This is a genomic window from Janthinobacterium rivuli (assembly GCF_009208735.1).
GTDB lineage: Bacteria > Pseudomonadota > Gammaproteobacteria > Burkholderiales > Burkholderiaceae_D > Janthinobacterium.
On record NZ_WFLJ01000001.1, the window covers coordinates 340,508 to 398,178 of the forward strand.

Genomic DNA, 57,671 nt, shown 5'->3' on the forward strand with positions numbered 1-57,671 from the left:
CGCCCCCCTATCCCGGCGCCTTCACCGAAGTCAACAATGTCATTTACACCATCGAAAGAGCCCGTTTGAGCAAGCTTTCCGCAGGAAGTTTGCCACCGGGCTTGGCGGTAGTGGATAATTGCATCTTTGGCGTCTGCGGAGACGGCCGCATGCTGGCCATTTCCGCGCTGAGGGCTGCCGGGGAGCCGATTTCGGCTCAGCAATTGCAAGCAAGTCTGACCGCCCGCGTCAGCACACACTGATATCACTCAAGAGAATCTCACATGAAAAAAGTCCTCATCTTAGGCGTCAACGGCTTCATCGGCCACCACCTGTCCAAGCGCATCCTGGAAACCACCGACTGGCATGTCTACGGCATGGACATGAACACGGACCGCATCACGGAATTGCTGGAAGATGACAACTACAAGTCGCGCATGCACTTCTTTGAAGGCGACATCACGATCAACAAGGAATGGGTCGAATACCACGTCAAGAAATGCGACGTGATCCTGCCGCTGGTGGCCATCGCCACGCCGTCGACCTATGTCAAGCAGCCGCTGCGCGTGTTCGAACTGGACTTCGAAGCCAACCTGCCGATCGTGCGCTCGGCCGCCAAGTACGGCAAGCACCTGGTCTTCCCGTCGACCTCGGAAGTGTATGGCATGTGCCATGACGAGGAATTCGATCCGGAAAACTCGGAACTGATCTGCGGCCCGATCAACAAGCCGCGCTGGATCTATTCGAACGCCAAGCAATTGATGGACCGCGTGATCTGGGGCTACGGCATGGAAGGCTTGAACTTCACGCTGTTCCGTCCGTTCAACTGGATCGGCGCCGGCCTGGACTCGATCCACACGCCGAAAGAAGGTTCCTCGCGGGTGGTGACGCAATTCTTTGGCCACATCGTGCGCGGCGAGAACATCTCGCTGGTCGACGGCGGCGCGCAGAAACGCGCGTTCACCTACATCGACGACGGCATCGATGCGCTGATCCGCATCATCGCCAACAAGAACGGCATCGCCAGCGGCAAGATCTACAACATTGGCAATCCGACCAATAACTATTCGATCCGCGACCTGGCCGGCATGATGCTGACCCTGGCCGCCGAATACCCGGAATACGCCGAAGGCGCGAAACACGTGAAAATCGTGGAAACGACCTCGGGTGCCTACTACGGCGCCGGCTACCAGGACGTGCAAAACCGCGTGCCGAAAATCACGAACACCTGCGAAGAGCTGGGCTGGGCGCCGACCACCACCATGGCCGATTCCCTGCGCAACATTTTCGACGCCTACCGCAGCCAGGTAGCCCAAGCCAAAGCACTGATGGATTAATGTTGAGCAAGCCGTTCCTGACCCTGAAAATCGACGTCGATACCTATCGCGGCACCCGTGAAGGCATGGGCAATCTGGTGCGCATGCTGACGGCGCACCAGGCCAAGGCCACCTTTCTGTTTTCGCTGGGCCCCGACCATACGGGCTGGGCCCTGCGACGCGCCTTGAAGCCCGGCTTTTTCAGCAAGGTGTCGCGCACTTCGGTGGTCGAGCACTACGGCTTGAAAACATTGATGTACGGCACCTTGCTGCCGGGACCCGATATCGGCAAGCAATGCGCGGCGCAATTGCGCGCCGTGCGCGATGCCGGTTTCGAGTGCGGCATCCACACCTGGGATCACACCCTGTGGCAAGACAACGTGGCCAAGCGCAACGCCGCCTGGACCATCACCATGATGCGCAAGGCCGCCAACCGCTACGAACAGGTGTTTGGCACCAAGCCGCACACGCACGGCGCGGCCGGCTGGCAAATGAATGTCAGCGCCTTTGTCGAGCACGACACGGCCGGCTACCGCTTTGCCTCCGATGGCCGCGCCATGCTCGACGCGCGCGGCGCCATGCTGCATCCGAGCAATGGCCCGCATCGCGTGCGCAACGGCAACACCATCCTGCAATGCGTGCAACTGCCCACCACCCTGCCCACCCTGGACGAGCTGCTGGGCTGCGAAATCGACGGCAAACTGATCACCACCGGCAATGTTGCCGCGCATATCCTGTCGCTGACGGCGGACAATCCGCGCGACCACGTATATACCTTGCATGCGGAACTTGAAGGACAGAAACTCGCCCCCATTTTCGAACAATTGCTGGCTGGCTGGAAAGCCCAGGGCTACCAGTTTGCTGCGATGGGCGATTATTATGAAAAGATAAAAAATACGGACTTGCCCGTTTGTCCCGTTACCTGGGATGAATTGCCCGGGCGTTCGGGGCGCCTGATTGTGCAGGGCAAAGCGGCCTGAATGCTGTATTGTTGCACCTGGATGCGTTGCCAGATTAAAAAACAGCGCTGATGATCACCGTTCAGGAGAGAACCTGTGGCTGATAGCCAATCCCTCGTTAGCATACCCGACTTTAGCGCCGCCATGACCAGCGGCAAGACCTTTCAGTTGCTGGGCCGTCCGGCCAAGGCCACGGTGCTGTTTTTCTATCCGAAGGACAACACCCCAGGCTGCACCACGGAAAACATCGCCTTCCGCGATGCGTATCCGCAATTCGTCGCTGCCGGCGTGGAAATCTACGGCATCAGCCGCGATTCCCTGCGCTCGCACGAAAGTTTCAAAGCCAAGCTGGAACTGCCATTCGAACTCATTTCCGACCCGGACGAAGCCGTTTGCCTGCTGTTTAACGTCATGAAGATGAAACAGATGTACGGCAAGACCGTGCGTGGCGTCGAGCGCAGTACGTTTGTGATTGACGCCCAGGGCCGATTGGTGAAAGAATGGAGAGGCGTGAAGGTCGCAACTCACGTGGAAGAAGTGCTGGAATTCGTAGCGCATCTGAATTGATCGTCCATTTTGATCCAATGCGCGTTGCCGGCTTCCAGCGAGCTTAGTTCAACCGCAGTTCAGTTCACGGTACCTATCGCCATTTTGAGTCAACGAAGCACCTCCATCCACTCCGCCAGGCGGGCCTGCAGCCCGCCGATGGCGTCCATGACCGGCCATGCTGCCGGCCTTCCGGCAGTTATTCGTCCTGTAGCATTGTTGTCCCCCCGCATCCACCCCATGAGAAGTGCCGCCAGAAGCTGGCTGCCCATGGGCGATTCATTCCAGAAATTTTTTGATTGAGATCCTGATGCCACTGCCAAAATTACCGAGCAAGCCAGCCACCATCCTGGCCACCCAAGATTACCCAACCGCAGGCGCGGCGCGCCCGGCCACCAAAACCCCGGCAGCCAAGAAAGTGGCTGCACCGATCATTGAAGCGGCGATCGCCGAAGTTGCCAAGCCGGTCCGCAATGCGGCCACGAAGATCAAGCAAGTCGCGGCCCTGATGGTCGCCAAGCCGGCACAGGCGCCGGCCCCGGCGCCGGTGGCCGCTGCGCCCGCCCCTGCCGCGAAAGCCAGGCCGGCGGCAAAAGGCAAGGTCACGCCGATCAAGCCCGTCAAGCAGGCCGAGCAGCCGCATCCGGCCAAGCACAAGCCTGTGGAAGTGCAGCTCAAGTCGTCCGCCAGCCGCGCCGCCGACCAGCGCGGCATCAGCAAGCTGTTCGTGCTCGACACGAACGTGCTGATGCACGATCCATCGTCGCTGTTCCGCTTCGAGGAACACGATGTGTACCTGCCGATGATGACGCTGGAAGAGCTGGACAACCATAAAAAGGGCATGACGGAAGTGGCGCGCAATGCGCGCCAAGTTTCGCGCACCCTCGACGCCCTGATCAGCAACACGGATGACGACGCCATCGAGCACGGCATCCTGCTGTCCAAGCTGGGCAACAAGGATGCCAAGGGCCGCCTGTTCTTCCAGACGCGCCTGCAAAGCGCCGACCTGCCGGCTGGCTTGCCAGTGGGCAAGGCGGACAACCAGATCCTGGCCGTCGTGCGCTCGCTCGAGTCGGAACAGGAAGGCCGTCCCGTCGTGCTGGTGTCGAAAGACATCAACATGCGCATCAAGGCGCGCGCCCTGGGCTTGCCGGCCGAAGATTACTTCAATGACCATGTACTGGAAGACACGGACTTGCTGTATTCGGGCATCGTGCAATTGCCGGACGACTTCTGGAACAAGCACGGCAAGGACATGGAATCCTGGCAGGAAAGCAAGAACGGCTACAGCTCCACCTTCTACCGCGTGACGGGCCCGTTCATTCCATCGCTGCTGGTCAACCAGTTCATCTACCTGGAACCGAAAAACGGCGAAACGCCATTCTACGGCCAGGTGAAACAGATCAACGGCAAGACGGCCGTGCTGCAAACCCTGCGCGACTTCAGCCACACGAAGAACAATGTGTGGGGCGTGACGGCCCGCAACCGCGAGCAGAACTTCGCGCTGAACTTGCTGATGAACCCGGAATGCGACTTCGTCACCCTGCTGGGCCAGGCCGGCACCGGCAAGACCCTGCTGGCCCTGGCCGCCGGCCTGGCGCAAGTGCTGGAAACCAAGCTCTACAACGAAATCATCGTGACCCGCGTGACGGTGCCGGTGGGCGAAGACATCGGTTTCCTGCCAGGCACGGAAGAGGAAAAGATGTCGCCATGGATGGGCGCCTTCGACGACAACCTGGAAGTGCTGAACAAGTCCGATTCGGACGGCGGCGAATGGGGCCGTGCGGCAACGCAAGACCTGATCCGCTCGCGCATCAAGATCAAGTCGCTCAACTTCATGCGCGGCCGCACCTTCGTCAACAAGTTCCTCATCATCGATGAAGCGCAAAACCTGACGCCGAAACAAGTCAAGACCCTGGTCACGCGCGCCGGTCCCGGCACGAAGATCCTGTGCCTGGGCAACATCGCGCAGATCGACACGCCGTACCTGACGGAGGGCTCGAGCGGCCTGACCTACGTGGTCGACCGCTTCAAGGGCTGGACCCACAGCGGCCACGTCACCCTGGCGCGCGGCGAGCGCTCGCGCCTGGCCGATCACGCCAGCGAAGTGCTGTAAGCTCCAAAGGGCGGCGCGAGCTGCCCATTCATTCGAAAGCCCCGGCTGCAGCGATGCAGGCGGGGCTTTTTTACGTTTGCAGCGCCTGGCGGCTGCCCCGCAGGGTCATGCGTCCCGCGCAGTGGACTATCTCCAGGATTTCAAGCGATGCTTTTCTATACTCGACAATAGACACGCCACACAATCATTGTTCGGTAAATCGCCAGACGGTCAATCCATAGCGCGAGCCCAGATTTTCCATTTCCTCGTGCTGTTGATAACGACGCAGTTCCGGCACCACATCCAGCGCCTGCCATAACCCGGTCTTGGGGCAGGGCTCGCCAGCCTTGGCGCGGAGCTCGCTGGGCGCCATTGGGTCGGTGCCCTCGGGTGCGTAATCCTTCCTTGCCTGCCTGGCAAAATCGACCAAATCCTTGGGATAGAACTGCGCGCTGGCATAACTGCTGTCGTCGATGTCGAGCAGAAAGGTGATGGCTGCGGCTTCCCAGGACCAATAGCCCCAGAAGGAAATATCCCGCGTATGCGCATCGTAATAAGGCTCGCGCCGGCTGGCGTGATACCAATCTTCCAAATACTCGGCCATCAAGGCAGGACGATCTTTTTCCGATGCTGAAAAAATTTTCAGCGTCTTAAAATAAGGCAGATGTCGCACGCAATCATTCAACGAAACAGATCGATTTTCCGAGTAATAACTTAATATTCTTTCAATCATCCCATCTTTTTCGTGATTATTAAAATCTATAATTTTAATTAACCTCTCCACCAAACTACCCCAGCCCAAAAGTATGGCGAAGCAAAGCATTCTATTTACTTTGTCATATTCCTTTCCTGGCAATGCAAAATGAGGAAACCCACGATCATTTTCATTTTTCTGGCTATTATCATATTCCTCATTGTATTTGGCATATAATTCCCAACACTCCAATGCCTCTGGATAGCGTGATCGAATTTCATTCACACTATGTCCAGCACTGTACATATTTGCGATATTATTGACAACATTCCATGCCTGCTCTTGGGTAGCCACCATGAAATTATATAATGGTATTTTTTTTAATTTTTCCTCTGGCTGTCCAAAAGCCTTTCTTAATTTCTCAAGACAGGTGATGGTTCCTACGAAATTTTCCTCATAAATATCATAGGCCAATAAATTTTCCCTCTTTTTTTTTGAAAAATCATCAGAACTTAATATCGCGTTCATTCATCACCTCTTTATGATATTGTTTGGCAAGTCAAGGATTATTTGCACATGATGTTCAGCACCCTTTGATTTTTTATGCAAACTTAGTTGCCGTCCTGTAATAAGAGATATCCAACGTTTATATGGCGCTAAAATTTCAGGATCTATTGCAGCGTCTATTCTGTAATTTGATATTATTGATTTTGCTTTTCTTCCAGACTCAGTCAAGTTCTCACCCACTATCGCTTGAGCTATCCACTCATGGCTCATCTGCGTAGCCAACTTCGTTTTTTTATTGGCCTTATTTAACCCGCTTCTTACTTCACCTGTCTTTCCTGATCGATCTATTTTAACAATCTTATTCGCGTGTTCATCACGCCCCTCATTGTTGAAAATATCAGGCTTTCCATTTTTTACCGGATGGGCTGCCTCATTTTCCCGCAATGCTTGAAATTTCTCCTGCATCTCTGCCGGCAGGGCCGCAATTAAAGTAAAGGAATCAAAAATACTTGATTTAGTCTCACCAACAATAAATGGCTACCTAATATTCAAAGGATTTGTCCATAGATGATCCAAACCATGATGCGGCATGCTATGTTCCTCGGTCAATCGCCCTCCATTATTCACCTTGAGATGTTTCCCCTTAATGTGATAATCGGTTATATGTTCCGCAGGCACCCCGCTACGCCAATTTTTCTTTTTCTCGCCTTTTTTCTTGGTATTAACCTTGGTGGTATTCGGCGTGGCCTTGTTTTCCTTCGCGTCCTTGTTTTTCTTCGCCAGCAGTTTCTTGTCGGCCCCTGCGGCGGCCTTTCCTTCTTTCTTGGCAACGGTCGTGGCCAGGTCCTGTCCCTCTTGCCGCACGACCTTGCCCGAGGTAGCCCCTAGCGCCGCCGTGGTGTGGGGAAGTTCATTTCCCATCATCTTCGCGTGCACTTTTTTCAGCTCGGCAAACGCATCGTCGATCATGCGCGGTCCCTGCTTCTGCAATGCCTTGAGTTCGCCGATGAGCTGCCTGATTTCCGGGCCGCCGGCCATGGCTTTGATCACCCAGCTGTCGATGCCGTCGATAAAGGTCCCGATGGCACTGTTGAACAGGCCTTTGCTATCCTTGCTCAGCGCGCCCCAATCGATCTTGCGCATGAATTTTTCAACGTTGCCGCGCAAAGTGGGCGACACCGCTTCAAGCACGCGGCCGAAATGGCTGCCTTGCTTCATGAGTTTGAAGCCCACTTTCAGACTGTCGCCCACTGCCGGCACGCAGCCGACCAAGGTGATCACCAGTTCCACCCAGCCGCCCACCGCCGCCGGCGACCTGGAAATCTGGATCACGCCAAGGATCAGATCGCGCGCATCCATAGCCTGGCCGACGCCCGGAATCACACCGAGGATGCCTGTGACGATGATGTGCGATGGCGAGGACCCTGCACCTGTCACCAGTTCGGCCAGCCAGCCGCCGATACCGTCGTCGGCTTCGCGCAAAGCGCGTCCGGCTGGCGAAACGATATTACTCATGCCTGACCCTCGCCATTGTCGTGCCGTTCACGATAATTTTTTTCAGCTTCCCTGTCTTCAGGCGTCTCTTCATCGGCATAGCGGTAATCGTCATAGTGGAAATCGTATTCCAGCGTGGTGCTCCCCGCGCCGGGCGGTCGCTCAGCGGCCATTTCGGCTAATTCGTCCGGAAAATAGTTATCTTTATAATATGCATCTTCCTGCGCCAGATACTTTTCGAAGACGGCTTGCGCCTCTTCATCGGTACGCGGTTTGGCGCCGATCACCCGATTGGTTTTTTGTTTCTTGCGTGGTTCCGCGTCCCGTTCATCCTCGCCGTACAGCACCACCGCACCGCTGTTCGGAATATCGTCCAGGCGAGCAAAGCCGTGCGCATCCAGCTTGCCTTCCAGCGTGACGCCATTGGCAAACAGGAGCGTGTACGGTGCGCCAACCATGGGTTGCAGATCGTCCCAGCGGTAATTCAGTTCCAGGAAATTTTTGGCCTGGCCGGCCTGCGGCAAATAGGGCAGCTTCGCTGTGCTGCTCGCCGGCCCCGTCAACTCCTTCATGCTGGCCTTGAACTCCATCTTGCCCGGCCCGTGGATCTCGATATTGCCGCCTTCGAGCTTGATGTAGGTGCCCTGCACCGTCATCAACACGTGTTGCTTGGCCGCGATGGCGACGCTTTTGGCGGTGCTCGTCACAGTTATCGCCTTGTCGGCGGTCAGGCGCGTTTCGCCGGACTGGCTCTGGCTGCTGACCTTTCCACTGGCGGCATGCAGCCTGATGCCGGTTTCCTGGTTCGGCTTGCCGGCGTCGCTGGCCTTGCCGTAGGTGAACAGGCTGATGCCGGACTGTACAGCGTAGAAATAGTTGCCTTGCGCGCCAAAATTGATGTCCTGACCCGCGACGATGCTGGCGGTATTTCCGGCGTTGAAGATGGCATGGGCTGGCGTGGTGGCGGCGATGCCGGCCGGGCTGGACAGTTGCAACAGCCGCGCGCTGTAGGCGATGGGCTGGGCCTCGCTGCTGCTGTCGCTGGTCTTGAGCGCGTCTATGCGGTGCCGCATTTGCTGCAGCGCTGGCAAGGCGTCCGGCACCGGTTCGGCCTGCCCATGCTCATCCTGCCGAGGGACGGGCTGCTGGCGTCGCCCGTATGCTCAAAATAGTAAAACAGGCCCTCTTCCAGCATCAGCCGTTCGGCAAACGCCAGGTCGCTTTCCTGGTACTGGGTGGTCAGGCTGCGTGGTGAATACACGGCGCGCTCGGCGATATCAAAGCGCCATGCGGGTGCCAGCTTGCCTTGACCTTGGTACGCGGCAAAGAGCGCGTCGAGGATATCGCACACGGTCATGTCCTGGAACACGCGGCTATCCCGGCCGCGCGCCAGGAACGCTGTCCACGGTTGCACCACCCAGCGAAATCGAGGCATCGGTGGATAGGGCCGCTATCTGAAACGTGAATCCTTGGCTGAGCCCTTCCTCGCCGCGCACGCATTCGGCCAGCAAGTGGTTCTCGCCTAGTGGCGTGCTCAACCGCAGCAATCTGGTGGCTTGCGTGAAACCCGCACGCGGCGAAGCGAGCATCGGATACTCCCAATAGGCGGTCTCCCGCTCGAAAATTAGTAGATATGCATTTTTGCAAAAGACATTACACCTCAGAATTATTTTTCTAGCAAGAGTGATTCGATTGAAATCCGCGCCGCCAGGCGGAATCGTCCGGCGCGCCCGCGCAGGGGATGAAACGGCCATCGGTCGACAAATACCATCGGACTTTGCACTGCCCTGCGGGGCAGGGGCTTTCCTGGCGCTATGTTCTAATATCAGATCCTGACCATCCCAACTTTCCTGCAATGCCTACCGCACTTCATCTGCCGCTCGCCGCCTCCCTCTTCATGCTCATCCACATTTCCGTCATGGCCATCTGCGCCAGGCTGTTCGGCATCACGGTGCGCAGCGTCAGCTACGGCGTGGGGCCGACCTTGCTGGCGTTGGGAAAAGTGAAGATCAAGCTGCTGCCCCTGGCCGGCGGCGTGGCGCTGAAAGATACGCGTGAAGAAGAACTGTATGACGACGATCCCTGCCTCGATGCCTACAACTTCCAGCCGCTGTGGAAGCAGGTGCTGCTGCCGTTGAGCGGCGTGGCCGTGTTGCTGGCCTTGTCGCTGGGCATCATGGGAGCCTCAGGCTGGGCCAGCTTTGGCGCCGCCTTCGGAGAAATCATCCGCGGTGCGCTGGCACCGCTGTCGACGGCGCAGGAATTGCTGGGCAATGGAGAGGCGTTTGCCCGTACACACGGCTTTGCGCTCGTGTTCGCCCTGTTCTCATTGAAACTGTGCGCCTTCAACCTGCTGCCGTTTGCCGGCTTGAACGGGGGACAGACGCTGCTGGCCATCGCGCGTGGCGGCAAGCCCTTTGTGGCGTGGGAAGAGACGGCGGCGAAGTGGCTGTTGCTGCCGGGACTGGCGGTCTTGCTGGCGTGGGTGGCGGCGTTCGGCTGGCATGGCTGGCAAGCCATGTCGGCGTAGGCCGGCTTGGCGCTTGCGCGCCGGCCGGCCTGCACACATCAGTTCACCCTTCTGGCCGGCATGTCCTGCCCTTCCTGGCGCAATATCAGCTGCTCGGTCTTGCCGCTGGCACCCTTGCTGAAACGTACTTCCGCATCGACTTCATTTGAAAAGAAAGCCGTATCGCTCATCGGCAACATGGCCAGCTTGCGGAAGCCCGTCACCTGGGCAAAGAACTTGTCGCCTTCGCGCGTCACGTCCAGATAGACTTCGGGCGCCAGCGCGTACCTGCCCACATAGGCATCGAATTGCGCCGTCGTCATGGCGACCACCGTACGCGCCGGCTTGGCGGCGCTGGCGCGCTCGTGCACCGTCTTCGATTCACCGCCATCATTGAGGATCAGCTGCGCCTCGCCCTTCGGTCCCCGCTCGAATTCGGCAGTGGTGAGCGTATTTTCAATCAGGAAGCCATTGGGCGAGTACGCCAGCATGCGCTGTGCCGGACGGCCCGTGCGTTGCAGCAGCAAGTTGCCCTCGAAGTTACGGATCGTATAGCCAGCCTTGTCGTTGATGGCATACACGCCCGCGTAGGCGTCAAGGATGGCGGGCTTGAGCGTGATGACCTTGACCTCGGGATAGGGCCGGCCGACGGCGACGGCAGCCGCCTTGCGCGCCACCACATCGGGATCGACCAGGCCCGTATCCGCGTTTTCCAACACGGCCACATACACTTTTTCTTTCGGCAAACGCATCGCATACGTGGCAAAGCCATTGATCCCGCCGCCATGGTGGATGACGGGCGTGTTTTGCCACTTGCCCAGCATCCAGCCATAGCCGTAGCGGGTGACCTTGCCGTCGTTCAGCTTGGCCTGGTTGAATGCCTGTTGCCAGGTGTCCGCCTTGAGCAGCTTGCCGTCGGAGATGGCCGCGTCCCAGCGCGCCAGGTCGTCCACGGTGGAAACGAGCGCGCCGGCCGCATACGGCTGCGTCATGCTCAAGGGCAGGTTCGGCGCATAGGCCTCGCCCGAACGGATATGCCCGGCCGCCCGCTTGGCCGGCCGGCGCTCGTGGCCTTCATACGCCGTGTCGTTCATGCCCAGCGGCACAAAGATCTGCTGTTCCATGAAATTGGCATACGGCTGGCCCGCAGCCTTTTCGATGATGGCGCCCAGCAGGAAATAGCCGGAGCTGCTGTAGCGCCATTGCGTGCCCGGTTCAAAATCGAGCGGATCGTTCTTGAAGAAATCGATCATCTGCGCCACACTCAGGTCTTTGGTGCTGTTCGGCACGAATTCAGGCTTGACCGTGTAGTCGTGGATGCCGGACGTGTGCGCGAGCAACTGCTCGATCGTGATTTTCTTGCCGTGGGTCGGATAGTCGGGCAGAAACTTCGTGATGTCATCGGTGATGGCCAGCTTGCCCTGGTCGGCCAGCAGCAGGATGGCGACGGCCGTGAATTGCTTGGAAATCGAGCCCAGGCGCAGCGACATGTCGGGCGTCAGCGGCGTGCCTTCCTGCACGCTGGCCAGGCCATACGCCTTGCGCAGCAGCGGCTGGCCATCCTTGACGACGATGACGACGGCGCCCGGTTCCGTGGGCTTGTAATAGGGAGCGATGCTGGCATCGATCTGCGCGGCCAGCGCCTGCTGCCGCTGGCTTAGTGGAGCGGGTTCGCCGGCCCAGCCGGCAGGGGCTTGCAACAGGATCAAGGTGGCGAGACAGATGCTGGAGACTTTAAACATGCGGATCACTTTCACAGGAAGGATAAACAAGCGTGGTCGCTCCCCTGGCGGCGGCTAGCGGGATGACATGTTTTGCTTTAGGAAATATTTCCAAATAGCTCATTCAGCCTAACAGACGCGACGTGAGTAAATCTATCCATTTGTCACATGAACAATGCATGCTGGCCCAACGCTGTGCATTTCGGAAAAGCATGTTGTCATATGAATTTATATTACAAATGAAATATTCATTCATGAAATGAATAATACCCATTATCACTGTGAATTGGCTGGAAACGGACCGGCGGCCTATACTCAAGCCGTCTCCCCTACACTGTTTCCCATGCACACCCAGCTCAGCCCGCACACTCCGCGGGCTTTTTGTTCCCGGCCATTGCCACTCCGTCTTTCCCCTCTTACCCATCACCGGGCGCGCGTTTCACCGCCAGCCCAGCCCCCGGCAGGGAGCGCGATATGATCGTGCGCGAGCGTCCTTCGGCGCTAAGGCTCTTTCTGGTGGTGCGCGGCTCCGTCCTGCCGCGCATCCGCACCACGCTCATCGTCAATACCGTGATCGCCACCCTCGTCACCTGGTGCCACGGCACCCTGTTCGACCACAAGGTGATCCTCACCACCATTCCGTTTACCCTGATCGGCTTGCCCTTGGCTATCTTCCTGGGCTTTCGCAACACGGCCGCCTACGACCGCTACTGGGAAGCGCGCAAGCTGTGGGGCGAACTGGTCTTGCGCAGCCGTAATTTCTCGCGCCAGTGCCAGACGATGATACGCAGCGACACGCCGGCCCACGCGAGGCTGGGCCTGGACGATGTGCGCGTGCGCATGATTTACCGCACCATCGCCTTTTGCCACGCGTTGCGCCACCAACTGCGCGACACGCGCGGACCGGCCGACTTGCAGCCGCTGCTGCGCCCTGCCGAATGGGAGGCGGCCTGCAAGGCGGCGAACCCGTCCGACTACCTGATGCTGCAGATGGGCCACGACCTGGCCGACTGCATCCGGCAGGGCCGCATCGACAGCATCCTGGCCACGCAGATCGATAACACGGTCTCGGCCATGGTGGCGGCAGGCGCTTCGTGCGAACGCATCCGCAGCACGCCGATTCCCTTCTCGTACTCGCTGCTGCTGCACCGCACGGCTTATCTGTACTGTTTCCTGCTGCCCTTCGGTCTCGTCGATTCGCTCGGCTTCATGACGCCGTTCGTCGTCGCCATCGTCGCCTATACCTTCTTTGGCCTCGATGCCCTGGGCGACGAGATCGAGGAACCGTTCGGCGAAGATGCCAACGACTTGCCGCTGTCGGCCATGTGCCGCGCCATCGAAATCAGCTTGCGCGAATCCGTGCAGGATGAGAACGTGCCGCCGCCCATGCAAGCTGTCGATTTCCTGCTGAATTGATCCGCACGGCAGCTTTCCCCTTGACCTTACCATCGGGGGAAGGCTTACAGTGGAAGCACTTAATCATTCAAGGAGTGCTTGCATGTATCAGTTACAAGTTGAAAACATGAGCTGCGGCCATTGCGTCGGCTCGGTCACGAAAGCGGTGCAAGGCGTCGATCCGCAAGCCCAGGTGCAGATCGACCTGGCCAGCAAGCGCGTCACGGTGGAATCGCCCGCCGAACTGGGCGCCATCAGCGCGGCCATCGTGGAAGCGGGCTACCCCGTGACCAGCGCGCAGTAACAGCAGCAACAGCAGCAACAAGACAGTCGGCCCTTGCGCCGGCTGTTTTTATTTACCCGTCCAGCTCGGGATAGTGGCGAAAGATGCCTTCCTCATTGAAGGCGATTCTGCGCTTCGAGCGCAGGTAGCGGGCGATGTTCGGGCGCACCGCCACGGCATCGTGCAAGTCAAACAGGGCGGGATACCGGGGCGCCAGGCGCGCCATGGCTTGCGGAAACGCGTAACGCAAGCCCGCCAGCATCTGGAACAGCGACAGGTCGCCATACGTGAGTCTTGCACCCAGCAGATACTGGCCCCGGCTGTTCAGCAAGACTTGGTTAAAGTAATCGAGGAATTTGGGCAAACGTGTTGCGCGGAAATCGACGCTGCGCAGCATGGCCGCCTGCTGTTGCTCTTCATAATATTGGTTCACCGACAGCGGATGGTGCGTGTCATGTACTTCCGTGAGCCAGTCCGACATCGTCAGCTGCAGCTGGTTCAGCCACAGGCGCCCGCTTTCCGCGCGCGGCGCCAGGCCCAGGCGCCGGCCCAGGTACAGCAGGATATTGCTCGTCTGGCCGATCAGCACATCGCCATCGCGCAGCACGGGCGGCGCGTAGGCGGCGTGTGGCGTGCTGTCGCCATCAAGGCAGGCCAGCATGGCCGGCATGCCCTGCCCCTTGCGCTCGGGCAAGCGGGCGATATCGCGATAATCGGCGCCCGCCTCTTCCAGCGCCAGGCGGATGAATTCTCCACGTCCCTGTATCGTGGGCCAGTAGTACAGTTCATAGACCATACACACCTCCGTTGATTTACCTCAATGGCAACAGGCTTTCGCTTCCGTGTCACCGGCCAGCCCCAGGCTTTGCAGGATGGGGCAATCGGGCCTGTCGTCGCCGTGGCACGATTGCGCCAGGTGGGCCAGGGTATCGCGCATTTCCGTCAGTTCGGCGATGCGCTTGTTGAGCTCGTCGACGTGCGCCAGGGCGATGCCTTTCACGTCCGCGCTGGCGCGCTGGTCGTTTTGCCACAGCGACAGCAGTTCGCGGATCTGTTCCAGCGAAAAACCCAGCCCCCGCCCGCGTTTAATGAAACGCAAGGCGTGCAAGTCGTTCGGCGTGTAGATGCGGTAACCGGCGTCGCTGCGCGCGCTGGGTTTTAACAGGGCAATACTTTCGTAGTAGCGTATCATTTTTGCCGATACGCCCGTCTCGCTTGCCGCCTGGCCGATATTCATCCTTATTGCTCCTTGGTATGCGTGCCACCTGAATGACTGCGGGCTTTCCAGCGGCGCAGCAACAGGGCATTGCTGATCACGCTGACCGAACTGAAGGCCATCGCCGCGCCCGCCACCATGGGGTTGAGCAAGCCGAAGGCGGCCAGCGGAATGCCGATCAGGTTATAAATGAAGGCCCAGAACAGATTCTGCCGTATCTTGCTGTAGGTGCGGCGCGAGATATCGATGGCGTCCGCCACCAGGGCCGGATCGCCGCGCATCAGCGTGATGCCGGCCGCATGCATGGCCACATCGGTCCCCGTCGACATGGCGATGCCCACGTCGGCTGCCGCCAGCGCCGGCGCATCGTTGATGCCGTCCCCGACCATGGCCACTTTCGCGCCCTCGCCTTTCAGCGCGACAATTTTAGCGGTTTTATCGGCCGGCAGCATTTTCGCCGCCACCGTGTCGATACCCAGCAGCTTGCCGACGGCGTCCGCGCTGCCTTGGTTATCCCCCGTCAACATCACCGTGCGGATACCCAGGCTGTGCAGATGGGCTATGGCCGCCTGCGCATTCGGCTTGACCTGGTCGCTGAAGGCAAACAGGCCCAGCAGTTCCGATCCCGACGCCAGCCACGAGATCGTGTTGCCCGTGTTTTCCAGGGACAGGGCCTGTGCCGCCAGCGGCGCCATATTCACGTTTAACTCCTGCATCAGGCGCGTACTGCCCAGTTTCAGGTCCAGTCCATCGACATTCGCCGCCAGGCCGCGCCCCGGCAAGGCCGACAGACCCGTCGCTGGCAAGGGATCGATGTGGCGCGCGCTGGCAGCATCGAGCACGGCCGTGGCCAGGCTGTGCTCGCTGCCGCGCTGGATGCTGGCCGCCAGTTGCAGCAGCCGCGCATCGTCGATGCCGTGCGCATGCAGGGCCGCCAAGGCAGGTTTGCCCACCGTCAGGGTACCCGTCTTGTCGAACACGACGGTATTGACGGCATGCGCCACTTCCAGCGCTTCCGCATCCTTGATCAGGATGCCGTAGCGGGCGGCCACGCCCGTGCCGGCCATGATGGCCGTCGGCGTGGCCAGGCCCAGCGCGCACGGACAGGCGATGACCAGCACGGCCACGGCATTGATGATGGCGTTCTCCAGCTCGCCCGTGGCGAACCACCAGCCCAGCATGGTCAGCAGCGCCAGCAGCAGCACCACGGGCACGAAAATGGCGCTGACCTTGTCGACCAGATGCTGGATCGGCGCCTTGGCTGCCTGCGCATCTTCCACCAGGCGGATGATGCGCGACAAGGTCGTCTCGCCGCCCACGGCCTGCGTGCGCACCAGCAACAAGCCATCGGCATTGATGGCGCCGCCCGTGACCTTGTCGCCCGGATGCTTATCGACCGGCAAGCTTTCACCGGTGATCAGCGATTCATTGATCTGGCTGGCGCCTTCCACCACCACGCCATCGACGGCCACCCGCTCACCAGGGCGGATGACCACCAGGTCGCCCACTTTGACCTGTTCCACGGGCAAGTCGATCTCGACGCCATCGCGGCGCACGCGGGCCGCTTCCGGACGCAAGACCTGCAGCGCGCGGATGGCCGAGGCCGTTTGGCGCTTGGCGCGGCTTTCCAGCCATTTGCCCAGCAGCACCAGGGTGATGACGACGGCCGAGGCCTCGAAGTACAGGTGCGGCAGCATCTCGCCGGCCGTCAGCCATTGATAGACGGACAAGCCGTACGCGGCGCTCGTACCCAGCGCCACCAGCAGATCCATATTGCCGCTGCCGGCGCGGGCCGCCTTCCAGCCCGCCTTGTAGAAACGCGCGCCAAAGTAAAACTGCACGGGTGTGGCCAGGGCGAACTGCAGAGCGCCGGGCAGCATCAGGTGGATGCCGGCCCACTCGAGCAGCATGGGCAGCATCAGGGGGAAGGCCAGCACGGCCGCGAACGCCACTTTCATGCCGTCGCGGTTGGACGCCGCAGCGGGCGCGCTGGCCTGGCTGGCGGCGGGCACCGTGGCGGCATAGCCAGCCTTGTCGATGGCGGCGATCAGGGTGGCCGCATCGGCCTCGCCCGTCACCTTGATGCGCGCGCTTTCCGTGGCCAGGTTGACGCTGGCGGCCAGCACGCCCGGCACTTTCAGCAAGGCTTTTTCCACCCGGCCCACGCACGAGGCGCACGTCATACCGGCGATATTCAGGTCGATTTCGCGTTGCGCCACGCTGTAGCCGGCCTTTTCCACGGCCGCTTGCAAGGTGGCCAGGGGAATCGGCGTGCTGGACGTGACTTTGGCCATTTCGGTGGCCAGGTTGACGCTGGCCTGGCTCACGCCGGGCACGGCGGCGAGGGCCTTTTCCACGCGGCCCACGCACGAGGCGCAGCTCATGCCTTCGATGGCCAGCGCCTGCGCATGCGCGGCGGCGGGAGGGGAAGTGGCGGGAGCGAGTGCGGCCTGGTTCATGGCAGATCCTGTACGAAAGAGTAACGAATACGGACAGGATCTGCTATCCCATGATGGGAAGGTCAAGCCCTATTTGCACGGTGTGCCGGGCTTGTTTGACGACGCTTAGCGCACGACGCAATCGATGGCGGCCGGCTTGCCGCCGCCTGCCGCGCTGCCCGGGCCCGATGACGACGATGAAAAGACCGGCGGCGGCGTGAACGGGATGCCGGGATTGACAGGCAGCATCACGGGCGGCTGCTTGAAGCTGGGCGTAAAACCGAACTGGCCGGCGGCAAAATTCTGCGTCCCGGCAGGATTGGTCACATGAATCAAGCCATCGAGCACCTGCACATACAGGCCCGGTGCCCTCGTTCCCCCTGGCGGTGGCGTCACCGTTGGCGCCGCCGGTGCCGAGGGCGGCACATAGGTGGCGACAAACGTCGTGCCGCGAATGCCGATGGTGGCGGCCGGCGTCTTCATCTCGAAGCGCTCCTTGTTGCGCTTGCCCAGCAAGCCCGTGACGGAACGCAAGCCCCCCTTGAGCAGACTGAAGATGGCGCGGTCGCCATCGGGCTGCTCGGCCACATAGCTGAATTGCTCGATCACGAAACTGCTGTTCGGCTTCAGGGTGATTTCGCTATTGTCGATCAGCTTGATCAAGGCATAGGTTTCCTTTTCCGTCAGCAAGGTGTCCCCCTGCTCGACTTCGGACTTGATGGCCAGGATTTTCACCTTGCCATCCGCCTTCTTGGCCAACAAGGGACCGCTCAATTGCATGACGGTACCGGCAACCTGCCCGGCCCAGGCGTGCGCGCCCACGCACATCAGGGCCAGCCACAGCAAGGCCTTAATTGCAGTACATTTTTTTAACGGTATCATCGTAGTTGTGTCCTGTGGGTTTGTCTGCAGCATCAGCAACATCCTTGCTGTCTTTTTTCTTGTCGTCAGTCTTGGCCGGCGAGGTAAACGCGAGCGCATCATTGGCACGGTCAGCCTGCTTGATGATACGCAACGCATCGTCGATGGCCGTGTTCAGGCCAGGATTGATGAAGGGCGGATCGATGGTCGTGGCGGGCAGGAAGATGGCATCCGCCATGCTCACCGCGCCATTCGGCGCCAGCAGGGTCACGCCCGTGCGCTGGCGGTTGATGCGCACACCCGACGTCCCCGTGATGCCACCCGTTTTCGCCAGCACGCTCATGCTGGCCGCCGCCGGCAAGGCGACGCTGGCCGTGTCCGCAAAGCGCACGGAGCCTTCCGCGCTGGCGGCAAAATTGCCGCCGCCGAGGACCTTGGCATCGCCTTCGATGCGGATGTCGCCGCCGGCCACCAGGCTGATGTCGCGCGCCGCCGCCAGCTGCGCGCCATTACCCAGCAACACGTCCGTGCTGGCATTGAGGGCGATGTCATTGCCTGCGATCTTGCCGTTGACGGTGACGGGGCTGTGCGCCGTCACGCTGACGTTGCCGCCATGCGCATCGATATCGCCGGCCGTCACGCCCCCCGTGTTGTCGATGGCGATATTGCCCGCGCCAGTGCTCAGCGTTCCCAGGGTCAAGCTGCCCGGCGCCGAGGTATTGTTCAGCGTAATGCCGCCGCCGGCACTATTGTTCGCCGTAAAACTGCCCACCTGGTTGCCAGCATTACCCAGCACGATGCCGTTTTGCGCCTGCGCATCGAGGCTGCCGGCGAGCAGCGCGCCATCCTGGCCGATGGCGCCGTTCAATGCGCTCAAGCGTACTTCGTTCGCCGCCAGGCTGGCGAAGCGCAGATCGCCCGCCGCCTGCGTGATGGCCAGCTGGCCCGCCAGCCGGATGGCGCCGGCCGTCTGATTAAAACTATTGGCGACAAGCAAGTTACCGTTGCCGCTCAGCACGCCGCCGCCTTGCGCATAGCGGTCGGCCGACAGGCTGCCGTTCAGCAACAAGCTGCCGCCATGGATGTCCAGGCCGGCCAGCACGGAGCGGTCCAGCGCGCTGTCACCGAGGCTCAAGCTGCCGCCCGTCAACAGCAAGCCCGTCGCCGAGTTCAGGTTTTTCAGGATGGTGCTGCCGGCCGCCGCGCTGTAGGTGACGATGCCCTGGCTGTTGCCAAAGTCGACAGCCAGCACGTTCGCGCCTTCCGGCACCACGCCGCCGTCCCAGTTGGCCGCGTCGCTCCACAAGCCACTGCCGCTACCGACCCAGGTGGACAATTGTTTTTGCGCGATCGTGGCCTGCGTCGTGCCGCCCGTCGAGGTCAGCTGGTAATTACCCGCATCGGCGCCGCCCAGGCTCAGGTTCGTCACGAATACTGTCTTGCCCGCGCCCGCATTCTTGTCGCTGAAGCTGGCCAGGGCCGACAGGTCCAGGCGGTCACCGGCAACCCGGTCATCGCCGAAACCCAGCGCGGCGCCTGTCGTGCCGTCATAGACCTTGTTGACGCCGTTAAATTGCACGTTGAGGGTGCGCGGCGTGATGGCGAAGGTCGTCGTGCCGCCCAAGGTGATGTCGTACTTGGTCGACCACAGGCCCGTCGCGGCATAGCTGCCCACATTGCGCGCGTTGCTGCCGTAGCCGAGGCTGCCATTCACGCCCGTATCGCCGTCGATCAATCCCACATAGCCGATCGAACCGAGGAAGGCGGCCAGCTGTCCATCGTAAACCTTGCCCGTGGCATTGCCCGAGAGGTTCACTTGCAGCGGTTTCAGGAAAGCCTTCAGCATCGGCGTCGTGTAGCCGTCGTAGATGCGCCACACGCTGCTGAAATTGTAGTCGTTGAAACTGCCTTGCTGCCGCATCTGCGCCGTGCTGCGGCCGATGGAGCGGCCGCCATCGGTCTGCACCAGCGAGGTGTCAGAATTGAAAAAGCCATAGCTGAACGGGGAACCGGCGGACACGCGGCCGGCCACCGCGCCCACGGCCGCATAGCCGTCGCCGCTCACGGCGCCGCTGCTGAAGACATGGCTGACGCTGCCCGTGCTTTCACCGACCAGCCCGCCCATGTTTTCCATGGACAGGATGGGATCGGCAGTGCCGGCCCGGCCCACGGCGCCGCTGGCATAGGCGTCATTGATGCTGCCGCCGTTCAGGCCCACCAGGCCGCCGATGCTGCGCGCGCCACTGACGTTGCCGGTGGCATAGGATTGGCTCAGCGCGCCCTGGTTGTTGCCGACCAGGCCGCCGATCATCTCGCGCGCGCCCGTCACCACGCCGGTGGCGTACGAGGTGGCGATGCTGGCGCCGGACGCGTTCACTCCCGCCAGGCCGCCGATGGCGCCGCCGCCATCGGCATTCACGCCGGTGACGGCGCCGCTGCTGGCCGACAGCGTGATGGCGCCGCCGTTGCTGCCCACCAGGCCGCCGACATTGCGCTGGCCGCTGACGGCCACGCTGCTGTTCACGTTGTCGATCGTGCCGCTGACGACCTCACCCGCCAGCGCGCCCACGTTGGCCCTGCCGGCGACGCTGCCGCCGCTCAGGGTCAGGTTGCGCAAGCTGCCGCCCTGCACGCTGCCGAACAGGCCTGCCGCCGAACCTGGCACCAGGCTGCGATCGATTTTCAAGTTACTGAGCGTAAATCCGCCGCCATCGAAGACGCCGGAAAAACCGCTGCCGCCGCCGGCGATCGGCACAAAACCCTGGCCATTGTTCCAGTTCACGGTGCCGCTGGCGTCGATATTGCCGGCCAGGCGGTAGTTGTTGCCGAGACCCAGGCTGGCGATGCCTTGCAAGCCATAGATATCGGCCAGCAGATAGGGTGTCGCGCCACCGTCGCCGCCGGCCACGCGCAGGAAGCCGGCGCCGCTGCCGATGGTAAAGCTGCGGGCGCTGAATCCTGGCAGGGTCGCCCCGTTTTGCACCCAGATGCCGCCATCCAGCACAAAGCTGCCGTCCACCGTGACGGCAGCCGTGGCCGTGATGGCGGAACCTGAATTGAGGTGCAGATCGCCGGTCCTGGCGAGCGCAGCCGATATCCGCATGCCGCCCGTGTTCGTGCCGTCGCCGATGGTCAGCGACGAGGCGGAGATGCCTGCCAGTTCAACGGTGTTCAAACTCAGGGCCGTACCCGATTTGGTGCCCAGGTCGATGCTGCGCGAACTGCTCAGGGGCTTGATGATGACATTCGCGCCGCCGGCCGAGCCGCCGAAATTGACCTTGCCGTTGATGCCGATATTATCTGCCTGCAAGGTCACCGTCTGGTCGGCGATCCCGCTGCCCAGCAACTGATCCCCGCTACCGGTCAGGTCGATAGCACCGCCCTGGAAATTGCTGATCAAGCTCAGATAGCCGCTGCCGACGTCGACCACGCCGGCGCCACCCACGCTGGCGCCGGAAAGATAAACGCTACCGCCATTGCTGGTGATCGGCGCGGCCAGATTCACATGCGAGCCAACAGCCCCGACGCTGCCGCTGCTGGCATCATTGGCCAATAATGTGATGGCTCCGCCATTGGTGGTGATGGAGGCATTAACGTTGATCGTTTCGCCCGCCTGCGCCGTCAGGCCCACGTCTTGCCGGGTGATGTTGATGGCGCTGTTGAAGTTGATGCGATGCGTTGCCTGCAAGGTGACGTTGCTGCTGGCGCCAGAAATCAGGTCGGCGCCGAGATCGGTGTTGCCGGTGGACGGTGCGTCGGCGAACTGGTCGACTTCGCTCAGTTCGCCGCCGGAACCGGCGACCACGGTGATATCGTAAGGATCGAGCAGCCAGTTGCCGCGCTTGCCGCGCGCCGCGCTGGTATTGACGCGGATGCCGTCGACGGTCAGGGAATGGCCGGACGTTTCCACGAAACCGCCGTCGCCGCCTTGCGCTCCGCCGCGCGCGAAAAGGCTGCCGTGCACCTGCGCCGACTCGTTGCCCCAGGCGATGATCTTGCCGCCGTTGCCATTGCCGATGGCATCGGCGGTGACGCTGGCGTCCTTGCCGACCAGCACTTGCCGCGCATTCTGCACGGCCGCGTTCTTGCCCTGGTAGTCACCGCCCAGCAAGACCGTGCCGCCGCCTGTGGCGCCGCTGGCGTCGATCTTTGCATTACCCAGCAAGCCCACCTGTTCGCCCAGCACCTGGATCTCGCCGCCCTTGCCCGCCGCACCCGTGGCGCTGGTGACGCTGCCCGCCTCGAGCAGCGCCTTGCCGCTGGCCTTGAGCACGATCCTGCCGTTCTCGCCGACGACGGCGCTGTTCGCATTGAGCACGCCGCGCTGGCTGACCAGCGCGCCGGCCATGCCGATGCTGCCGCCCTGGGCGATGATCTGCCCCAGGTTCAGGGCCTGGTCGGCTGGCGCCGAGACCAGCACGCGCAATTGCGGATTGCCGGGGTCGGCCAGCTGCACGCTGCGCCCGGCCGCCAGGATCACTTCGCCGTTCGGCGCCGTGATGAGGCCCGTGTTTTCCACGTTCGGCGCGATCAGCAGCACTTGCCCGCCCTTGCCCGCGTTGATCGTGCCCGCATTGGCGACGCCGCCGGCGATGGCCCCCGCCGTGAACTGGCGCTTGCCGGACAGGAAATCCTCGTTCGTCATGCCCAGGCTCGATGCCACCAGGCCATTCACGTCCACTTTCGCGCCCTGGCCAAAGACGATGCCGTTCGGGTTGATCAGGAAGACCTTGCCGTTCGATTCGAGGCTGCCGAGGATCTTGCTGGGGTCCTGTCCCGTGACGCGGTTGAGCACGGCGCTATTGCCGTTTTGCTGGATGAAGCGCGTGATTTCGCCCGCATGAATGGAAAAGCTCTGCCAGTTGATGATGGTGTTGGGCGTGTTCGTGATCGAGAAGATATTGCCCTGCTGGTTGAACGTCGCCTGTCCATTGACCACCTGCGGCAAGGCGGGGTTGGCTTGCGCGGCGCCGAAACAGCCGGCCAGCAGCAGCGCCAGCGCCGTGCGGCGCAGGGGCGGCGCAAGGGGGGACAAAAATGATGGCGTCAGGATGAAAACGGAGGCGTGCGGGACGTGGTTGTGCATGGTGTTCATCCTGATGCTAGTAGGCCAAGGCGAGGCGGAAATGCAGGCGGTTGGCGCCCCGCTGTCCCGTGTCGCCGCCATTGACGACATGGGCGTAATCGAGTTGCAGATTGGCGTAGCGGCTCAGCAGCAAACGCAGGCCGAGGCCGCCGCTGCTGATGCCTTGCGACGCGCTTTCGCCGGGCAGCGCATGGTTGCGGCGCAGCCAGGCCGTGTCATAGAAGGCCAGCGCGCGGCATTGGTAGCCGAGCGCCTGGCCGCACCAGTTCGGCGTGTACAGTTCCAGGTTCAGGTTGACGCCCGAGTCATTGGCCACTTCGCGCTCGGCAAAGCCGCGCACGGACGCCGCGCCGCCGGCGCCGAACTGCTCGCCCGGCACCAGCGCGTCCGGCGTAACTTGCGCATTGACGAGCGCGCGCCATTGCCAGTCGCCATCCAGCACGCGCCCCGTGCTGGCGCTCAGGCGCACCGTGTTGTAAGCGGCCTTGGCATGCGCGCGCACGCGTTCGAAATCGGCTTGCGCGCCATGTTTGCCGCCAGGGATGTTATGCGCGAAGGTGAGCGCCACGCTGGTCTCGCCCGTGGGCAGCGACCAGGCACCGATGTAGCTGACGCTGAGCGGATGCACGGTGACGTCGGCGCCCAGTTCCATGCCGAACAATTGCACGCTGTTGCGGTAGGCCTTGTAATCGACGCCGTACACGAGCTTGGGTTCGAAATCGCCGCTGCGGGCAAAGTTCTGGTTGTAGCGGATGCCGGCCATGCTGCCCTGGCCGCTGACGGCCAGGTCGAAAATGCCGGCCGAGACGCTGCCCGAATCGACGTTCGAATAGCTGGCGAAAAAATCCATCGAGTCGCCCAGCGCGTACAGCGGCAAGTGGTAGCCGGCGCCATACACGCCCACCTTGTCCGGCTTTTCCAGGCTGCTCGTGTATTGCAGGCTGGCCACGTGGTCGTGGCCGAACAGGTTGGCATGCTGCAGCACCACGCCCACGTGCGTCTTGCCCGTTTGCGCATTGCCCGTATTGTCCACATTGAGCATGGCTTTCCACGGCTTGTCATCGGCCACCGTGACGATGGCGTCGATGGCGCCGGCCGGCTCGTCGGCCTGCAGGCGCACTTCGATCTTGCGCGCCGGGTTTTCATTGGCCAGCTTCAGGCTTTGCGACAGGGCGGGCAAGTTCGGCGTCTCGCCTTCGCGCAAGGACGGCAGGGCGCGCCGCACGTTGGCCTCGTCAACGTGGAGGTTGCCGCTGATGGCAAGCTTGCCCAGCGGTGTTTGCAGCACGTTCAGGCGCACCACGCCGCGCTCCAGTTCCTGCTCGGGCAGTTGCACCTGCACGGCGCTGTAACCGCGCGCGCGGTAAGCCCCTTCCAGCGCCTCGACGGCGCGGGCAATGTCGGAAAAGTCGCGCTGCGCCCCCGTAAAAGGCGCCAGCAAGGCTTGCACCTGCGCGGACGTGAGCAGGGTGTTGCCCTGGACGTCGAAACGGCGAATCTCGAAGCGCGGCACGCCGTCTTCCTGCAGCGCAGGCGCGGCGTCATCGACGGAAACAGTGGCGCCGGCGGCGCCGACGGCGCCGACGGCGAACAGCAGCGCGGAACCCGCAAGCAGGTGCACCAAACGATATGTCATGTGAAGGATTTCTTGTGTAACCGGACAAGCGCGCGGCCCGCAGGCGCCAGCGTGTCCGACAATGGATTGAAGACAAATTTTAGACGGCTTTTAGTTTCCAGTCAGAAATTTCTAACGTTTTCCCCTGATTTTCATCGCAACGCAGCATACATCGTGCCTACATCGATCAAGGATGAGCTATTCAACAACATTATTCTGCTCACCCACAATTTATTTGCCATCCAGTATGGTCACGCCATCCCAGTCGGGCGCCGGCGGCGCGCGGCGGTAAGCGTCCACGCGCGCCGCATACAGCCGGTACAGGCCATCGTCGGGAAAATCCGCCTGCAATTGCCCGATCAGGGCGGCGGCGGCGGGCCAGTCGCGCGCGCGCAGCCGGGCCAGCGCCGCATGCCAGCGTTCCAGCTGCGCCAGCTCGGCGGCCGTCGCATCGGCCAGCAGGCAGCGCGGCTCGAAGATGGCCACCGCCTCCTGCTTGCCCTGCACCCTGACACGATCCAGCTCGCGGTACAGGAATTCGGCGGCCGCCAAGCGCGTGGCCGCGCCCACCACGATGCCCACGCCATAGCGCTTGCTGGCCCCTTCCAGGCGCGCGGCCAGGTTGACGCTGTCGCCCATGACGGTATAGGCGCGGCGGATGCGCGAGCCCATGTCGCCCACATGCATGGGGCCCGTATTGAGGCCGATGCCGATGCGCAGCGCCGGCCAGCCGCGCGCGCAAAACCGCTGGTTCAGCCGCGCCGCGCCGCCCTGCATCAGCAGGGCGCTGGCGACGGCGCGGCTGGCGTGGTCGGCAAAGGCGACGGGCGCGCCCCAGAACGCCATCACGGCGTCGCCGATGTATTTGTCCAGGGTGCCGCCATGGCTGTCGCGGATATCTTCCGACATGGCCGTCAGGTATTCATTGATGTACTCGCGCAGCGCGGCCGGCGCCAGCTGCTCGGAGATGGCCGTGAACCCGCGCACGTCGGCAAACAGCACCGTCAGTTCGCGGTTCTCGCCCTCCATGGTGTAGCGGCGCGGATCGTCGGCCATCTCCGCCACCAGCTCGGGCGCCACATATTCGCCGAAGCGGGCCACCAGCGCGCGGCCCTTGCGCACCTCGAAAAAATAGCCCCACGCCAGGTTGACGATGAACAGCGCGACGATCAGCAACAGCAGCACGGCGCCGCCCAGCACCAGGTCGTGCACGGTGTACAGATACAGATTGATGGCGATGGCGGCCGCCAGCGCGCCCACGGTGGCCAGCATCACGCCGGCCGGCGGCAGCACGACCAAGGCGCCCGCCAGCAGCAGGCCAAACAGCACGATCTGCGCCAGTTCGAGCGCCAGCGCATAGTCGGGCCGCGCCTTGAAACGGCCGTCGAGCATGGACTTGATCAGGTTGGCGTGCACCTCCACCCCTGGATACTCCGCATTCACGGGCGTGGCGCGGATATCGTTCAAGCCGGGCGCCGTGGTGCCCACCAGCACGAGGGCGCCCTTCAGCAGTTCGACCGGTACCGTACCGGCCAGCACGTCGGACGCCGACACATAGCGGAAGGCGCCGCCATCGGGGCCGCCCGCGCCGCGGTACTGCACCGTGGTGGTCAAGGCTTCACCGACGGGTATCGCCAGCGCGCCGCGCGGCGTGAACAGCATCAGGTGTTCGAGTCCGCCGTTGGCCAGTTCGCGCGCCGACAGGGTATCGGCCGTGCTCGTGAAGCGCGGCGCGATGGCGCGCGCCTGCAGGTAGACGGCGACGGTGGCCAGCGACAGCGATGGATAATAACCGTCGCCGATGCGCTGCAACAGGGTCGAGGAACGCACGACGCCGTCGGCATCGGTCAGCGCCGTGAAGATGCCGGCGCCCTGCGCGGCCGCCTGCAGGGGCGCGACATTGGCTTCGTAGCCGCGCGCCACGTAGGCCGTGACGCTGCGCCCGTTCAAGTCGGCGACGGTAAAAGCCGGCTTGGGCAGCACGCCCTTCCTTTGCTGCTCCGACACGCTGTAGCCCAGCACCACGGGCTGGCCGCGCATGGCCTCGGCGAACAGGCCGTCGTAGTCCATGGCCGGGCGCAGTTTTTCCAGTTGCGCCGGCAGGCCGGCCACGCCCGCCAGTTCGCCGCGCGCCAGTCCTTGCAGCACGGCGTAGCCGGAACTGGTGTCCGCTTCGGGAAACGAGATATCGAAGCCCAGCGCGGCGACGCCGTAATGGCCGGTCAGCTGGCGCACCAGGCGCGCCTGGATGTCGCGGCTCCAGGGGAAGCGGCCCACCTTCGCCAGGCTGCGCTCGTCGATGTCGACAATGACGATGCGGCGGTCGAGCTGCGGCGCATCAAGACGCATGCGCCAGTCGCCCAGCATGGAATCAAACCGCGCGATGGTGTCGTTGCCGGCCACGCACAGGACGGCCGCCGCCAAGGTCAGCAGTATGCCCAGCAGCGACCGCGCCCCATGCTTGCGCAGGGCCAGCGACAGCTTCAAGGGGTATAGCCCGGAATGGCCGCCTCGTCGACGGCATCGATCTGGCTCGGATGCAAATGCTTTTCAGCGAAGGTCAGATAGACTTTGCTGCGGATGAAGACGTCGAACAGCTCCGGGTCGATATGCCCGTTCAGGCTGAAATTGCCGAGGATGCGCAGGGATTCGGACAGCGGCTTGCCCTTTTTGTAGGGACGGTCGCGCGCCGTCAGGGCCTCGAAAATGTCGGCGATGGCCATCAGCCGCGCCGGCACCGACATCTGCTCCTTCGTCAGCCCGCGCGGATAGCCCTTGCCATCCATGCGCTCGTGGTGGCCGCCCGCGTATTCCGGCACCTTCTGCAGGTGCTTCGGCCACGGCAGCGCTTCGAGCATGCGGATCGACACGCTGATATGGTTGTTGACGATGGCCCGCTCGGCCGCCGTCAGGGTGCCGGCGCGGATGGTCAGGTTTTCCGTCTCGTCGGCGTCGAGAAACTCGCGCAGTTCGCCATCGGCCGCGCGCCAGCGGCGCCGGGCGATCTGCCGCACGCGCTCCTGGTCGGCCTGCGCCATGCTTTCGCCGCCGATGTTGACGCGCCGGATGAAGTCGCGCTCTTCGCGCAGCGCCGCCTGCTCGAGCTCCAGCGCGCGGGCGATGGCATCCTTCTGCTGCGGCTGCGCCGCCTGCTGGCGCAGGGCCGCGATCTCGGCGTCGCGCAGCAGCACTTCGTAACGCGTGTCGATCAGGGCGATGCGGTCGAAAATGGTTTCCAGCTTGGTGGCCTTGTCGACCACGTGCACGGGCGTGGTGATCTTGCCGCAGTCGTGCAGCAGCCCGGCCAGCCACAGCTGCTTGCGTTCGTTGTCGCTGAGGCGGAAATCGGCCAGCGGTCCGCTGTCCGTCGCATGCGCGGCGTCGGCCAGCAGCATCGTCAGTTCGGGCACGAACTGGCAGTGGCGCCCCGTGTACGGCGACTTTTCATCGATGCCGATATTGATCAGGGTAACGAGCGATTCGAGCAGTTCTTCCAGCTGCGCAATGAGCAATTGATTCGTCAGCGCCACGCCCGCCTGCGCGGCCAGCGCCTCGATGAAGCGCTGGTCGGTGGAGGAAAAGGCGCGCACCTGGCCCGTTTCGCCATCCTTGGCATTGACCAGCTGCAGCACGCCGATCAACTCGCCCTCATGGTCGCTCATGGGCACCGTCAGGATCGATTGCGTGTGGTAGCCGTGGTGGCGGTCAAACTCGCGCATGCCGGAAAAATTGAAGCCCTCGTCGCGGTAGACGTCGGCGACATTCACGCTGCGGCGCAGGTTCGCCGCATACGCGGCCACCGAGGCCAGGTTGGGCTGGCCCGCGCCATCGAACAGGGGCACGCCCGGCAAGCCCATGTCGGCGCCCTGCGCGATGCCCAGGCTGTCATTGACGCTGATGTCGAACGCCAGCTGGCGGCCCTCAAGCGCGGGCCGGTACAGGGTCGCGCCATCGGCGCCGCTCATGCTTTTTGCCAGCAGCACGATGCGCTGCAACAAGGCGCCGATATCGTGCCCCTCGCCGCCCTGGCCGTGGCCGAGCGCGACACTGAGTTCGGTCAATTGCTCCAGTCTGTGGGCGATTTTCTCAGGGTGCAACTGAGGCATGTTGGCGGCAATCAGGTAATGGGCAAGCAATAAAGGGGAAGTCGGCAAGCGCCAGTGTAACGGCGACCCTGCGCACTGTACATTACTTAGTTACAACAAAATGAAATAACTTGCTGTATTGCAACACACACAAATGTTGCCGCCAATCTCATTAATTAGAATAGAATCAACAATAATTACACTGTAACAAGGTACTGAATGAAATTCACGTTCAGGGGCGTGCGTGGCTCCATCCCCTCTCCCGGCCCGCGCACGGCGCGCTATGGCGGCAACACCACCTGCATCGAAGTGCGCACCGACAACGATAGCCTGATCATTCTCGATGCGGGCAGCGGCATCTTCTCGCTGGCGCAGCAACTGCCGCCGGGCGAGCCTGTCGACGCGCACGTCTTCATCACGCACAGCCACTGGGACCATATCCACGGCTTGCCCATGTTTTCGCCCCTGTTCGTGGCCGGCAACCGCATGCGCCTGCACGGCGCGCACGACGCGGCCGCCGGTCGCGGCATCGAGCACGTGATGGCGGTGCAGCTGCAAAACAGCTATTTCCCCGTCAGCGAAGCGGCCATGGCGGCCAGCATCGAGTACCGCACCCTGGCGCCCGGCGACACCGTCGAGGTGGGCGGCGCGCGCGTGCGCGGCGCGGAGATGAACCACCCTGTCGTCAACCTCGGCTACCGCATCGACTGCGGCGGCGCCGCGCTGTTTTTCAGCGGCGACCATGAACCGTTCTACAACCTGCATGCGCCCGGCCATGCCGAGCATGCGGCCTGCGCGTCGCACAACGCGCAGCGCCAGGCCGGCATCGACGCGCTGGTCGCCGGCGTCGACGCGCTGATCATGGATTGCTCCTACACGCGCGAGGAATACCCGGGCAAGCAGGGCTGGGGCCACGGCACCTTCGACGCCGCCTTCGACCTGGCCCTGCGCTGCGGCGCGCGGCGCCTGTACTGCACCCACCACGAACCGACGCGCAGCGACGAGCAGCTCGAAGCCGTGTTTGCCGACGTGATGGGCCGCTACGCGAGCCGCCTCCATGGCTTGCAGGTGTTCCTCGCGTACGAGGGGCTGACGGTGGAACTGGCCGGCGCATAAAAAAAGGGAGCCGCAAGGCTCCCTTTTTACTGGCGTTGGCTATCCATCACATTATATGGTGGCCAATCCACCAGGCCACTGCCGCGACGAAGGCCGACGCGGGAATCGTGAAGATCCAGGCCCAGACGATATTGCCCGCCACGCCCCAGCGCACGGCCGACATCTTTTGTGCCGAGCCGACGCCGACGATGGCGCCCGTGATGGTGTGCGTGGTCGACACGGGAATGCCCAGCGCCGTCGAGACGAACAGGGTGATCGCGCCGCCCGTTTCGGCGCAGAAGCCGCCGACCGGTTTGAGCTTGGTGATCTTCTGACCCATGGTCTTGACGATGCGCCAGCCACCGAACAGGGTGCCGAAGCTGATGGCCGTGTAGCACGAGATGATGACCCACATCGGCGGCATGGCATCGGCCGCGCTGGAGTAGCCGGCGGCGATCAGCAGCATCCAGATGATGCCGATGGTTTTTTGCGCATCGTTGCCGCCGTGGCCCAGGCTATAGGCGGCCGCCGATGCCAGTTGCAAACGGCGAAACCACTTGTCGACCTTGCGCGGCGTCGAACGCACGAAGATCCACGACACGATGAGCATCATGATCGAACCGAACACAAAGCCCAGCACGGGGGCGATGACGATGAAGGCCACGGTTTTCCACAGGCCGGCCGCGACCAGCGCGCCCGTGCCGGACTTGGCGACGGCGGCGCCCACCAGGCCGCCGATCAGGGCGTGCGAGGACGACGAAGGAATGCCGTAGTACCAGGTAAACAAATTCCAGAAGATGGCGCCCATCAGCGCGCCGAAGATCACGTACTGGTCGATCACCGCCGGGTCGATGGTGCCCTTGCCCACCGTGGCGGCCACGGTCAGCTGGTGGAACACGAAAATGGCGACGAAGTTGAACGTGGCGGCCATGGCAACCGCGGTCTGCGGTTTCAATACGCCCGTCGAGACCACCGTGGCGATCGCGTTGGCGGCATCGTGGAAGCCGTTCATGAAGTCAAACAGCAGCGCGAGGACGATCAACAGGCCTAGCACGTAGATGCTGATTTGTATGGTCATTGTAGTTTCTTTTCTGATTCTGGTTCAGGACAGGCCCAACGCTTACGCGTTTTCGACGATGATGCCTTCGATAATATTGGACACATCTTCGCAACGGTCGGTCACGGTTTCCAGAATTTCGTAGATCGCTTTCAGCTTGATCAGGTTGCGCACGTCCGGTTCGTCGCGGAACAGCTTGGACATGGCGGCGCGCATCACGTGGTCGGCGTCCGATTCCAGACGGTCGATCTCTTCGCAGATGGCGACGATCTTGCGCGAGTTGTCCATGTTGTGCAGCATGGCGACGGCGTCGCGCACTTTTTCGGTACAGGCCAGCACCAGTTCGGCCAGGCGCTTGGCTTCCGGCGTGACGGCTTTCAGGTCGTACAGCGAGACGGTTTGCGCCGCATCTTCCAGCAGGTCGAGGATGTCGTCCTGGCGCGTGATCAGCTGATGGATGTCATCGCGGTCGATCGGCGTGATGAAGGTCTTGTGCAGCATTTCCACGGTGGCGTAGGTGACTTTGTCCGCCTGTTTCTCGATGCTTTCGATCGCATGTACGCGGTTTTCCAGGTCGTCGAAATTGGTCATCAGGCCGAGCATCTCTTTGGCGCCCTTGACGCACAATTCCGCGTGCTGGTTAAACAATTCAAAAAACTTGCCCTCAGTGGGCATCAAGCGTCCAAACATGTCATTCTCCGTTAAGCATTGAGTCGTGTTATTTACTACAGAAAGCCGCCCCTTTTGATGAAGGGGCGGCCAATGGAATATCAGTGCTGCTGTGTTAGTCGCCTTGGTAAAGCGCCAGGCCACCACTGTAATTGCCAAATTTGGTGTACTGCCCCATGAAGGTGAGGCGGATGCTGCCGATTGGACCGTTACGTTGTTTACCGATGATAATTTCGGCCGTTCCCTTGTCTGGCGAGTCGGGGTTATACACTTCGTCGCGGTAAATGAACAGGATCACGTCGGCATCCTGCTCGATAGCACCCGATTCGCGCAAGTCGGACATGACAGGACGTTTGTTCGGGCGTTGCTCCAGCGAGCGGTTCAGCTGGGACAGCGCGATCACGGGGCAACCGAGTTCTTTCGCCAGGCCTTTCAAGCCCCGTGAAATCTCGGAAATCTCCGTGGCGCGGTTGTCGCCCGGCGTATTGGCCGACATCAGCTGCAAGTAGTCGACGATGATCAGGCCCAGCTTGCCGCATTGACGCGACAAACGGCGCGAGCGGGCGCGCAATTCGATCGAGTTGAGCGCCGGCGTTTCATCGATGTACAACTGCGCGTCGTTCATCTTCTGGATCGCATTCGTCAGGCGCGGCCAGTCTTCGTCGTTCAGGCGGCCCGTGCGCAGACGGTGCTGGTCGAGCTGTCCGACCGAACCGAGCATACGCATGGCCAGCTGGGCGCCGCCCATCTCCATCGAGAACACGGCCACGGGCAAGCCGCTGTCGATGGCCACGTTTTCGCCGATGTTGACGGAAAACGCCGTCTTGCCCATCGACGGACGGCCCGCCACGATCACCAGGTCGCCCGGCTGCAGACCGGAGGTCATGCGGTCGAGGTCGATGAAACCGGTGGGCACGCCCGTGATTTCACTCTGGTTGTCGCGGCTGTACAGTTCGTCGATGCGCTCGACCACCTGCGTCAGCAGGGGCTGGATGGCGGTCCAGCCCTGGGCGCCGCGCGCGCCTTCTTCGGCGATGGCGAAAATCTTCGATTCGGCCTCGTCAAGCATCTGCTTGACTTCCTTGCCCTGCGGGCTGAAGGCCGTGCCGGAGATATCGTCGGCGACGGTGATGAGCTTGCGCAGCACGCCGCGGTCGCGCACGATCTCGGCGTAACGCCGGATGTTCGCGGCCGATGGCGTGTTTTGCGCCATGGCGTTCAGGTAAGCGAGTCCGCCCACATCATCGGCCTTGCCGAGCTGGGTCAGGGTTTCAAAAACAGTAATGACATCGGCTGGCTTGGAAGCGTTAACCATCTTGACGATTTGCTCGAAGATGATGCGATGGTCATAGCGATAGAAATCCTCCGCATGCATGAAGTCGGCGATGCGGTCATACGCGGCATTGTCGCGCAGCAGACCACCGATAACGGATTGTTCTGCTTCGATCGAATGCGGCGGAATACGGAGGGAATCCAGTTGCGGATCAGAGGGGGCGTTCATGGCGCGAATTATACCCGCTTCGGCGTGCTGGCAAAAATAAAGGGCTGAAATTGAGCGAAAAAAAGGCCACAAAAAAGCCGGGCGAACCCGGCTTTTCATAGTGCTTTACAGTACGGTAGCGCTTGCGGGCCAGGCCCGCAGACGATTACGCGTTCGCGTCTGGAACGACAGCGATCACCACTTCCACGACCACGTCGGTGTGCAGAGCAACCGAAACGTTGTGCTCGCCAACGATCTTCAGCGGGCCGGTAGGCATGCGGATTTGTGCTTTTTCAACAGCAAAACCTTGCTTGGTCAGCGCTTCAGCGATGTCGAAGTTGGTGACGGAACCGAACAGACGGCCATCGACGCCAGCTTTTTGAGCAACTTGAACGGTCAGACCGCTCAGTTTTTCGCCCTGGGCTTGCGATGCAGCCAGTTTGGCAGCAGCAGCTTTTTCCAGTTCGGCGCGCTTGACTTCGAATTCAGCCACAGCGGTTGCCGTGGCACGACGTGCCAGGCGTTGCGGGATCAGGAAGTTACGTGCGTAACCGTCTTTGACTTTGACGACTTCGCCGAGGTTACCGACGTTTACAACTTTTTCTAACAGAATGATTTGCATAGTTCTTCTCCAGGAATATCTGACCGATTAAGCGTGGTGCAGATCGGTGTATGGCAGCAGCGCGAGGAAGCGAGCGCGCTTGATTGCGGTGTCGACTTGGCGCTGGTAGTGCGCTTTGGTACCGGTCAGGCGTGCTGGCATGATCTTGCCGTTTTCCTGGACGAAGTCTTTCAGCGTGTCGACGTCTTTGTAGTCGACTTGTTCAACGTGCGCTGCGGTGAAGCGGCAGAACTTCTTACGTTTGAACAATGGGTTTTGCTGTTTGCGTTTTTCTTTAAGCTTGAGCTTATTTTTGTCGAACTTTTTACCGAATGCCATGTCAGGCTCCTGTATCTAAAATGCGCTAGTCGGGGTGACTGCACTAAAATCAATGATGTGAAACACCAAACTCTTGCTGTTGCGGCTCTTCCTGGCCAGGAAACCCGTGAACTGATAGACCCCGCCCAAGCTTGCCTGACTGAACCGTCCTGAGATTTCGCCAGCGGCTAGCGCGGCGACATCAAACTCGGTCAAACGGGCAATCCCTGCTTCCATCTGCTGCGAACTGTGTTGCAATACTGCATTCACAATCGGCAGCCCTGCCGGGGTATAGCGCAATATTTCGCGCTCGGCAATGATGGCGGTAACTTGTAGCTGGTTCAGCGCACGATCCTGGTCAAGAATTAAGCTGCTGCTGCGGCTGGAGCGGCTGCTGGTGCTTCGGTGCGGTGGCTTTTGGCCGCGTCTTCGCGTTGTACCGATTTCATCATCGGCGAAGGAGCTGTTTCAGCTTTCTTCATTTTAACGGTCAGGTGACGCAACACGGCATCATTGAATTTGAATGCTGTTTCCAACTCGACCAGGGTCTCGTTGTCGCATTCGATGTTCAGGCAGATGTAGTGTGCTTTAGGCAGCTTTTGGATCGAGTAAGCCATTTGACGGCGGCCCCAATCTTCCACGCGGTGAACCGAACCGCCGCGGGTGGTTACGCTGGCTTTGTAGCGTTCGATCATCGCGGGCACTTGCTCGCTTTGGTCCGGATGGACGATAAAGACTATTTCATAATGACGCATGCAAACTCCTTCAGGTCGGATTGATAATCGCCCACCCCGGCGTCAAGACGGGTGTGGGAAGGTCAGCCGAAGATTATAACCGCCTTTTGCAAACGTTTCAATCATTCCTTCCACCAAGGCCCGAAAAGCCCGTGCGCCGCCGTGCTTTCCGCCCTGGGACAAGTATTTCTTGCGAAATTCGCCGAAAACACGGAAATCCCCTTGCATAGTGGGCGATACTGTACAAAAATACAGACTGTTCATATAGACAGCATTTTAGTATGCACCCACCGCTCATGATCAAGCTGACAGCACGACAAGAACAAATCCTGAACCTGATCAAGGACGCGATTGAAAACACGGGCTTTCCTCCTACCCGTGCCGAGATCGCCAATGAACTGGGTTTCAAATCGGCCAATGCGGCCGAAGAGCATTTGCAGGCCCTGGCCCGCAAGGGCGCGATCGAGATTTCGCCTGGCACCTCGCGCGGCATCCGCCTGATCGGCGCGGCCGCCGAAGCGGCGCCATCGAAAGTGCCGGCAGCGCTGCTGATGTCGCTGCCCCTGATCGGCCGGGTGGCCGCCGGCTCCCCCATCCTGGCGCAGGAAAACCTGGAAGCGAGCTACAACGTGGACCCGGCCCTGTTCTCGGCCAAGCCCGACTTCCTGCTGAAGGTACGCGGCTGGTCCATGCGCGACGCCGGCATCATGGATGGCGACTTATTGGCCGTCAAGAAGGTCGACAGCGCCAAGAATGGCCAGATCGTCGTGGCCCGCATCGGCGACGAAGTCACCGTCAAGCGCTACAAGAAAACGGGGTCCGTCATCGAACTATTCCCGGAAAACCCCGACTTCAAGGTGATCACCGTGTCACCGGAAGATGAGTTCGCCCTGGAAGGTTTGGCGGTCGGACTGATGCGCAGCTGGCATTAAATTACCGCCCGTAAAAAAGGGCCGCGACAGCATGACTGTCGCGGCCCTTTTCACATGGCGCGCGGCGGCCTATGCGTCCAGTGCGTTCTTGAAATCGTCGAGCAAGTCGGCTTCATCCTCGATACCGACGGACACGCGGATCAGCGACTCGGCGATGCCCATGCTGGCGCGGCGCTCGGCGCCCATCTCGTAGAAAATCGTGTGGGCGACGGGGATGACCAGGGTGCGCGTGTCGCCCAGGTTACTGGCTGGAATCGCCAGATTCAGGCGGTTGAGGAAATCGAAGCAGTCGATGCCATCCTTCAACTCAAAGCTGAACAGGGAACCATAGCTGCGGAACAACTCCGTCGCCAGCGCGTGCTGCGGGTGCGACGCAAGGCCCGGGTAGTGCACGGCGGCCACGCGCGGGTCGGCGGCCAGCATGGTGGCCAGCGCCAGGGCGTTCGAGCAGGTGCGGTCCATGCGCAAGGCCATGGTTTCCGCGCCGACGGCGATATGGTGCGCCGCTTCCGGCCCCAGCGAGGCGCCGAAGTCGCGCAAGGCCTTGGCGCGGATTTGCGCGATGCCCCACTGGGCCGGCGCCGCCTTCTTGTAGTTTTCAAAGATATTCGGGTAACGCGTCCAGTCGAACACGCCCGTGTCCGTCAAGCTGCCGCCCAGGGCATTGCCGTGGCCGCCGATGGATTTCGTCAAGGCATTGACCACCAGGCCCGCGCCCACCTCTTTCGGGCGGAACAAATAGGGCGTCGTCATCGTGTTGTCGACGATGTACAGGATGCCCTTCTCGCGGCACAAGTCACCGATTTTTTTCAGGTCGGCGATCTGCGTGCGCGGATTGGCGATGGTTTCGACAAACACGATGCGCGTGGCCGGCGTGATGGCGGCCGCCACATTGGCCATGTCGGTGGCGTCGACGAAGGACACGGCGATGCCCTGCCCCGTTACCGTTTGCCACAGGCTGTTGGTATTACCAAACAAGAAAGCCGAAGACACGACGTGATCGCCCGCGCGCAGCAAGGATTGCACCACGGCGCCGATGGCGCCCATGCCGGTGGCGAAGCACAGCGTGGCCACGCCGTCTTCCATCTTGTTGACCTTGTCTTCCAGCGCGGACACGGTCGGATTGCCCTGGCGGCCATAGCGGAAACCCGGCTCCTTGCCCTGGAACACGGAAGCGAGCTGGCGCGCATCGGCGTAGCCGAATGCAACGGAAGTATGCACGGGCTTGTGCAGCGAACCATGTTCGATGCCCTTGCGGCGGTCGTTATGCAGGATGGTGGTGGTAAAGCCGTAGTTTTTTTTATCGTTCATGATCGCGGAGAAAAAAATGCCCGGCATCGGCCGGGCAGCTTACTTATGCTTCTGTCGTTGCCAGGTTCAGGTTCAGCTGGGAACGCGGCGTATCTTCGGGCGCTGCCGCCTTCGGATGGTGGCGCGCATATTCCAGGCGGTCCAGGTATTCCTGCGACACGTCGCCCGTCACGTACACGCCATCGAAGCACGAGGCCTCGAAGTTGGTCAGGGCCGGGTTGACGTCGGCGATCGCCTGCTTCAGCGCACCGATATCCTGGTACACGAGGTAGTCGGCCGTGATTTCGCGGCACACTTCTTCCGTCGTGCGGCCATAGGCGATCAGTTCGTCGCGCGTCGGCATGTCGATGCCGTACACGTTCGGGTAGATCACCGGCGGCGCGGCCGAGGCGAAGATGACTTTCGTCGCGCCCGCTTCACGCGCCATCTGCACGATTTCACGGCTGGTGGTGCCGCGCACGATGGAATCGTCGACCAGCAGCACCACTTTATCCTTGAATTCGGACGGGATGGCGTTGAGCTTCTGGCGCACGGATTTCTTGCGCGCCGCCTGGCCCGGCATGATGAAGGTGCGGCCGATGTAGCGATTCTTGATGAAGCCTTCGCGGTATTCGATGTTCAGCGCCATGGCAAGCTGGATGGCGGCCGGACGCGAGGAGTCGGGAATCGGCATGACCACGTCGATATGCACGCCAGGCAATTCGGCGCGGATCTTCTCGGCCAGGTATTCGCCCATTTTCAGGCGCGTGGCGTACACGGAGGCACCGTCGATGACGGAGTCGGGACGGGCCAGGTAGACGAATTCGAACACGCACGGGTTCAGGCTGGCATTGTCGGCGCATTGGGCGCTGTGCAATTGCTTGTCTGCATCGATGAAGACGGCTTCGCCGGGACCGATGTCGCGCACGAAGCGGAAGCCCATGCCTTCCAGTGCCACGGATTCGGAGGCGATCAGGTATTCGGGACCCTGCTCCGTTTCATTGATGCCCAGGCACAGCGGGCGGATGCCGTGCGGATCGCGGAAGGCCAGCAAGCCCACGCCGGCGATTTGCGCCACGGCGGCGTAACCACCCTTGACGCGGCGGTTCAGCACGGTAACGGCCTTGAAGATGGCTTCCGGGTCCAGGTTCAGGCCCGTCGTCGCTTCCTGGATTTCATGCGCCAGCACGTTGAGCAGTACTTCCGAGTCGGAATCGGTATTGATGTGGCGGCGGTCGTTCTTGAACATTTCCTGTTTCAACTGTTCCCAGTTGGTCAGGTTGCCATTGTGCGCCAGGGTGATGCCGAACGGCGCATTCACATAAAACGGTTGTGCTTCCTCTTCGCTCGACGAACCGGCCGTCGGGTAGCGGCAATGGCCGATGCCCGTCGTGCCTTGCAGCGAACGCATGTTGCGCGTACGGAAGACGTCACGCACGAGGCCATTGGCCTTGTGCATGGAAAACATACTGCTGTGATTGGTCGCAATCCCTGCCGCGTCCTGACCGCGATGTTGCAGGAGCAACAATGCATCATAGAGCAATTGATTGACAGGTTGATGGGAAACGACGCCGACGATGCCACACATGGTGTGCTCCTAAACTGTGCTACTGATTTTAAAAAAATTCAAAATTTCACATGCTGCGCGTAAGCGGCAGGCAGATAAGGCTTGATGGCGCGCGCGCCCTGTTCCGCGAACGGGCTGAGCAGCGCATTTTTCCAGAATGGCTGCTGCGGTATGGACGTCATGCCACACAAGATGACGGCGGTCAGCACGATCACAAGGCCCCGCGCCACGCCGAACAGGCTGCCCAGGGTCCGATCGGCCAGGCTCAGGCCCGTCACCTTGACGAGCGCGTCGACCGTCATGGAGAGCAATCCCATCAAGATGCGCACGCCGATGAACAGCACCACGAAGGCCAGCAATAAACGGATGGCTTCGCCCGGCACGGCTTCCGGCAGGAATTTCGCCAGGGTGGCGCCATAGGCGTTGGCAATGACGAAAGCCACGATCCAGCTGACCAGGGACAGTATTTCCTTGACCAGGCCGCGCATCATGCTGATCAGCACGGACGTCACCAGCACGAACAGCACCAGGTAATCGAAGATCGTCACGCGCGTTCAGCCTTGCAACATCACGCCGGCACCAGCGAACCGCCCAGGCCCAGCTTTTGCAGCTTGGCGCGGGTCTTTTCCGCGTCTTCGCGGCTGCCGAACGGGCCCACCCGCACGCGAATGCGCTCGCCCGCCGGGCTCGAGACTTTCTGCGTGTACGACTTGATGCCCGCTTCGCGCAGCTTGTCCTGCAATTCATCGACCTTGTCCTGCGTCGCCAGCGCCGCCACCTGCACCACGAACTTGCCGCTGCCGGCATCGTGCGCTTTCTCTTGCGGCTTGTCCTGTGGCTTGCCTTCCAGAATCGCCAGCGCGCGCGCGGCATCGTCGGCCGATTGCGCCGGCTTGGCAGGCTTAGTCTCGGGCTTGGCTTCCGCTTTTACTTCATGCTTGGGTTCCGGCTTGGGCTCGTGTTTCGGCTCGGGCTTGGCTTCGTGCTTCGGCTCGGGTTTAGGTTCCGGTTTCGGCTCCACCTTGACTGGTTTCGGCTCAGGCTTGGGCTCGGGTTTCGGCTCTACATAGGCCGGCTTGACCGCTGCAGGCTGGGCGGCGGCCAGCACGGGTGCCGGTGTGGGCGCGGGCTTGGCCGCAGGCGGCAGCGGCGCGTCGACGATTTCCTCGGACTGGTCCAGGCCATTCGCCGCGGCCTGAGCCGGGACGGCCGGCACGGGCGCCGGCGCAGGCGCTGCCTTTTCCTTCGACGGAATGTCGATGGCGATATCGTTGAACGGCGCCTTCGGCTCGGAATCGAGCAGCATCGGTAAGCCGACGGCCACGCCCAAGGCCAGGGCAATGGCCCCGACCAGGCGGCGGCGTGCGCGCTTTTTTTCAGGCAAGACCGGATCCGGCGCTTCCTTGCCGCCACGGCGCGATCCGCCGCCACCGGAGGTGTTGGCGGGGCGCTTGCGGGTCGGCGACTGTGCTTCGCCAGGGACATAAAAGCCGCTGTCTTCGCCAGAGGATTCTTGCTTGTTTTTAAACAGTTTCGAGAACAAGCCCATGCGTGATTTTCAGTCGAGTGCGTTTCAGTGAAGTGAGGATTTTCGGGCCTTCATCACGCCGGCAACGGTGAGGAAAGAACCAAAGACCACAATTCTATCATTCTCACCGGCCCGGCTCATTGCATTTGCAAAAGCTTGTGCCGGATCATCGAAAATAGACACAGTATGTTCGCTGCCGTCGGGCTTATCTTCCAGCATGATCTGCACCTTGGCGGCCAGTTCCGAGGCCGTGGCCGCGCGCGGCGAAGGCAGGCCCGTCAGGCACCAATGGTCGACGTGTTCGCTCATCGCCGCCAGTACGCCATCGATATCCTTGTCCTGCATGGAACCGAACACGGCATAGGTGTACGGGTGATAGCCCATATTGCCCAGGTTCTGGTTCAGCGCCGAGGCCGCGTGCGGGTTGTGCGCCACGTCGAGGATCACGCTGGGGCGCCCAGGCAAGACCTGGAAGCGGCCAGGCAACTCCACCGTCACGAGACCCGTGCGCACTTCCTGCGCGCCCACGGGCAGTGTCAGCTTCAGCACTTCCAGCGCGGCCAGCACGGCCGTCGCATTGAGGATCTGGTTGGCGCCGCGCAAGCTTGGATACGCGAGCGAATTGCGGCGCTGCTCGCGCCCGCCGTAGTTCCACTGCTGCTTGTCGCCCGAATAATTGAAATCGCGGCCCATCAGCCACAGGTCGGCACCGATGGCCTCGGCATGGTCGATCAACGATTGCGGCGGCACGGGGTCGCTGCAGATGGCCGCCTTGCCCGGACGGAAGATGCCCGCCTTTTCGAAGCCGATCGCTTCGCGCGTGTCGCCCAGGTAATCCGTGTGGTCGATATCGACGCTGGTGACGATGGCCACGTCGGCATCGATCACGTTGACGGCATCGAGGCGCCCGCCCAGGCCCACTTCAAGGATGGCCACGTCCAGCTTGGCTTGCGACAGCAGGTGCAGGATCGCCAGGGTGGTGAATTCGAAATACGTGAGCGGCGTGTCGCCACGCACGGCCTCGACAGCATTGAAGCTGGCGACGAGCTGTTCGTCGCTGGCCATCTCGCCCAGCACGCGGGCGCGCTCGTTAAAATCGAGAAAGTGCGGCTTGATGTACAGGCCCACTTTGTAGCCGGCGCGCAACAGCACGGATTCCAGCATGGCGCAGGTGGAACCCTTGCCATTCGTGCCCGCCACCATGATCACGGGGCAAGTAAAAGCCAGTTGCATGCGCGCCTTGACGGCTTGCACGCGGTCCAGGCCCATATTGATCTGGGTTTCCGAATGGCGGGTTTCCAGCATGGCGAGCCAGTCCGGCAAGGTGGTAGGGAGCTTGTGCATGGGAGACTTCTTGATGAGGAGACAGTGCGCGAGGCGCGGAGACGGTGTGACGTGGTAACCGGGCGCGTCCAGCGGACAGCGCCCGGCAAATTACTTTAAGCCAAGACTTCCACAGCCTGGTTTTGCAACAAGGCCAGCAGACGGGCGATTTCTTCGCGCATCTTGCGACGGTCGACGATCATGTCGACGGCGCCCTTGGTGACGAGGAACTCGGCGCGCTGGAAACCTTCCGGCAATTTTTCACGCACGGTGTTTTCAATCACGCGCGGGCCGGCAAAGCCGATCAGCGCTTTCGGCTCGGCGATGACGACGTCGCCCATGAAGGCGAACGAGGCGGACACGCCGCCCATGGTCGGGTCGGTCAGCACGCTGATGAATGGCAATTTCTTTTCCGACAGCTTGGTCAGCATGGCCGTGGTTTTCGCCATCTGCATCAGGGACAGCAAGCCTTCCTGCATGCGCGCGCCACCGGTGGCTGTGATGCAAATGAACGGCACTTTCTGTTCCAGCGCGATCTGCGCGCCGCGCACGAAGCGCTCGCCCACGACCGAGCCCATGGAGCCGCCCATGAATTCGAATTCGAAGCACGCCACGACAACCGGCAGGCTCATGATGGCGCCGCCCATGACGACCATCGCATCCGTCTCGCCCGTCGCTTCCATGGCGGATTTCAGGCGGTCCGGGTATTTCTTGCTGTCCTTGAACTTCAGGGTATCGACGGGCAGGATTTCCTGGCCGATTTCATAGCGGCCGCCCGCGTCGAGCAGGCTGTCGAGGCGCTCACGCGCGCGGATGCGCATGTGATGGTCGCATTTCGGGCACACGTGCAAATTCGATTCCAGGTCCGTACGGTACAACACGGCTTCACACGACGGGCACTTGACCCACAGGCCTTCCGGCATGGTCTTGCGCGCGGCAGCATCAGAACGCTGTATGCGCGGTGGCAGCAGTTTTTCCAACCAACTCATATTTTCTCCTTGGGCCCTTGTAGGGGTGGCGTCGGTGGACGCCCCCGGCAGACGGTAAACGGCGACGCCCCGCAGGGCGCCACCAAAAATTTTATCTATTGCACAATAACAGGCAAATCAGTGGCCGAAGTGTAGCCGTTTATCGCCAGGCTGTCGAACTTTGCCGCCACCTGAGCTTGTGTAAACAACAAGCTTGCTCAGGCGTCCAGTGCGGCGCGGATGCCCGCCGTAAAGCTGCGCACGGCGTCGACGGCGCCCCCTTCCGGAGCATTTTCGATCTCCTGGATGATGCGGCTGCCGATCACGACGGCATCGGCCACCTTGGCAACGGCCTTGGCAGTGGCGCCATCGCGGATGCCGAAGCCCACGCCGATGGGTAATTTTACATGCTGGCGGATAGCCGCAAGGCGTTCCGCCACCTGTTCCGTATCAATGTTGCCGGCGCCCGTGACGCCTTTCAGCGACACGTAGTAACTGAAGCCGCCGCCAACCTTGGCCACTTGCGCAATGCGCTCTTCGGTCGAGGTGGGCGCCAGCAGGAAGATCAGGTCCAGGCCCGCTGCGCGCATGGCGGCCGCGAATTCCTCGCACTCTTCCGGAGGATAATCGACGACGATGGCGCCATCGGCGCCGGACGCTTGCGCCGCAGCAATAAATGCGGCGCTGCCGATGCGCTCGATGGGATTCGCATAGCCCATCAGCACCACGGGCGTCGTCTGGTTGGTTTCGCGGAACTGGCGCACATAGTCGAATACGTCGTGGATGCCAACGTTGAACTTCAGGGCGCGCTCGCAGGCGCGCTGGATGACGGGGCCTTCGGCCATGGGGTCGGAAAACGGCACGCCCAGTTCCAGCACGTCGGCGCCGCCCTCGACGAGTGCATGCATCAGGGGTACGGTGGCGTCAGGGCCGGGGTCGCCGGCAGTGATGAAGGTGACCAGGCCGGTCTTGTTGTTCGATTTGAGATTGGCAAAGGTGGTGGCGATACGGGACATGGTGAGCTTTCTTAATGATGGATAGATGGAATGATTTCAACCCAAAGCAAAGGCTGGGGTCAGTCCCTGCGGGATCGGAATGCGCGCCACTGGCGCGCACTCCCCCGGCGGGTCTGACCCCGTTGACACGCTGTTAGTTGAAATTGAGTCCCATGCGCTCCGCCACGGTATGCATGTCCTTGTCGCCACGGCCCGACAGGTTGGCCAGCACGATCTGGTCTTTCGGCAAGGTGGCCGCCAGCTTGGCCGCGTAGGCCAGCGCGTGCGACGATTCCAGGGCCGGGATGATGCCTTCGATGTGGCAGCAGTCGTGGAAAGCCTGCAGCGCCTCGTCATCCGTGATGGACACGTATTGCGCACGACCCGAATCTTTCAGCCATGCATGTTCCGGACCGACGCCCGGGTAATCCAGGCCGGCCGAGACGGAATGCGTCTCGATGATCTGGCCGTTTGCATCCTGCAGCAGATAGGTGCGGTTGCCGTGCAGTACGCCCGGGAAACCGGCCGTCAGCGAGGCCGAGTGCTTGCCCGTGTCCAGGCCTTCGCCAGCCGCTTCCACGCCGATCAGTTTGACGTCCTTCTGGTCGATATACGGGTAAAAGATGCCCATGGCGTTCGAGCCGCCGCCGATGCAGGCCAGCACGTAGTCGGGCTGGCGGCCCGTCATTTCCGGCATCTGCACCAGGCATTCCTCGCCGATCACGGACTGGAAGTCGCGCACCATCATCGGATACGGATGGGGGCCTGCCACGGTGCCGATGATGTAAAAGGTGTTTTCGATATTGGTGACCCAGTCGCGCATGGCTTCGTTCAGCGCATCCTTGAGGGTCTTGGAGCCGGATTCGACGGGCACGACGGTCGCGCCCAGCAATTTCATGCGGTACACGTTCTGCGCCTGGCGCTTGACGTCTTCGCTGCCCATGTAGACCACGCATTCGAGGCCGAAGCGGGCGCAGATGGTGGCCGTGGCCACGCCATGCTGGCCGGCGCCCGTCTCGGCGATGATGCGCGGCTTGCCCATGCGCTTGGCCAGCAGGGCCTGGCCGATCACGTTGTTGATCTTGTGCGCGCCCGTGTGGTTCAAGTCTTCGCGCTTGAAATAGATTTGCGCGCCGCCGGCCAGCTCGGACCAGCGCTTGGCGTGATAAATGGGCGATGGGCGTCCGACGAAATGCTTGAGCTCGTAGCGGAATTCTTCGAGGAATTCCGGATCGACGCTGTAGCGGGCATAGGCGTCCTTCAGCTCGGCCAGCGCGTGCGTGAGCGTTTCAGCAACAAAAGAGCCGCCATACGGGCCGAAGTGGCCGCGCGGATCGGGAAAAGGATAATCGGTGGCGTGGAACAATGCGGCGGCTGCGCCGGGCGCTGTGGTGTGGTCATTCATGGTTGTTTCCTCTGGCAATGATGGCATCGGCATCCTGCACCGCGGCGATGAACGCGCGGACACGGGACGCGTCCTTGATGCCCTTGGACGCTTCGACACCACTGCTGATGTCGACGGCGTAAGGGCGCACGCGCACCACTGCGTCAGTCGCGTTTTGTACGCTCAAGCCACCACTTAAAACGACCCGAGGCGCGAGTTCTTTTGGAATGAGGGACCAATCAAATACCTTTCCTGCACCACCGTAGGCATCCACATAGGTATCGAGCAAGAGGCTGGAGAACAAGGGACTGGCGGCGCGATAGCGCTGTTCGTATTCTAGCAAATCTTCAAAGGAGGTGTCGGGTTTGACGCGGAACACTTGCGTAAACGGCGTTTGCACGGCGCCAGCCAGCGCCGCGCTGTGTTCGGGCGTCTCGTCGCCATGAAATTGCAGCAGGGACAAGGGCGCCACGGCTTTCGTCGCGCGCACCTCGTCCAGCGTGGCATTGACGAACAGGCCCACCGTCGTCACGTAGGGCGGCATGGCCGCGATCAGGCTGGCCGCCTGCTGCGGCGTGACATAGCGGGGGCTTTTCGGATAAAACACGAAACCGATGGCGTCGGCGCCCGCCGCCACGACGGCCTGGATATCTTCGGCGCGGGTCAGGCCGCAGATCTTGATGCGTGTGCGAGACATGGCTATCCTTTATTGATGCAGCTCAAAACCAGGGCAAGGCGCTGCTGCTGTCTTGCGGCAAGGCCCATTTCGGATCGTAATCGATCTGCGCCAGGTACAAGCCGTCCGGCATGAAGGTGGGCGCGGCCGCATGGCGATCTTTACTTTCAAGCAAGTGCCCGAGCCAGTCCGGTTTTTCGCGTCCCGTGCCGATGTAGACGAGCGAACCGACCAGGTTGCGCACCATGTGGTGCAGGAAGGCATTGGCCGTAATCGTAAAAATCACGCAATCGCCGCGCCGCTCGATGCGGATGTCATGCATCAGCTTGACAGGCGACTTGGCCTGGCATTGCGCGGCGCGGAAGGCCGTGAAATCGTGCCAGCCCAGCAGCGGCTGCACGGCCTGGCGCATCAGTTCCACGTCCAGCGGACGGAAAAAGAAGCCGGCGCGCCCTTCCACCAGCGGCGAACGGGTGGCATTGTTATACAACACATAATGATAGGTACGCGCGCGCGCGCTGAAACGGGCGTGGAAGAAGTCATTGACCGTCGGATCGCCTTCGAGTTCCCTGGCCCAGCGCACGGCGATGGATTTCGGCAGGAAGGCGTTGACGCCGCGCACCCACGAGTGCACGTCGCGGCTCAGTTCCGTATCGAAGTGCACGACTTGCTCGAGCGCATGCACGCCCGTGTCCGTGCGGCCGGCGCAGGTGGTGGCCAGGCGCACGCGGGCAAACTGCTCCAGCGCGTTTTCCAGCTGGTCCTGCACCGTTTGCCCGTCTTCCTGTTTCTGGTATCCATGCCAGGCCGTGCCGTCGTACTGCAGGCCGAGGACGATACGCTTCAATGGCGTTGCTGTCGTAATATTTTGCATCGAAGCATTATACCGGCGCGACAGCCTGCCGCACCGGCGGGTATCGCTAGCTTAGGAGAGCTCTCATCGTATTCGCCTTCGCGACCTGCTCTTCGCTGCCGCCCTTGATGACCTCATCGATCAGCTCGCGCGCGCCTTCCTTGTCGCCGATTTCCTGGTAAGCGATCGCCAGGTCCAGCTTGGTATCCATTTCCATGTGGATGGCCGACAACGGGTCGTCCACGCCCACGCTGGCCGTCTTGCCATCGTTGAGGTCCAGGTCGATGCCGGACAGGTCGAATTCCTGTGCCGGCGGTATGGCTTCCGGCAAGGTGGCCGGCGTTTGCGCGTCGTCGAACAGGCTGTCGATGGAAGACTCGGCCGCCGCCACCGGCGCGGCAGCGGGCGCCACCGGTTCGTCGAGGTCGAAATGGGCCAGGTCCACGTCCTTCAATGGATCAGGCAGCGGCGTCAAGCCGGCGCCCACGCCGTTCACGGGGCCGGCCGGCGGCTCCAGATCCAGGCCGAAATCCATGCTGGCGTCATACTGCGCATCGTGCGCGGCGGTGACCGGCTTGCTGTCCGGTCCCGGCATGACGATCGGGTCGCTGGTGGAGACGGGCTCGAAATCGAGGCTGTCGAGGTCGAAATCGAGTGGCGCGCGCGCATCCTGGGCCGGCGCGGCCGGGGCCACGTCGGCCAGCGGCGCGGCGGTGGCCGGCTCGTCGGGCAAATCCATGCTCTGGCCATGCAAGTCGTCGCCGACACCCTTGCTCAGGCTGACGACGGCGTCATCTTCCGTATCGCCATACAGCGGGTTGGCGGGATCGAGCGCCAGGCCCAGGGCGGCCGCCTGCGGCCACTCCTCGCCCTGGCCCCGCGTCAGGCTGTACAGCTCGCTGGCCTGGTCTTCAAACGCGCGCACGTCGTTGCGGGCCGAATAGATTTCCAGCAGTTTCAGGCGCGCCGCATGGCGTTCCGGGTGGATGCGCAAGGCTTCCTTGAGGATATCTTCCGCCTGGCCATCACGGCCGTAGGCGATATACACGTCCGCTTCGGCGACGGGGTCCGTTTCATTCGCGTCGAGCATGCTGGCGCCCGCCGCGGCGGCCACGCCGGCAGCGGCGGCGCCCGTGCCGAACAGGTGGTTGCTCGCTTCGGATTGCTGGTCTTCCGGCGCCAGGCCGGCCGGCGGCGCGGCGGGCGGCTCCGGTTCGAATTCGGGAGCCACGCTCTCAGGCGCGGGCGGCGCGTCCTTGCGGCGGCGCGCGATCACCAGCGCGGCGACGGCGGCCAGCAGCGCGGCGATGCCGATGCCGATGGCGCCCAGGTGGTCATTGATCTTGTCGGTGATGGTCGGTTCCAGCGGCGACGGCTTTTTCACCAGCGGCACCGGTTTCGCTTTCGGCACGGGCGGCTGCGCCTCGGCCGGCGCGCTGGCGATGGCGCTGGCCGCGGCACTGGCCGAGACGCTGGCAGCGGCCTCGGCCGGCTTGGCGGGCGCCGGGGCGCTCTTGTCGGCCATGGCCTTGTTCTTGACCGCCATCAGCTTTTCCAGGTCGCTGACGTTCTTTTCCAGCTCCTTGACGCGGGCGGCCGCTTCATCGACCTGCTTCGCCTTGGCGATCTTGTCTTCTTCGCTGGCGACGGCGCTCTTGCCGGCCGACTTGGCCGCCGGCTCCGCCTTCGACAGTTTCAGCTTGTCCTGCGACTCGCTCACGGCCGTCGGCTTTTCCTGCACCTTCGTCGCGCCGATCTTGCCGGCCGTGCTTTGCGTCGCCTGCGCGGCCTTGGCCGGCTTGCTTTGCGACACCTGGCCCGCCAGCTTGTTGCGGTAGGCTTCGAAATCGATGGCGTGCGCCGTCACGATGCCCTTCGCTTCAGCCGCGCCGGTGGCGCGTACGGTGTCCGCACCCGGCACGGCCAGAATGCGCCCGGCCTGCATGCGGTTCATGTTCTCGCCCTTGAAGGCGTCGGGATTGGCGCGGTACAGGGCCACGAGCATCATGTCGAGCGACACGCCCGATGGTTTCAGCTCGCTGGCGATGCGGCTCAGGGTGTCGCCCGCCTTGACCTTGTATTCGCCCGCCGCCTTTTTCGCGGCCGGCGGCGCAGCATCGGCGGCGGCCGGCTTGGCCTTGCCCGGCTCGACTGGCGCCGTCACTTGCGCGCCGCGCGTCTGGCGCGCTTCGGGCGTATCGAGCACGAACGCATACTCGCGCACCTGGCGACCGCTCTTGCTGCTCAGCTCCAGCAGCAGGTCGACCATGGGTTCGGCCACCGGCTGCGCCGAGCTGATGCGAATGAAGGGCTTGCCATTGCGGTTTTCCACGGCAAACGTCAGCGCGTTCAGGGCGGGATTGAATTCCACGTTGGCCTGGCGATACGCGTCCGGCGGCGCCAGCTTGGCCAGCAGGCTTGTTGCCTCGCCTGGCTTGACGGCCGATAATTCGACCTCGGCGCGCAGCGGCTGGCCGGCGGCGGACAGCACCGTGATCTTGCCCAGCTCGGCTGCGGATGCCGCCGGTGACAATAACACCGCACAGGCGACAGCGCTGCTGAGTGTTTGAATGGCAAGGGAGGCGACCCGGGGACGAGTGTGTACAGGCATAGTTGGCGGCATCTTAGTTGACATGGGAAAACTGTTACTTTTCCAGAGGTATCAACATATCATCATGCCCAGAGCTATGCAAGCTCCGCATGGTTGCGCCTTGACGGGCTCAAGGCGAAAAAAAAGCCGGGGAAACCGCCCCGGCTTGATCTTGACTGGCAATTTATTGCCCTTATGCGTCCAGCAAAATGCGCAGCATGCGGCGCAGCGGCTCGGCCGCGCCCCACAGCAACTGGTCGCCCACGGTGAACGCGGACAGGTATTCGCCGCCCATGCTCATCTTGCGCACGCGGCCGACTGGAATCGTCAGGCTGCCCGTGACGGCCGCCGGCGACAGGTCGCGCACGGACGCTTCGCGCGTGTTCGGGACCAGCTTGACCCATTGATTGTTGCTGGCGATGATGTCGTTGATTTCATCGAGCGGCACGTCTTTTTTCAGCTTGATGGTCAGCGCCTGCGAATGGCAGCGCATGGCGCCGATGCGCACGCACAGGCCGTCGACGGGAATTTCCTTGGTACCGAAATCGATGCCGCGACCGAGGATCTTGTTCGTTTCCGCGCCCGCCTTCCACTCTTCCTTCGACTGGCCGTTGCCCAGGTCCTTGTCGATCCACGGAATCAGGTTGCCGGCCAGCGGCGCGCCGAATTGCTTGATTTCATCCGGGGAATAGCCGTGCTGGGTGGCCAGCACCTGGCGGTCGATTTCCAGGATGGCGGAAGCGGGGTTCTCCAGCAGCGCCTTGACGGAGCTGTTGATGGTGCCGAATTGCGTCAGCAGTTCGCGCATGTGCTGCGCGCCGCCGCCCGATGCCGCCTGATACGTCATCGACGTCATCCAGTCGATCAGGTCGTGCTGGAACAGGCCGCCCAGGCCCATCATCATGCACGAAACGGTGCAATTGCCGCCGATGTAATTCTTGACGCCCTTGCCCAGCGCATCCTTGATGACGTGCAAGTTGACGGGGTCGAGCACGATGACGGCGTCTTTTTCCATGCGCAAGGTCGAGGCCGCATCGATCCAGTAGCCGTTCCAGCCGGCTGCGCGCAGCTGCGGGAAGACGGCGCTCGTGTAGTCGCCGCCCTGGCAGGAAATGATGATGTCGCACTTGGACAGTTCGGCGATGTTGTTGGCATCCTTGAGGATGGTTTCATTCTTCGCCATGGCCGGCGCCGCGCCGCCCGTGTTCGAGGTGGTGAAAAACACCGGTTCGATGTGGGCGAAATCGCCCTCTTCCTGCATGCGCTGCATCAGGACCGAACCGACCATACCGCGCCAACCTACCAAGCCAACTAATTTCATTACCATTCCTCAAGATGAGACGGCGACTGCCATCATTAGACTATTTTATCCCAGTGCTTTTACAACTGCATCACCCATCGCCTCGGTACCGACCAAAGTGGTGCCCGCTTCATGGATGTCGGCCGTGCGCAGACCCTGCGCCAGCACCTGTTTCACGGCGCCCTCGATGCGGTTTGCCTGCTCCTCGCGGTTGAGCGAATAGCGCAACATCATGGCGGCCGACAGGATCGTCGCCAGTGGATTGGCGATGCCCTTGCCCGCGATATCGGGCGCCGAACCGTGCGATGGCTCGTACAAACCCTTGTTGTTGGCGTCCAGCGAAGCGGACGGCAGCATGCCGATCGAGCCAGTCAGCATGGCGGCCGCGTCCGACAAGATGTCGCCGAACATGTTGCCGGTCACCATGACGTCGAATTTCTTCGGCGCCCGCACCAGTTGCATGGCCGCGTTGTCGACATACATATGATCGAGCGCCACGTCCGGGTATTCCTTGTGCACGTCTGTGACGATGTCCTTCCAGAACTGGAAGGTTTCCAGCACGTTCGCCTTGTCCACGCTGGTGAGGCGCTTGTCGCGCTTTTGCGCGGCTTGGAACGCCACGTGGGCGATGCGGCGGATTTCGCCTTCCGCATAGCGCATCGTATCAAAACCTTCGCGCTGGCCCTTGAACGGACCGTCCGGGCACTCGCGCACGCCGCGGGGCTGGCCGAAATAAATGTCGCCCGTCAATTCACGGATAATCAGGATATCCAGGCCGGAAACCACTTCCGGCTTCAAGGTCGAGGCGCCCGCCAGTTCCGGGTACAAAATGGCGGGACGCAGGTTGGCGAACAGGCCCAGGTTCTTGCGCAAGCCCAGGATCGCCTGTTCCGGGCGGAACTGGCGCTCCAGCGTATCGTATTGATAGTCGCCCACGGCGCCGAACAGCACGGCATCGGCCGCTTTTGCCAGGGCCAGCGTGCCTTCCGGCAGCGGATGGCCGTGCGCGGCGTAGCCGGCGCCGCCGACCGGCGCCGTTTCCAGTTCGAACGACTCGCCGAGAACATTCAGGACCTTGACGGCCTGGGCGACGATTTCAGGACCGATACCGTCGCCGGGTAAGATTGCAATTTTCATGGATTTAATCTTTAGATAACGTTCGCCAACCAAGGCTGATTGTTCAAATGACGCTCTTCGAAGGCGCGGATATCATCCGCATGGCGCAGGGTCAGGCCGATATCGTCGAGGCCATTCATCAGGCAATATTTGCGGAAGGCGTCGATCTCGAATGGATACGAGACGGCGCCATTGCTGGTGCGCACGCACTGCTGTTCCAGGTCCACCACCAGCTTGAAGCCGGGGAAGGCCTTGACTTCATTGAACAGGTGCTCGACCTGGCTTTCCGACAGCACGATGGGCAGCAAGCCGTTCTTGTAGCAGTTATTGAAGAAGATGTCGGCGAACGACGGCGCGATGATGGCGCGGAAGCCGTATTGATCGAGTGCCCACGGCGCGTGTTCGCGCGAGGAGCCGCAGCCGAAGTTCTTGCGCGTGAGCAAAATCGAGGCGCCCTGGTAGCGCGGCTCGTTGAGCACGAAATCGGGGTTCAGCGGACGGCGGCTGTTGTCCTGACCCGGCTCGCCATGGTCGAGGTAACGCCATTCGTCGAACAGGTTGGGGCCGAAACCGCTGCGGTGGATCGATTTCAGGAATTGCTTCGGGATAATCGCGTCGGTGTCGACGTTGGCGCGGTCCAGCGGGGCAACCAGGCCTTCGTAAATCGTAAATTTATCCATGCTGTTTCTACTCGGTAAGACGCGCGGCGCAGGGCGCCGGCACGTCACGGTTTATTTTCCGCCGGCGCCAGTGACGACCTGGCCGACTTTCTGCACATCGCGGCCGATGCCGGACACGGTGTTGCAGCCAGACAGGATGACGGTGGCGATGAGGAGGGCGAAGAGTTTTTTCATGATGAGTTCTTGATAGTAAATAAGGGACCGGGAACGCTAGTGTAAACCAGTCGCACCGGTCCCTGCCGTCATCGCAAGCCCCGCACGTCGACAAAGTGGCCGGCGATACCCGCCGCGGCCGCCATTGCGGGCGACACCAGGTGGGTACGCCCGCCTTGCCCTTGCCGGCCCTCGAAGTTGCGGTTCGAGGTCGAGGCGCAGCGTTCTCCCGGCTCCAGGCGGTCCGCATTCATGGCCAGGCACATGGAGCAGCCCGGCTCGCGCCACTCGAAGCCCGCATCCTTGAAGATGCGGTCGAGTCCTTCGCGTTCGGCCTGATCCTTGACCAGGCCGGAACCGGGCACCACCAACGCCAGGGTGACGTTCGAGGCGCGATACTTGCCACGCACCACGGCCGCCGCCGCGCGCAAATCCTCGATGCGCGAGTTGGTGCAGGAACCGATGAAGACCTTGTCGATGCGGATGTCTTCGATGGCCGTGTTGGGCTTGAGGTTCATGTAGACGAGCGCCTTTTCCATCGCATCGCGCTTGACGCTGTCCTTTTCCAGGTCAGGATCGGGCACGCGGCCGTCGACGCCGATCACCATCTCGGGCGACGTGCCCCAGGTCACTTGCGGCACGATGTCGGCGGCGTTGAGCGTGACGACGAGGTCGAAGCGGGCGCCCGGGTCCGAATGCAGGGTGCGCCAATAGGCGACGGCGCGTTCCCAGTGCGGGCCGGCCGGCGAAAACGGACGTCCCTTGACGTAATTGATGGTGGTGTCGTCCACGCCGATGATACCGGCGCGCGCGCCCGCCTCGATGGCCATGTTGCACACCGTCATGCGGCCTTCCATCGACAGGGCGCGGATGGCCGAGCCGCCGAACTCGATGCAGTAGCCCGTGCCGCCGGCCGTGCCGATCTTGCCGATGATGGCCAGCACGATATCTTTCGCCGTCACGCCGGCCGGCAAGGCGCCGTCGACTTGCACCAGCATGGATTTGGATTTCTTTTGCAGCAAGGTTTGCGTGGCCAGCACGTGCTCGACCTCGGACGTGCCGATGCCGTGCGCCAGCGCGCCGAAGGCACCGTGCGTCGACGTGTGCGAGTCGCCACAGACGACCGTCATGCCGGGCAGGGTCGCGCCCTGCTCGGGGCCGATCACGTGCACGATGCCCTGGCGCTTGTCGTTCATGTTGAAGTAGGTCAAGCCATAGTGCCTGGCGTTCTTGTCCAGGGTTTCCACCTGCAGGCGCGAGACCGGATCGGCAATGCCGTCGACCCGGCTGGTGGTCGGCACGTTATGGTCGGCCACGGCCAGGTTGGCGGAAATGCGCCACGGCTGGCGGCCCGCCACGCTGAGGCCATCGAAGGCTTGCGGGCTGGTGACTTCGTGCAGCAGGTGCCGGTCGATATACAGAATTGTCGTGCCATCATCGTCGGCCCGAACAACGTGGGATTCCCAGAGTTTGTCGTAAAGCGTCTTCATCATGATTTATGCAGCGTTGCCACAGCCTGTTTAAGTGATCTGTCGAACTGATCGGAAGGATCGGCAATGATTATGCCATATATTGTGCAATGCAGAAGCAAAAGCCGCCCCAGCGTGGGATGGGCGATACAAAATTCGGCGCGCTTTGCGGATATGGCGAAAAAATTGCTGATACGAAAATCCGCCAAAATGCCGGCGGGGCGAATAAAAATCGAAAAAAGCCGAAAAAAAAGCCCGCTGCAGAGGTCTGCAGCGGGCTGGGTGTGAACTGGCCTGTGTTATCAGGCAGCCATGCGCACACTTCCCCTGCAACCATCCATCAGGAAAGATAGGCCCACGACTAGCACCAGCTCGCCTTCGGCCGAGCGGGCAGTACCGGTAATGCCTTCCACGGTGATGGCCGTCATCGGCTTGATCACGAGGTCGGCCGTGCCATCGACGGCTTCCACGGCGAGAATGTACGGCTGTGGCGCAGCGACAACAATGCCGACGCGCTCGCTGCACGATTCATAGCCCAGGGCGCCGGCCAGCGAACGCACGGGCAATGGACGACCCTGGTCTTTCAACACAGGCGCGCCGCCCACTTCCATGAAGGTTTCCGGCAATTCGACGACGCGCTGCACCACCGCCATCGGCAGCGCCAGCGCGGCGCCCGAGGTCGACACAAGCATGGTCGGCACGATCGACAGTTCGATCGGCAGGCGGATCGCGAACTTCGTGCCCTTGCCCAGCATGGATTCGATGTGGATGGCGCCGCGGTTTTTCTCCACGGCCGTTTTCACCACGTCCATGCCCACGCCGCGCCCGGAGACGCTGGAAGCGACTTCCTTGGTCGAGAAGCCCGGCAGGAACACCAGCTGGAAGCATTCGTCATTGCTCAACTGCGCGTTTTCGCTGATCAAGCCCTTTTGCTGGGCCTTGCTGCGCAGGAAGGCCGGGTCCATGCCCTTGCCGTCATCTTGCAGCACGATCATGACGCTGTTGGCTTCCTGCCAGGCTTTCAGCGAAATATACGATTTGGCGGGCTTGCCGGCAGCCAGGCGCGCTTCCGGCGACTCGACGCCATGGTCGAGCGAGTTGCGCAGCATGTGCACGAGCGGATCATACAGGCTGTCGACCACGACGCGGTCGACTTCCGTCTCCGCGCCTTCGATGGTCAGCTCGACATCCTTGCCCAGATCTTTCGCCAGTTCGCGCACGAGGCGCGGGAACTTCTGGAACAGGCGGCCGACAGGCTGCATGCGCGTGGCCAAGGTGGCCCGCTGCAGTTCCGTCGAGTAGCGCGAAGCGCGTTCCAGGGTTTCCGCCAGGGTCGCCATCAAGGTGGCGGCCTGGCCTTCGAATTTGAATTGCAGCAAGCGCTCGAGCAGCACGGCAGCCTGGTTGGCGGCCTGCACGGATTCGCCGGCCACTTCCAGCAGCGCGTCGAGCTTGACGGCGTCGACGCGGATGCTGTCTTCCTTGACGGGTGCGGCATGGCGCACTTCCGGCCGCTCTTCGCGGCGTTCCGCGCCATCCCAGGCCTTGGCGGCCGGTTTGGCGGCGGCAGCGGCAGGCGCGGCGGCCACGACGGCAGGCGCGGCGGCGGCGGCGGACACCGGCGCGGCAGCGACCCGGCTGCCCTCGGGCACGACGGCGTTATACATGCCTTCCCAGTCCAGGCCATCGGCGCTGGCGGTGGCAATGGCGGCGGCAGGCGCCGCCACGGCAACTTCGGCCACCTCGGCAACGACCACGGCCACTTCCGCCACCACGGCGGCGGCCGGCGCGGGCGCATCCATGCCCTTGCCTTCGATGGCGTTCGTCAGGATGTGTTCCAGCTCTTCCGGCATGGCCGGCAAGCTTTCCGGCGCGGCGCCATTGGCCAGTTCCGTCAGCTGGTCGGCGACGAAACCGGACGCCTGCAGCGCCGCCTCGATGGCGATCGGCGTCACGGGCGCGGCGCCCGTGCGCAAGGCGTCAAACAGGTTTTCCGTCAGATGGCAGGCCGCCACCAGCGCGGGCAGGCCCATGAAGCCGGCGCCACCCTTGATGGTGTGGAAAGAACGAAACACGGCATTCAGTGTTTCCTTGTTGTCAGGATCACGCTCGAGGCGCAATAAGTGCTCTTCAACATTAACCGCAAGATCCATCGCCTCAACGACGAAATCCTTGAGCATATCGTCCATTAGAATCCCAAATCCGCAAGAAGGTCGTCTACATTATCCTGGTCCAGCGCCACCGACGGCACGGACGGGCCCTGCATCAGCGGCACCGGCTTTTGCGCCAGTTTTTCGCGCACTTCGGCCGGCGCGTTGTCGCGCAGCAGCTGGGCCAGCTCGTTTTCCACCGTCTTGGTGATGTTGACCACTTTTTTGATCAGCTGGCCCGTGATGTCCTGGAAGTCCTGGGCCATCATGATTTCCAGCAAGCGCGCTTTCTCCGCCTCCGTCGCTTCGGCAACGGCTTGCGCGAACTGGCGCGAATCGCCGGCCAGGGCCTTGAATTCTTCCAGGCTCAGCTTGCCGTCGAACAGGTCCGTCCAGCGGCCATCCATCTCCTTGGCCTTCTTCGACAGCACGTCTTGCGCCGGCATGCCTTCGTCGAGCGTATTGAGCACCTTGTTGGCGGCCTGTTCCGTCAGGGTGGCGACATATTCCAGGCGATCCTGGGCGTCGACGATCTGCGACGACGCTTCCGTCAAGGCCTTGTCGTAGCCCAGTTCGCGCAGCGAATCATGCAGCAGGCGCACGATGCCGCCCAGGCGTTCGAACATCGGCTTGTCGGACTGGTCGACCGGGTCGGCCGCTTCGCCAGGCGCGTCGGCGGCAGGCGACGCCTGCGGCGCGGCGGGCTCGACAGCCACCGGCGGCGGCACGGCGGCGCTGGCCGACACGGAGTCGAACAGCGCGTCAAAATCATCATCCGCGATCACGGCAGGAGCGGGCGCGGCGGCAGACGCCGGCGTGGCTGCGGCCGCGCTTTGCGCGGATACTTCATCGAATAATGCATCGAAATCATCAGCGGCGTTGGTCATATCCCTGCTTCTCCATAATTTGTCAAAATTCCGCCTGAACTGTGCGTTTTACAGACTGATACCCACAATTTCTCGATTAAGATGATTTGAGGCAATACCGCTGCGATGGTGCGAGTGTAGCAGGGCGCCGCCCTGTTGGTAAATCTCAAAACGCGCTTCCTGGTGCAAAGCAGGCCCACAAGAGCTTTTCCACCAGGAAATAAGTGTTCCTGCTGTTGTATTTTGAAATACTACCATTGGCGTGCGTGCAAGACCACGCGGCGCACAAGAAATCCTGCACGCGGGCGCCTGCGTAACAGCGTCATACGGACGTCATGGCAGCTAAAACACGATCTTTCTGCCAATGTTGTCTATACTGAAGGTGCAAGAGTATTGATAATTATCAAGTCTTTACATGAATACAATGCTGCCGCCACGACTACAATAAGAGGCGTTGCGCGCGCTGAGTCACTGTCAAAGGACCTGCCATGTATAAGAAAATTCTGATCGCCACGGACGGCTCCACCGTCTCCAACTTGACGGCCTGTGCCGGCGTTGCCTTTGCCGAACAGATGCACGCCGACATCCTCGCCGTATACGTGGCGCCCGAGTACCAGTACCCGGTCTACATCGAAATCATTCCGCCAAGCTATCCCAGTGAAGAGGAATACCGCATCGCCATGCGCAAGGCGGGCGCCGACCACTGGCAGCCCATCCTCGACGCGGCTGCCAAGCGGGGCCTGCAAGCGACGGGCTTGACGGCCTTTTCCGACAGCCCTGCCCTGAAAATCGTGGAAGTGGCGCAATTGCAGCAATGCGACCTGATTTTCATGGGCTCGCATGGCCGCAGCGGCTGGGGACAGTTACTGCTGGGCAGCGTGACCAACAAGGTGCTGTCGCACTCCAAATTGCCCGTGCTCGTGCATAGGCTGATCAAGGAACCTCCAGCAAAATAGGAGGTCACATGACCACGGGGGCCGCCGTTGCCTGCACATCAAAAAAAGGCACTGTGCGGCCGCTTCGGTTAAAATGACAACGTTTCTCGTTTCTTAACATTTGATTGTCCGGTGACGGACTG

50 protein-coding genes (1 of these 50 cut by a window edge) are annotated in these 57,671 nt (G+C 61.9%); 11 read left to right on the forward strand and 39 right to left on the reverse strand.

The window, feature by feature from the left end; translation table 11 throughout:
• The 5 genes from GCN78_RS01595 to GCN78_RS01615 form a co-directional block, all read left to right on the forward strand.
• Positions 1-242 carry the final stretch of a formyltransferase gene (locus GCN78_RS01595; RefSeq protein WP_152250119.1) on the forward strand. Its footprint begins 676 nt before the window's first position, so only the last 242 of its 918 coding nucleotides appear in the window; the start codon falls outside the window, past its left edge; the stop codon is at positions 240-242.
• A gap of 21 nt (positions 243-263) precedes the next feature.
• Positions 264-1,316: a bifunctional UDP-4-keto-pentose/UDP-xylose synthase gene (locus GCN78_RS01600; protein WP_070290550.1), complete on the forward strand. Its 1,053-nt coding sequence runs from the start codon at positions 264-266 to the stop codon at positions 1,314-1,316.
• Entirely contained in the window at positions 1,316-2,275 is a 960-nt protein-coding gene (locus GCN78_RS01605; RefSeq protein ID WP_152250120.1) for a polysaccharide deacetylase family protein, read from the forward strand. The genes GCN78_RS01600 and GCN78_RS01605 overlap by 1 nt, the downstream gene beginning before the upstream one ends.
• 75 nt (positions 2,276-2,350) lie before the next feature.
• On the forward strand, positions 2,351-2,821 hold the full coding sequence (locus tag GCN78_RS01610; RefSeq protein WP_034750445.1) for a peroxiredoxin: 471 nt from the start codon (positions 2,351-2,353) through the stop codon (positions 2,819-2,821).
• Positions 2,822-3,110: 289 nt separating this feature from the next.
• Positions 3,111-4,916, forward strand: coding sequence for a PhoH family protein (locus GCN78_RS01615; RefSeq protein ID WP_152250121.1), 1,806 nt, complete (start codon positions 3,111-3,113; stop codon positions 4,914-4,916).
• A 184-nt stretch (positions 4,917-5,100) separates the two neighbouring features.
• Here the strand turns inward: GCN78_RS01615 and GCN78_RS01620 are convergent, their stop codons facing one another.
• From GCN78_RS01620 to GCN78_RS01640, 5 genes are all read right to left on the reverse strand, one after another.
• Positions 5,101-6,117 carry a PoNe immunity protein domain-containing protein gene (locus tag GCN78_RS01620; protein WP_152250122.1) on the reverse strand — a complete coding sequence of 339 codons (1,017 nt, stop codon included), beginning with the start codon at positions 6,115-6,117 and terminating at the stop codon, positions 5,101-5,103.
• A 3-nt stretch (positions 6,118-6,120) separates the two neighbouring features.
• Positions 6,121-6,561, reverse strand: coding sequence for a hypothetical protein (locus GCN78_RS01625; protein WP_152250123.1), 441 nt, complete (start codon positions 6,559-6,561; stop codon positions 6,121-6,123).
• A 72-nt stretch (positions 6,562-6,633) separates the two neighbouring features.
• Complete coding sequence (locus tag GCN78_RS01630; protein WP_152250124.1) at positions 6,634-7,611, reverse strand: hypothetical protein; 978 nt, start codon at positions 7,609-7,611, stop codon at positions 6,634-6,636.
• Positions 7,608-8,693 (reverse strand): DUF2345 domain-containing protein, encoded by a 1,086-nt coding sequence (locus tag GCN78_RS01635; RefSeq protein WP_226939406.1) that lies wholly within the window; start codon positions 8,691-8,693, stop codon positions 7,608-7,610. The genes GCN78_RS01630 and GCN78_RS01635 overlap by 4 nt, the downstream gene beginning before the upstream one ends.
• Positions 8,648-8,959 carry a contractile injection system protein, VgrG/Pvc8 family gene (locus GCN78_RS01640; RefSeq protein WP_413465171.1) on the reverse strand — a complete coding sequence of 104 codons (312 nt, stop codon included), beginning with the start codon at positions 8,957-8,959 and terminating at the stop codon, positions 8,648-8,650. Before GCN78_RS01640 ends, GCN78_RS01635 begins: the two co-directional genes overlap by 46 nt.
• A gap of 486 nt (positions 8,960-9,445) precedes the next feature.
• Between GCN78_RS01640 and GCN78_RS01645 the strand changes: the two genes are divergently transcribed.
• Entirely contained in the window at positions 9,446-10,120 is a 675-nt protein-coding gene (locus GCN78_RS01645) for a site-2 protease family protein (protein WP_152250126.1), read from the forward strand.
• A 38-nt stretch (positions 10,121-10,158) separates the two neighbouring features.
• Here the strand turns inward: GCN78_RS01645 and GCN78_RS01650 are convergent, their stop codons facing one another.
• Positions 10,159-11,841, reverse strand: a complete 1,683-nt coding sequence (locus GCN78_RS01650; RefSeq protein WP_152250127.1) for a serine hydrolase — start codon at positions 11,839-11,841, stop codon at positions 10,159-10,161.
• A 453-nt stretch (positions 11,842-12,294) separates the two neighbouring features.
• On the opposite strand from GCN78_RS01650, the gene GCN78_RS01655 reads away from it, so the two are divergent.
• The gene (locus GCN78_RS01655) at positions 12,295-13,236 is read left to right on the forward strand and encodes a bestrophin family protein (RefSeq protein ID WP_152250128.1); all 942 of its coding nucleotides are present in this window, start codon (positions 12,295-12,297) and stop codon (positions 13,234-13,236) included.
• Positions 13,237-13,318: 82 nt separating this feature from the next.
• Positions 13,319-13,519, forward strand: coding sequence for a heavy-metal-associated domain-containing protein (locus GCN78_RS01660; RefSeq protein ID WP_077407505.1), 201 nt, complete (start codon positions 13,319-13,321; stop codon positions 13,517-13,519).
• A gap of 52 nt (positions 13,520-13,571) precedes the next feature.
• Here GCN78_RS01660 and GCN78_RS01665 read toward each other — a convergent pair whose 3' ends face one another.
• The 8 genes from GCN78_RS01665 to GCN78_RS01700 all read right to left on the reverse strand — a co-directional run bounded on the left by GCN78_RS01665 (position 13,572) and on the right by GCN78_RS01700 (position 28,820).
• Positions 13,572-14,294, reverse strand: coding sequence for a glutathione S-transferase (locus tag GCN78_RS01665; protein ID WP_193316572.1), 723 nt, complete (start codon positions 14,292-14,294; stop codon positions 13,572-13,574).
• Positions 14,295-14,315: 21 nt separating this feature from the next.
• Positions 14,316-14,735, reverse strand: coding sequence for a Cu(I)-responsive transcriptional regulator (gene cueR, locus GCN78_RS01670; protein ID WP_152250130.1), 420 nt, complete (start codon positions 14,733-14,735; stop codon positions 14,316-14,318).
• 2 nt (positions 14,736-14,737) lie between these two features.
• Entirely contained in the window at positions 14,738-17,173 is a 2,436-nt protein-coding gene (locus tag GCN78_RS01675) for a heavy metal translocating P-type ATPase (protein WP_152250131.1), read from the reverse strand.
• Positions 17,174-17,278: 105 nt separating this feature from the next.
• The gene (locus tag GCN78_RS01680; RefSeq protein WP_226939407.1) at positions 17,279-18,034 is read right to left on the reverse strand and encodes a FecR family protein; all 756 of its coding nucleotides are present in this window, start codon (positions 18,032-18,034) and stop codon (positions 17,279-17,281) included.
• Positions 18,003-23,099: a two-partner secretion domain-containing protein gene (locus tag GCN78_RS01685; protein ID WP_152250132.1), complete on the reverse strand. Its 5,097-nt coding sequence runs from the start codon at positions 23,097-23,099 to the stop codon at positions 18,003-18,005. Before GCN78_RS01685 ends, GCN78_RS01680 begins: the two co-directional genes overlap by 32 nt.
• Before the next feature lie 16 nt (positions 23,100-23,115).
• A complete protein-coding gene (locus GCN78_RS01690; RefSeq protein ID WP_152250133.1) occupies positions 23,116-24,735 on the reverse strand; it encodes a ShlB/FhaC/HecB family hemolysin secretion/activation protein in 1,620 nt (539 codons plus the stop codon).
• A 210-nt stretch (positions 24,736-24,945) separates the two neighbouring features.
• On the reverse strand, positions 24,946-27,201 hold the full coding sequence (locus GCN78_RS01695) for a CHASE2 domain-containing protein (protein WP_226939408.1): 2,256 nt from the start codon (positions 27,199-27,201) through the stop codon (positions 24,946-24,948).
• On the reverse strand, positions 27,198-28,820 hold the full coding sequence (locus GCN78_RS01700; protein ID WP_152250134.1) for a GAF and HD-GYP domain-containing protein: 1,623 nt from the start codon (positions 28,818-28,820) through the stop codon (positions 27,198-27,200). The genes GCN78_RS01695 and GCN78_RS01700 overlap by 4 nt, the downstream gene beginning before the upstream one ends.
• Before the next feature lie 198 nt (positions 28,821-29,018).
• Between GCN78_RS01700 and GCN78_RS01705 the strand changes: the two genes are divergently transcribed.
• Positions 29,019-29,915: an MBL fold metallo-hydrolase gene (locus GCN78_RS01705; RefSeq protein ID WP_152250135.1), complete on the forward strand. Its 897-nt coding sequence runs from the start codon at positions 29,019-29,021 to the stop codon at positions 29,913-29,915.
• Positions 29,916-29,961: 46 nt separating this feature from the next.
• Here GCN78_RS01705 and GCN78_RS01710 read toward each other — a convergent pair whose 3' ends face one another.
• The 7 genes from GCN78_RS01710 to rpsF all read right to left on the reverse strand — a co-directional run bounded on the left by GCN78_RS01710 (position 29,962) and on the right by rpsF (position 34,774).
• The gene (locus GCN78_RS01710; RefSeq protein ID WP_152250136.1) at positions 29,962-30,972 is read right to left on the reverse strand and encodes an inorganic phosphate transporter; all 1,011 of its coding nucleotides are present in this window, start codon (positions 30,970-30,972) and stop codon (positions 29,962-29,964) included.
• A 42-nt stretch (positions 30,973-31,014) separates the two neighbouring features.
• The gene (locus GCN78_RS01715) at positions 31,015-31,641 is read right to left on the reverse strand and encodes a DUF47 domain-containing protein (protein WP_010400015.1); all 627 of its coding nucleotides are present in this window, start codon (positions 31,639-31,641) and stop codon (positions 31,015-31,017) included.
• A 94-nt stretch (positions 31,642-31,735) separates the two neighbouring features.
• Positions 31,736-33,121: a replicative DNA helicase gene (locus tag GCN78_RS01720; protein WP_034750488.1), complete on the reverse strand. Its 1,386-nt coding sequence runs from the start codon at positions 33,119-33,121 to the stop codon at positions 31,736-31,738.
• A 145-nt stretch (positions 33,122-33,266) separates the two neighbouring features.
• The gene (rplI, locus tag GCN78_RS01725; RefSeq protein ID WP_034783456.1) at positions 33,267-33,722 is read right to left on the reverse strand and encodes a 50S ribosomal protein L9; all 456 of its coding nucleotides are present in this window, start codon (positions 33,720-33,722) and stop codon (positions 33,267-33,269) included.
• Between the two features lie 27 nt (positions 33,723-33,749).
• A complete protein-coding gene (gene rpsR, locus GCN78_RS01730) occupies positions 33,750-34,040 on the reverse strand; it encodes a 30S ribosomal protein S18 (RefSeq protein ID WP_010400024.1) in 291 nt (96 codons plus the stop codon).
• Between the two features lie 15 nt (positions 34,041-34,055).
• Entirely contained in the window at positions 34,056-34,364 is a 309-nt protein-coding gene (gene priB / locus GCN78_RS01735) for a primosomal replication protein N (protein WP_071322552.1), read from the reverse strand.
• A 20-nt stretch (positions 34,365-34,384) separates the two neighbouring features.
• Positions 34,385-34,774 (reverse strand): 30S ribosomal protein S6, encoded by a 390-nt coding sequence (gene rpsF / locus GCN78_RS01740; RefSeq protein WP_034750499.1) that lies wholly within the window; start codon positions 34,772-34,774, stop codon positions 34,385-34,387.
• A gap of 275 nt (positions 34,775-35,049) precedes the next feature.
• On the opposite strand from rpsF, the gene lexA reads away from it, so the two are divergent.
• Positions 35,050-35,685: a transcriptional repressor LexA gene (gene lexA / locus GCN78_RS01745; protein WP_152250281.1), complete on the forward strand. Its 636-nt coding sequence runs from the start codon at positions 35,050-35,052 to the stop codon at positions 35,683-35,685.
• Positions 35,686-35,754: 69 nt separating this feature from the next.
• Here the strand turns inward: lexA and GCN78_RS01750 are convergent, their stop codons facing one another.
• The 18 genes from GCN78_RS01750 to GCN78_RS01835 form a co-directional block, all read right to left on the reverse strand.
• Complete coding sequence (locus GCN78_RS01750) at positions 35,755-36,996, reverse strand: cystathionine gamma-synthase family protein (protein ID WP_152250137.1); 1,242 nt, start codon at positions 36,994-36,996, stop codon at positions 35,755-35,757.
• Positions 36,997-37,039: 43 nt separating this feature from the next.
• Positions 37,040-38,563 carry an amidophosphoribosyltransferase gene (gene purF, locus GCN78_RS01755; protein WP_152250138.1) on the reverse strand — a complete coding sequence of 508 codons (1,524 nt, stop codon included), beginning with the start codon at positions 38,561-38,563 and terminating at the stop codon, positions 37,040-37,042.
• Positions 38,564-38,601: 38 nt separating this feature from the next.
• The gene (locus GCN78_RS01760; RefSeq protein ID WP_152250139.1) at positions 38,602-39,090 is read right to left on the reverse strand and encodes a CvpA family protein; all 489 of its coding nucleotides are present in this window, start codon (positions 39,088-39,090) and stop codon (positions 38,602-38,604) included.
• Between the two features lie 20 nt (positions 39,091-39,110).
• Positions 39,111-40,091 carry an SPOR domain-containing protein gene (locus GCN78_RS01765; protein WP_152250140.1) on the reverse strand — a complete coding sequence of 327 codons (981 nt, stop codon included), beginning with the start codon at positions 40,089-40,091 and terminating at the stop codon, positions 39,111-39,113.
• A gap of 24 nt (positions 40,092-40,115) precedes the next feature.
• The gene (gene folC / locus GCN78_RS01770; protein ID WP_152250141.1) at positions 40,116-41,414 is read right to left on the reverse strand and encodes a bifunctional tetrahydrofolate synthase/dihydrofolate synthase; all 1,299 of its coding nucleotides are present in this window, start codon (positions 41,412-41,414) and stop codon (positions 40,116-40,118) included.
• 95 nt (positions 41,415-41,509) lie between these two features.
• On the reverse strand, positions 41,510-42,382 hold the full coding sequence (accD, locus tag GCN78_RS01775) for an acetyl-CoA carboxylase, carboxyltransferase subunit beta (RefSeq protein ID WP_010400390.1): 873 nt from the start codon (positions 42,380-42,382) through the stop codon (positions 41,510-41,512).
• A 197-nt stretch (positions 42,383-42,579) separates the two neighbouring features.
• Complete coding sequence (gene trpA, locus GCN78_RS01780) at positions 42,580-43,377, reverse strand: tryptophan synthase subunit alpha (protein WP_152250142.1); 798 nt, start codon at positions 43,375-43,377, stop codon at positions 42,580-42,582.
• Between the two features lie 133 nt (positions 43,378-43,510).
• Positions 43,511-44,761 carry a tryptophan synthase subunit beta gene (gene trpB, locus GCN78_RS01785; protein ID WP_152250143.1) on the reverse strand — a complete coding sequence of 417 codons (1,251 nt, stop codon included), beginning with the start codon at positions 44,759-44,761 and terminating at the stop codon, positions 43,511-43,513.
• Positions 44,754-45,437 carry a phosphoribosylanthranilate isomerase gene (locus tag GCN78_RS01790; RefSeq protein ID WP_152250144.1) on the reverse strand — a complete coding sequence of 228 codons (684 nt, stop codon included), beginning with the start codon at positions 45,435-45,437 and terminating at the stop codon, positions 44,754-44,756. The genes trpB and GCN78_RS01790 overlap by 8 nt, the downstream gene beginning before the upstream one ends.
• A gap of 22 nt (positions 45,438-45,459) precedes the next feature.
• Positions 45,460-46,263, reverse strand: coding sequence for a tRNA pseudouridine(38-40) synthase TruA (gene truA, locus GCN78_RS01795; RefSeq protein WP_152250282.1), 804 nt, complete (start codon positions 46,261-46,263; stop codon positions 45,460-45,462).
• 73 nt (positions 46,264-46,336) lie between these two features.
• Positions 46,337-48,808, reverse strand: coding sequence for a FimV/HubP family polar landmark protein (locus tag GCN78_RS01800; protein WP_319633124.1), 2,472 nt, complete (start codon positions 48,806-48,808; stop codon positions 46,337-46,339).
• Positions 48,809-49,052: 244 nt separating this feature from the next.
• Positions 49,053-50,180, reverse strand: coding sequence for an aspartate-semialdehyde dehydrogenase (asd, locus tag GCN78_RS01805; RefSeq protein WP_081344486.1), 1,128 nt, complete (start codon positions 50,178-50,180; stop codon positions 49,053-49,055).
• Positions 50,181-50,225: 45 nt separating this feature from the next.
• Entirely contained in the window at positions 50,226-51,296 is a 1,071-nt protein-coding gene (gene leuB, locus GCN78_RS01810) for a 3-isopropylmalate dehydrogenase (RefSeq protein ID WP_152250146.1), read from the reverse strand.
• An 11-nt stretch (positions 51,297-51,307) separates the two neighbouring features.
• A complete protein-coding gene (gene leuD / locus GCN78_RS01815) occupies positions 51,308-51,955 on the reverse strand; it encodes a 3-isopropylmalate dehydratase small subunit (RefSeq protein WP_152250147.1) in 648 nt (215 codons plus the stop codon).
• Between the two features lie 51 nt (positions 51,956-52,006).
• On the reverse strand, positions 52,007-52,129 hold the full coding sequence (locus tag GCN78_RS01820; protein ID WP_010400408.1) for a lipoprotein: 123 nt from the start codon (positions 52,127-52,129) through the stop codon (positions 52,007-52,009).
• 68 nt (positions 52,130-52,197) lie between these two features.
• Positions 52,198-53,601, reverse strand: a complete 1,404-nt coding sequence (gene leuC, locus GCN78_RS01825; RefSeq protein WP_152250148.1) for a 3-isopropylmalate dehydratase large subunit — start codon at positions 53,599-53,601, stop codon at positions 52,198-52,200.
• Between the two features lie 278 nt (positions 53,602-53,879).
• Complete coding sequence (locus tag GCN78_RS01830; RefSeq protein ID WP_152250149.1) at positions 53,880-55,766, reverse strand: chemotaxis protein CheA; 1,887 nt, start codon at positions 55,764-55,766, stop codon at positions 53,880-53,882.
• Complete coding sequence (locus GCN78_RS01835; RefSeq protein ID WP_152250150.1) at positions 55,766-56,614, reverse strand: protein phosphatase CheZ; 849 nt, start codon at positions 56,612-56,614, stop codon at positions 55,766-55,768. The genes GCN78_RS01830 and GCN78_RS01835 overlap by 1 nt, the downstream gene beginning before the upstream one ends.
• 467 nt (positions 56,615-57,081) lie before the next feature.
• Here GCN78_RS01835 and GCN78_RS01840 point away from each other — a divergent pair, with 467 nt between their 5' ends.
• The gene (locus tag GCN78_RS01840; RefSeq protein WP_070260284.1) at positions 57,082-57,549 is read left to right on the forward strand and encodes a universal stress protein; all 468 of its coding nucleotides are present in this window, start codon (positions 57,082-57,084) and stop codon (positions 57,547-57,549) included.
• Positions 57,550-57,671: the final 122 nt, after the last annotated feature.

What these genes read in the sequence shown, in the direction of transcription:
- accD (WP_010400390.1), bottom strand. Translation starts at nt 42,382, where the DNA reads ATGAGTTGGTTGGAAAAACTGCTGCCACCGCGCATACAGCGTTCTGAT.
- GCN78_RS01700 (WP_152250134.1), bottom strand. Translation starts at nt 28,820, where the DNA reads ATGCCTCAGTTGCACCCTGAGAAAATCGCCCACAGACTGGAGCAATTG.
- GCN78_RS01660 (WP_077407505.1), top strand. Translation starts at nt 13,319, where the DNA reads ATGTATCAGTTACAAGTTGAAAACATGAGCTGCGGCCATTGCGTCGGC.
- GCN78_RS01830 (WP_152250149.1), bottom strand. Translation starts at nt 55,766, where the DNA reads ATGGACGATATGCTCAAGGATTTCGTCGTTGAGGCGATGGATCTTGCG.
- leuD (WP_152250147.1), bottom strand. Translation starts at nt 51,955, where the DNA reads ATGGATAAATTTACGATTTACGAAGGCCTGGTTGCCCCGCTGGACCGC.
- GCN78_RS01655 (WP_152250128.1), top strand. Translation starts at nt 12,295, where the DNA reads ATGATCGTGCGCGAGCGTCCTTCGGCGCTAAGGCTCTTTCTGGTGGTG.
- rpsR (WP_010400024.1), bottom strand. Translation starts at nt 34,040, where the DNA reads ATGGCATTCGGTAAAAAGTTCGACAAAAATAAGCTCAAGCTTAAAGAA.
- asd (WP_081344486.1), bottom strand. Translation starts at nt 50,180, where the DNA reads ATGAAATTAGTTGGCTTGGTAGGTTGGCGCGGTATGGTCGGTTCGGTC.
- trpB (WP_152250143.1), bottom strand. Translation starts at nt 44,761, where the DNA reads ATGAATGACCACACCACAGCGCCCGGCGCAGCCGCCGCATTGTTCCAC.
- GCN78_RS01680 (WP_226939407.1), bottom strand. Translation starts at nt 18,034, where the DNA reads ATGATACCGTTAAAAAAATGTACTGCAATTAAGGCCTTGCTGTGGCTG.
- GCN78_RS01710 (WP_152250136.1), bottom strand. Translation starts at nt 30,972, where the DNA reads ATGACCATACAAATCAGCATCTACGTGCTAGGCCTGTTGATCGTCCTC.
- rpsF (WP_034750499.1), bottom strand. Translation starts at nt 34,774, where the DNA reads ATGCGTCATTATGAAATAGTCTTTATCGTCCATCCGGACCAAAGCGAG.
- purF (WP_152250138.1), bottom strand. Translation starts at nt 38,563, where the DNA reads ATGTGTGGCATCGTCGGCGTCGTTTCCCATCAACCTGTCAATCAATTG.
- GCN78_RS01615 (WP_152250121.1), top strand. Translation starts at nt 3,111, where the DNA reads ATGCCACTGCCAAAATTACCGAGCAAGCCAGCCACCATCCTGGCCACC.
- lexA (WP_152250281.1), top strand. Translation starts at nt 35,050, where the DNA reads ATGATCAAGCTGACAGCACGACAAGAACAAATCCTGAACCTGATCAAG.
- GCN78_RS01820 (WP_010400408.1), bottom strand. Translation starts at nt 52,129, where the DNA reads ATGAAAAAACTCTTCGCCCTCCTCATCGCCACCGTCATCCTGTCTGGC.
- GCN78_RS01620 (WP_152250122.1), bottom strand. Translation starts at nt 6,117, where the DNA reads ATGAACGCGATATTAAGTTCTGATGATTTTTCAAAAAAAAAGAGGGAA.
- GCN78_RS01720 (WP_034750488.1), bottom strand. Translation starts at nt 33,121, where the DNA reads ATGAACGCCCCCTCTGATCCGCAACTGGATTCCCTCCGTATTCCGCCG.
- GCN78_RS01750 (WP_152250137.1), bottom strand. Translation starts at nt 36,996, where the DNA reads ATGAACGATAAAAAAAACTACGGCTTTACCACCACCATCCTGCATAAC.
- leuB (WP_152250146.1), bottom strand. Translation starts at nt 51,296, where the DNA reads ATGAAAATTGCAATCTTACCCGGCGACGGTATCGGTCCTGAAATCGTC.
- GCN78_RS01625 (WP_152250123.1), bottom strand. Translation starts at nt 6,561, where the DNA reads ATGCAGGAGAAATTTCAAGCATTGCGGGAAAATGAGGCAGCCCATCCG.
- trpA (WP_152250142.1), bottom strand. Translation starts at nt 43,377, where the DNA reads ATGTCCCGTATCGCCACCACCTTTGCCAATCTCAAATCGAACAACAAG.
- GCN78_RS01840 (WP_070260284.1), top strand. Translation starts at nt 57,082, where the DNA reads ATGTATAAGAAAATTCTGATCGCCACGGACGGCTCCACCGTCTCCAAC.
- cueR (WP_152250130.1), bottom strand. Translation starts at nt 14,735, where the DNA reads ATGAATATCGGCCAGGCGGCAAGCGAGACGGGCGTATCGGCAAAAATG.
- GCN78_RS01665 (WP_193316572.1), bottom strand. Translation starts at nt 14,294, where the DNA reads ATGGTCTATGAACTGTACTACTGGCCCACGATACAGGGACGTGGAGAA.
- GCN78_RS01765 (WP_152250140.1), bottom strand. Translation starts at nt 40,091, where the DNA reads ATGGGCTTGTTCTCGAAACTGTTTAAAAACAAGCAAGAATCCTCTGGC.
- rplI (WP_034783456.1), bottom strand. Translation starts at nt 33,722, where the DNA reads ATGCAAATCATTCTGTTAGAAAAAGTTGTAAACGTCGGTAACCTCGGC.
- GCN78_RS01600 (WP_070290550.1), top strand. Translation starts at nt 264, where the DNA reads ATGAAAAAAGTCCTCATCTTAGGCGTCAACGGCTTCATCGGCCACCAC.
- GCN78_RS01675 (WP_152250131.1), bottom strand. Translation starts at nt 17,173, where the DNA reads ATGAACCAGGCCGCACTCGCTCCCGCCACTTCCCCTCCCGCCGCCGCG.
- GCN78_RS01645 (WP_152250126.1), top strand. Translation starts at nt 9,446, where the DNA reads ATGCCTACCGCACTTCATCTGCCGCTCGCCGCCTCCCTCTTCATGCTC.
- GCN78_RS01705 (WP_152250135.1), top strand. Translation starts at nt 29,019, where the DNA reads ATGAAATTCACGTTCAGGGGCGTGCGTGGCTCCATCCCCTCTCCCGGC.
- GCN78_RS01605 (WP_152250120.1), top strand. Translation starts at nt 1,316, where the DNA reads ATGTTGAGCAAGCCGTTCCTGACCCTGAAAATCGACGTCGATACCTAT.
- GCN78_RS01650 (WP_152250127.1), bottom strand. Translation starts at nt 11,841, where the DNA reads ATGTTTAAAGTCTCCAGCATCTGTCTCGCCACCTTGATCCTGTTGCAA.
- GCN78_RS01835 (WP_152250150.1), bottom strand. Translation starts at nt 56,614, where the DNA reads ATGACCAACGCCGCTGATGATTTCGATGCATTATTCGATGAAGTATCC.
- GCN78_RS01690 (WP_152250133.1), bottom strand. Translation starts at nt 24,735, where the DNA reads ATGACATATCGTTTGGTGCACCTGCTTGCGGGTTCCGCGCTGCTGTTC.
- GCN78_RS01790 (WP_152250144.1), bottom strand. Translation starts at nt 45,437, where the DNA reads ATGTCTCGCACACGCATCAAGATCTGCGGCCTGACCCGCGCCGAAGAT.
- GCN78_RS01715 (WP_010400015.1), bottom strand. Translation starts at nt 31,641, where the DNA reads ATGTTTGGACGCTTGATGCCCACTGAGGGCAAGTTTTTTGAATTGTTT.
- GCN78_RS01685 (WP_152250132.1), bottom strand. Translation starts at nt 23,099, where the DNA reads ATGCACAACCACGTCCCGCACGCCTCCGTTTTCATCCTGACGCCATCA.
- GCN78_RS01630 (WP_152250124.1), bottom strand. Translation starts at nt 7,611, where the DNA reads ATGAGTAATATCGTTTCGCCAGCCGGACGCGCTTTGCGCGAAGCCGAC.
- folC (WP_152250141.1), bottom strand. Translation starts at nt 41,414, where the DNA reads ATGCACAAGCTCCCTACCACCTTGCCGGACTGGCTCGCCATGCTGGAA.
- leuC (WP_152250148.1), bottom strand. Translation starts at nt 53,601, where the DNA reads ATGATGAAGACGCTTTACGACAAACTCTGGGAATCCCACGTTGTTCGG.